62 protein-coding genes and 1 pseudogene (1 of these 63 cut by a window edge) are annotated in these 56,338 nt (G+C 46.3%); 40 read left to right on the top strand and 23 right to left on the bottom strand.

The window, feature by feature from the left end:
• The 5 genes from BLV54_RS03825 to BLV54_RS03800 form a co-directional block, all read left to right on the top strand.
• Nucleotides 1-178 carry the 3' portion of an HIT family protein gene (locus BLV54_RS03825; RefSeq protein WP_090568011.1) on the top strand. It extends 266 nt beyond the left edge of the window, so 178 of the gene's 444 nt are visible here — the last part of the coding sequence; its start codon lies beyond the left edge, outside the window; it ends in the stop codon at nt 176-178.
• Between the two features lie 9 nt (nt 179-187).
• Nucleotides 188-1,228 (top strand): fatty acid desaturase family protein, encoded by a 1,041-nt coding sequence (locus BLV54_RS03820; RefSeq protein WP_090568008.1) that lies wholly within the window; start codon nt 188-190, stop codon nt 1,226-1,228.
• A 9-nt stretch (nt 1,229-1,237) separates the two neighbouring features.
• A complete protein-coding gene (locus tag BLV54_RS03815) occupies nt 1,238-1,969 on the top strand; it encodes a 2,3-bisphosphoglycerate-dependent phosphoglycerate mutase (protein WP_090568005.1) in 732 nt (243 codons plus the stop codon).
• Nucleotides 1,970-2,606: 637 nt separating this feature from the next.
• Nucleotides 2,607-3,824 (top strand): beta-ketoacyl-ACP synthase II, encoded by a 1,218-nt coding sequence (gene fabF, locus BLV54_RS03805; RefSeq protein WP_090567999.1) that lies wholly within the window; start codon nt 2,607-2,609, stop codon nt 3,822-3,824.
• Nucleotides 3,825-3,845: 21 nt separating this feature from the next.
• Nucleotides 3,846-4,100 carry an acyl carrier protein gene (locus BLV54_RS03800; protein WP_090567995.1) on the top strand — a complete coding sequence of 85 codons (255 nt, stop codon included), beginning with the start codon at nt 3,846-3,848 and terminating at the stop codon, nt 4,098-4,100.
• Between the two features lie 11 nt (nt 4,101-4,111).
• Here the strand turns inward: BLV54_RS03800 and BLV54_RS03795 are convergent, their stop codons facing one another.
• Nucleotides 4,112-5,380 (bottom strand): glucose-1-phosphate adenylyltransferase, encoded by a 1,269-nt coding sequence (locus tag BLV54_RS03795; protein WP_090567992.1) that lies wholly within the window; start codon nt 5,378-5,380, stop codon nt 4,112-4,114.
• 328 nt (nt 5,381-5,708) lie between these two features.
• On the opposite strand from BLV54_RS03795, the gene BLV54_RS03790 reads away from it, so the two are divergent.
• From BLV54_RS03790 to BLV54_RS17165, 6 genes are all read left to right on the top strand, one after another.
• Nucleotides 5,709-6,392 (top strand): glycoside hydrolase family 38 N-terminal domain-containing protein, encoded by a 684-nt coding sequence (locus tag BLV54_RS03790; RefSeq protein WP_176969664.1) that lies wholly within the window; start codon nt 5,709-5,711, stop codon nt 6,390-6,392.
• A complete protein-coding gene (locus BLV54_RS03785) occupies nt 6,365-6,661 on the top strand; it encodes a hypothetical protein (RefSeq protein WP_176969663.1) in 297 nt (98 codons plus the stop codon). The genes BLV54_RS03790 and BLV54_RS03785 overlap by 28 nt, the downstream gene beginning before the upstream one ends.
• Before the next feature lie 154 nt (nt 6,662-6,815).
• The gene (locus BLV54_RS03780; protein ID WP_090567983.1) at nt 6,816-8,147 is read left to right on the top strand and encodes a UDP-glucose dehydrogenase family protein; all 1,332 of its coding nucleotides are present in this window, start codon (nt 6,816-6,818) and stop codon (nt 8,145-8,147) included.
• Between the two features lie 10 nt (nt 8,148-8,157).
• Nucleotides 8,158-9,147 carry an NAD-dependent epimerase/dehydratase family protein gene (locus tag BLV54_RS03775; protein ID WP_090567980.1) on the top strand — a complete coding sequence of 330 codons (990 nt, stop codon included), beginning with the start codon at nt 8,158-8,160 and terminating at the stop codon, nt 9,145-9,147.
• An 81-nt stretch (nt 9,148-9,228) separates the two neighbouring features.
• Nucleotides 9,229-10,401 (top strand): glycosyltransferase, encoded by a 1,173-nt coding sequence (locus BLV54_RS03770; protein ID WP_090567978.1) that lies wholly within the window; start codon nt 9,229-9,231, stop codon nt 10,399-10,401.
• A 1-nt stretch (nt 10,402) separates the two neighbouring features.
• Nucleotides 10,403-11,581 carry a glycosyltransferase gene (locus tag BLV54_RS17165; protein WP_090567975.1) on the top strand — a complete coding sequence of 393 codons (1,179 nt, stop codon included), beginning with the start codon at nt 10,403-10,405 and terminating at the stop codon, nt 11,579-11,581.
• Here the strand turns inward: BLV54_RS17165 and BLV54_RS03760 are convergent.
• Nucleotides 11,548-13,263, bottom strand: a complete 1,716-nt coding sequence (locus BLV54_RS03760) for an ABC transporter ATP-binding protein (RefSeq protein ID WP_090567973.1) — start codon at nt 13,261-13,263, stop codon at nt 11,548-11,550. The genes BLV54_RS17165 and BLV54_RS03760 overlap by 34 nt on opposite strands.
• A 382-nt stretch (nt 13,264-13,645) precedes the next feature.
• On the opposite strand from BLV54_RS03760, the gene BLV54_RS03755 reads away from it, so the two are divergent.
• Nucleotides 13,646-14,440, top strand: a complete 795-nt coding sequence (locus BLV54_RS03755; RefSeq protein ID WP_090567970.1) for a nucleotidyltransferase family protein — start codon at nt 13,646-13,648, stop codon at nt 14,438-14,440.
• Nucleotides 14,441-14,701: 261 nt separating this feature from the next.
• Here the strand turns inward: BLV54_RS03755 and BLV54_RS03750 are convergent, their stop codons facing one another.
• Together BLV54_RS03750 and BLV54_RS03745 are read right to left on the bottom strand one after the other, a co-directional pair.
• Nucleotides 14,702-15,319: a response regulator gene (locus BLV54_RS03750; RefSeq protein ID WP_090567967.1), complete on the bottom strand. Its 618-nt coding sequence runs from the start codon at nt 15,317-15,319 to the stop codon at nt 14,702-14,704.
• A gap of 14 nt (nt 15,320-15,333) precedes the next feature.
• On the bottom strand, nt 15,334-16,701 hold the full coding sequence (locus BLV54_RS03745) for a cache domain-containing protein (protein WP_090567964.1): 1,368 nt from the start codon (nt 16,699-16,701) through the stop codon (nt 15,334-15,336).
• 198 nt (nt 16,702-16,899) lie between these two features.
• Here BLV54_RS03745 and BLV54_RS03740 point away from each other — a divergent pair, with 198 nt between their 5' ends.
• From BLV54_RS03740 to BLV54_RS03710, 6 genes are all read left to right on the top strand, one after another.
• Nucleotides 16,900-18,972, top strand: a complete 2,073-nt coding sequence (locus tag BLV54_RS03740) for a carbon starvation CstA family protein (RefSeq protein ID WP_090567961.1) — start codon at nt 16,900-16,902, stop codon at nt 18,970-18,972.
• A 39-nt stretch (nt 18,973-19,011) separates the two neighbouring features.
• Nucleotides 19,012-19,191 carry a YbdD/YjiX family protein gene (locus BLV54_RS03735; protein WP_371113270.1) on the top strand — a complete coding sequence of 60 codons (180 nt, stop codon included), beginning with the start codon at nt 19,012-19,014 and terminating at the stop codon, nt 19,189-19,191.
• A 52-nt stretch (nt 19,192-19,243) separates the two neighbouring features.
• Nucleotides 19,244-19,939, top strand: a complete 696-nt coding sequence (locus tag BLV54_RS03730; protein ID WP_090567956.1) for a hypothetical protein — start codon at nt 19,244-19,246, stop codon at nt 19,937-19,939.
• A 450-nt stretch (nt 19,940-20,389) separates the two neighbouring features.
• Nucleotides 20,390-22,321, top strand: a complete 1,932-nt coding sequence (locus tag BLV54_RS03720; protein ID WP_090567950.1) for a S9 family peptidase — start codon at nt 20,390-20,392, stop codon at nt 22,319-22,321.
• A 410-nt stretch (nt 22,322-22,731) separates the two neighbouring features.
• Nucleotides 22,732-23,322 carry a hypothetical protein gene (locus BLV54_RS03715; protein ID WP_143032408.1) on the top strand — a complete coding sequence of 197 codons (591 nt, stop codon included), beginning with the start codon at nt 22,732-22,734 and terminating at the stop codon, nt 23,320-23,322.
• A gap of 161 nt (nt 23,323-23,483) precedes the next feature.
• On the top strand, nt 23,484-24,281 hold the full coding sequence (locus tag BLV54_RS03710) for a hypothetical protein (RefSeq protein ID WP_090567945.1): 798 nt from the start codon (nt 23,484-23,486) through the stop codon (nt 24,279-24,281).
• Between the two features lie 155 nt (nt 24,282-24,436).
• On the opposite strand, the gene BLV54_RS15420 is transcribed toward BLV54_RS03710, so the two are convergent.
• Together BLV54_RS15420 and BLV54_RS03705 are read right to left on the bottom strand one after the other, a co-directional pair.
• Nucleotides 24,437-24,622: a hypothetical protein gene (locus BLV54_RS15420; RefSeq protein ID WP_143032407.1), complete on the bottom strand. Its 186-nt coding sequence runs from the start codon at nt 24,620-24,622 to the stop codon at nt 24,437-24,439.
• Nucleotides 24,623-24,967: 345 nt separating this feature from the next.
• Nucleotides 24,968-25,534, bottom strand: a complete 567-nt coding sequence (locus tag BLV54_RS03705) for a hypothetical protein (protein WP_143032406.1) — start codon at nt 25,532-25,534, stop codon at nt 24,968-24,970.
• A gap of 316 nt (nt 25,535-25,850) precedes the next feature.
• On the opposite strand from BLV54_RS03705, the gene BLV54_RS03700 reads away from it, so the two are divergent.
• The 4 genes from BLV54_RS03700 (at nt 25,851) to BLV54_RS15940 (ending at nt 27,447) form a co-directional block, all read left to right on the top strand.
• Nucleotides 25,851-26,057 carry an SRPBCC domain-containing protein gene (locus BLV54_RS03700; protein WP_090567942.1) on the top strand — a complete coding sequence of 69 codons (207 nt, stop codon included), beginning with the start codon at nt 25,851-25,853 and terminating at the stop codon, nt 26,055-26,057.
• Nucleotides 26,058-26,158: 101 nt separating this feature from the next.
• Nucleotides 26,159-26,371 (top strand): hypothetical protein, encoded by a 213-nt coding sequence (locus BLV54_RS03695; protein WP_143032405.1) that lies wholly within the window; start codon nt 26,159-26,161, stop codon nt 26,369-26,371.
• Between the two features lie 184 nt (nt 26,372-26,555).
• On the top strand, nt 26,556-27,089 hold the full coding sequence (locus tag BLV54_RS03690) for a DUF1264 domain-containing protein (protein ID WP_090567938.1): 534 nt from the start codon (nt 26,556-26,558) through the stop codon (nt 27,087-27,089).
• 184 nt (nt 27,090-27,273) lie between these two features.
• Nucleotides 27,274-27,447, top strand: a complete 174-nt coding sequence (locus BLV54_RS15940) for a hypothetical protein (protein ID WP_176969662.1) — start codon at nt 27,274-27,276, stop codon at nt 27,445-27,447.
• 161 nt (nt 27,448-27,608) lie between these two features.
• Here the strand turns inward: BLV54_RS15940 and BLV54_RS03685 are convergent, their stop codons facing one another.
• The gene (locus BLV54_RS03685; protein WP_256329095.1) at nt 27,609-27,899 is read right to left on the bottom strand and encodes an IS630 transposase-related protein; all 291 of its coding nucleotides are present in this window, start codon (nt 27,897-27,899) and stop codon (nt 27,609-27,611) included.
• 86 nt (nt 27,900-27,985) lie between these two features.
• Between BLV54_RS03685 and BLV54_RS16665 the strand changes: the two are divergent.
• Nucleotides 27,986-28,153 (top strand): annotated as a pseudogene (locus BLV54_RS16665) (IS481 family transposase); the annotation flags it as partial.
• An 81-nt stretch (nt 28,154-28,234) separates the two neighbouring features.
• Here the strand turns inward: BLV54_RS16665 and BLV54_RS03675 are convergent.
• The 6 genes from BLV54_RS03675 to BLV54_RS03650 form a co-directional block, all read right to left on the bottom strand.
• Nucleotides 28,235-28,846, bottom strand: coding sequence for a PqiC family protein (locus BLV54_RS03675; RefSeq protein WP_090567931.1), 612 nt, complete (start codon nt 28,844-28,846; stop codon nt 28,235-28,237).
• Complete coding sequence (locus tag BLV54_RS03670) at nt 28,846-30,474, bottom strand: PqiB family protein (protein ID WP_090567927.1); 1,629 nt, start codon at nt 30,472-30,474, stop codon at nt 28,846-28,848. The genes BLV54_RS03675 and BLV54_RS03670 overlap by 1 nt, the downstream gene beginning before the upstream one ends.
• Nucleotides 30,467-31,078 (bottom strand): paraquat-inducible protein A, encoded by a 612-nt coding sequence (locus tag BLV54_RS03665; protein WP_090568054.1) that lies wholly within the window; start codon nt 31,076-31,078, stop codon nt 30,467-30,469. Before BLV54_RS03665 ends, BLV54_RS03670 begins: the two co-directional genes overlap by 8 nt.
• A 20-nt stretch (nt 31,079-31,098) precedes the next feature.
• Nucleotides 31,099-31,710 (bottom strand): paraquat-inducible protein A, encoded by a 612-nt coding sequence (locus BLV54_RS03660; RefSeq protein WP_090567925.1) that lies wholly within the window; start codon nt 31,708-31,710, stop codon nt 31,099-31,101.
• Between the two features lie 267 nt (nt 31,711-31,977).
• Complete coding sequence (locus BLV54_RS03655; RefSeq protein WP_090568051.1) at nt 31,978-32,940, bottom strand: IS481 family transposase; 963 nt, start codon at nt 32,938-32,940, stop codon at nt 31,978-31,980.
• A gap of 727 nt (nt 32,941-33,667) precedes the next feature.
• Entirely contained in the window at nt 33,668-34,090 is a 423-nt protein-coding gene (locus BLV54_RS03650) for a MarR family transcriptional regulator (RefSeq protein ID WP_256329086.1), read from the bottom strand.
• 129 nt (nt 34,091-34,219) lie between these two features.
• Here BLV54_RS03650 and BLV54_RS03645 point away from each other — a divergent pair, with 129 nt between their 5' ends.
• A complete protein-coding gene (locus BLV54_RS03645) occupies nt 34,220-35,248 on the top strand; it encodes a fatty acid desaturase family protein (protein WP_090567922.1) in 1,029 nt (342 codons plus the stop codon).
• An 88-nt stretch (nt 35,249-35,336) separates the two neighbouring features.
• Entirely contained in the window at nt 35,337-35,555 is a 219-nt protein-coding gene (locus BLV54_RS15415; RefSeq protein WP_143032404.1) for a hypothetical protein, read from the top strand.
• 193 nt (nt 35,556-35,748) lie between these two features.
• On the opposite strand, the gene BLV54_RS03640 is transcribed toward BLV54_RS15415, so the two are convergent.
• From BLV54_RS03640 to BLV54_RS03630, 3 genes are all read right to left on the bottom strand, one after another.
• Nucleotides 35,749-36,459: a hypothetical protein gene (locus BLV54_RS03640; protein WP_090567920.1), complete on the bottom strand. Its 711-nt coding sequence runs from the start codon at nt 36,457-36,459 to the stop codon at nt 35,749-35,751.
• 372 nt (nt 36,460-36,831) lie between these two features.
• Nucleotides 36,832-37,155 carry a DUF4156 domain-containing protein gene (locus BLV54_RS03635; protein WP_090567918.1) on the bottom strand — a complete coding sequence of 108 codons (324 nt, stop codon included), beginning with the start codon at nt 37,153-37,155 and terminating at the stop codon, nt 36,832-36,834.
• Nucleotides 37,156-37,233: 78 nt separating this feature from the next.
• Nucleotides 37,234-38,871: an FAD-binding oxidoreductase gene (locus BLV54_RS03630; protein ID WP_090567916.1), complete on the bottom strand. Its 1,638-nt coding sequence runs from the start codon at nt 38,869-38,871 to the stop codon at nt 37,234-37,236.
• Between the two features lie 1,133 nt (nt 38,872-40,004).
• Between BLV54_RS03630 and BLV54_RS03620 the strand changes: the two genes are divergently transcribed.
• Nucleotides 40,005-40,343, top strand: coding sequence for a Rieske (2Fe-2S) protein (locus tag BLV54_RS03620; RefSeq protein WP_176969661.1), 339 nt, complete (start codon nt 40,005-40,007; stop codon nt 40,341-40,343).
• A gap of 119 nt (nt 40,344-40,462) precedes the next feature.
• Complete coding sequence (locus tag BLV54_RS15410) at nt 40,463-40,654, top strand: hypothetical protein (protein WP_143032403.1); 192 nt, start codon at nt 40,463-40,465, stop codon at nt 40,652-40,654.
• Nucleotides 40,655-40,730: 76 nt separating this feature from the next.
• Here BLV54_RS15410 and lolD read toward each other — a convergent pair whose 3' ends face one another.
• Nucleotides 40,731-41,405 (bottom strand): lipoprotein-releasing ABC transporter ATP-binding protein LolD, encoded by a 675-nt coding sequence (gene lolD / locus BLV54_RS03615; protein WP_090567908.1) that lies wholly within the window; start codon nt 41,403-41,405, stop codon nt 40,731-40,733.
• Complete coding sequence (locus BLV54_RS03610; RefSeq protein WP_090567906.1) at nt 41,398-42,645, bottom strand: lipoprotein-releasing ABC transporter permease subunit; 1,248 nt, start codon at nt 42,643-42,645, stop codon at nt 41,398-41,400. The genes lolD and BLV54_RS03610 overlap by 8 nt, the downstream gene beginning before the upstream one ends.
• Before the next feature lie 176 nt (nt 42,646-42,821).
• Here BLV54_RS03610 and rsmD point away from each other — a divergent pair, with 176 nt between their 5' ends.
• The 3 genes from rsmD to BLV54_RS03595 are packed head-to-tail and all read left to right on the top strand — an operon-like array spanning nt 42,822 to nt 44,133.
• Complete coding sequence (gene rsmD, locus BLV54_RS03605) at nt 42,822-43,373, top strand: 16S rRNA (guanine(966)-N(2))-methyltransferase RsmD (RefSeq protein ID WP_090567903.1); 552 nt, start codon at nt 42,822-42,824, stop codon at nt 43,371-43,373.
• Nucleotides 43,366-43,845: a pantetheine-phosphate adenylyltransferase gene (gene coaD / locus BLV54_RS03600; protein WP_090567900.1), complete on the top strand. Its 480-nt coding sequence runs from the start codon at nt 43,366-43,368 to the stop codon at nt 43,843-43,845. The genes rsmD and coaD overlap by 8 nt, the downstream gene beginning before the upstream one ends.
• An 18-nt stretch (nt 43,846-43,863) precedes the next feature.
• A complete protein-coding gene (locus BLV54_RS03595) occupies nt 43,864-44,133 on the top strand; it encodes a YfhL family 4Fe-4S dicluster ferredoxin (protein ID WP_090567898.1) in 270 nt (89 codons plus the stop codon).
• On the opposite strand, the gene BLV54_RS03590 is transcribed toward BLV54_RS03595, so the two are convergent.
• Nucleotides 44,102-44,818, bottom strand: a complete 717-nt coding sequence (locus BLV54_RS03590) for a YggS family pyridoxal phosphate-dependent enzyme (protein WP_090567895.1) — start codon at nt 44,816-44,818, stop codon at nt 44,102-44,104. The two genes, BLV54_RS03595 and BLV54_RS03590, sit on opposite strands and share 32 nt — an antisense overlap.
• A 215-nt stretch (nt 44,819-45,033) precedes the next feature.
• Between BLV54_RS03590 and BLV54_RS03585 the strand changes: the two genes are divergently transcribed.
• Nucleotides 45,034-46,077 carry a type IV pilus twitching motility protein PilT gene (locus tag BLV54_RS03585; protein WP_090567893.1) on the top strand — a complete coding sequence of 348 codons (1,044 nt, stop codon included), beginning with the start codon at nt 45,034-45,036 and terminating at the stop codon, nt 46,075-46,077.
• A gap of 33 nt (nt 46,078-46,110) precedes the next feature.
• Nucleotides 46,111-47,247 carry a PilT/PilU family type 4a pilus ATPase gene (locus BLV54_RS03580; protein WP_090567890.1) on the top strand — a complete coding sequence of 379 codons (1,137 nt, stop codon included), beginning with the start codon at nt 46,111-46,113 and terminating at the stop codon, nt 47,245-47,247.
• 140 nt (nt 47,248-47,387) lie between these two features.
• On the opposite strand, the gene BLV54_RS03575 is transcribed toward BLV54_RS03580, so the two are convergent.
• Entirely contained in the window at nt 47,388-48,179 is a 792-nt protein-coding gene (locus BLV54_RS03575) for a carbonic anhydrase family protein (protein ID WP_090567889.1), read from the bottom strand.
• 82 nt (nt 48,180-48,261) lie between these two features.
• On the opposite strand from BLV54_RS03575, the gene BLV54_RS03570 reads away from it, so the two are divergent.
• The gene (locus tag BLV54_RS03570) at nt 48,262-48,555 is read left to right on the top strand and encodes a hypothetical protein (protein WP_090567886.1); all 294 of its coding nucleotides are present in this window, start codon (nt 48,262-48,264) and stop codon (nt 48,553-48,555) included.
• Nucleotides 48,556-48,859: 304 nt separating this feature from the next.
• Here the strand turns inward: BLV54_RS03570 and BLV54_RS03565 are convergent, their stop codons facing one another.
• Nucleotides 48,860-49,354 carry a hypothetical protein gene (locus tag BLV54_RS03565; RefSeq protein ID WP_090567884.1) on the bottom strand — a complete coding sequence of 165 codons (495 nt, stop codon included), beginning with the start codon at nt 49,352-49,354 and terminating at the stop codon, nt 48,860-48,862.
• Nucleotides 49,355-50,040: 686 nt separating this feature from the next.
• On the opposite strand from BLV54_RS03565, the gene cutA reads away from it, so the two are divergent.
• From cutA to BLV54_RS03540, 4 genes are read left to right on the top strand one after another with little or no spacing between them, the layout of a single operon-like run.
• Nucleotides 50,041-50,364: a divalent-cation tolerance protein CutA gene (cutA, locus tag BLV54_RS03555; RefSeq protein WP_090567881.1), complete on the top strand. Its 324-nt coding sequence runs from the start codon at nt 50,041-50,043 to the stop codon at nt 50,362-50,364.
• 34 nt (nt 50,365-50,398) lie between these two features.
• The gene (gene dsbD / locus BLV54_RS03550) at nt 50,399-52,333 is read left to right on the top strand and encodes a protein-disulfide reductase DsbD (protein WP_090567878.1); all 1,935 of its coding nucleotides are present in this window, start codon (nt 50,399-50,401) and stop codon (nt 52,331-52,333) included.
• Between the two features lie 43 nt (nt 52,334-52,376).
• Complete coding sequence (locus tag BLV54_RS03545) at nt 52,377-52,916, top strand: TlpA family protein disulfide reductase (RefSeq protein ID WP_090567875.1); 540 nt, start codon at nt 52,377-52,379, stop codon at nt 52,914-52,916.
• Between the two features lie 13 nt (nt 52,917-52,929).
• Nucleotides 52,930-53,316: a DUF2784 domain-containing protein gene (locus BLV54_RS03540; protein ID WP_176969660.1), complete on the top strand. Its 387-nt coding sequence runs from the start codon at nt 52,930-52,932 to the stop codon at nt 53,314-53,316.
• Nucleotides 53,317-53,336: 20 nt separating this feature from the next.
• Here the strand turns inward: BLV54_RS03540 and ttcA are convergent, their stop codons facing one another.
• A complete protein-coding gene (ttcA, locus tag BLV54_RS03535) occupies nt 53,337-54,245 on the bottom strand; it encodes a tRNA 2-thiocytidine(32) synthetase TtcA (RefSeq protein WP_090567872.1) in 909 nt (302 codons plus the stop codon).
• A 171-nt stretch (nt 54,246-54,416) separates the two neighbouring features.
• On the opposite strand from ttcA, the gene BLV54_RS03530 reads away from it, so the two are divergent.
• From BLV54_RS03530 to BLV54_RS03520, 3 genes are all read left to right on the top strand, one after another.
• Nucleotides 54,417-54,884, top strand: coding sequence for a cupredoxin domain-containing protein (locus BLV54_RS03530; protein ID WP_176969659.1), 468 nt, complete (start codon nt 54,417-54,419; stop codon nt 54,882-54,884).
• Complete coding sequence (locus BLV54_RS03525; RefSeq protein WP_090567867.1) at nt 54,881-55,348, top strand: DUF411 domain-containing protein; 468 nt, start codon at nt 54,881-54,883, stop codon at nt 55,346-55,348. Before BLV54_RS03530 ends, BLV54_RS03525 begins: the two co-directional genes overlap by 4 nt.
• Before the next feature lie 129 nt (nt 55,349-55,477).
• Entirely contained in the window at nt 55,478-55,906 is a 429-nt protein-coding gene (locus BLV54_RS03520; RefSeq protein ID WP_090568036.1) for a c-type cytochrome, read from the top strand.
• Nucleotides 55,907-56,060: 154 nt separating this feature from the next.
• Here BLV54_RS03520 and BLV54_RS03515 read toward each other — a convergent pair.
• Nucleotides 56,061-56,338: transposase (locus tag BLV54_RS03515; protein ID WP_176969658.1), on the bottom strand; the 278-nt coding region annotated here is incomplete at its 5' end.

Raw genomic sequence — 56,338 nt, 5'->3', positions numbered from 1 at the left:
GGTTGATCCCGATGTTCATTTCCACGTAATCCCGCGTTATGCCCATTCACAGCAATTTACCGGACAAGAATTTATAGATGCCGGCTGGCCAGGTGTCCCTAATTTCAGTCAAATCAATCGCACCGATAGCGTAACCAACCAACTCATCATGGAACACATTACTGCTTGCTGGGAATAAAAAGATAACATGTCTGACAGAAATACAGCCCCTGTTTTTCCATTGCATGAAGCGCATGCACTCGTGCGCGATCTGATGACGCCTAATCCCTGGATTTACTGGCTGGATTTTCTGTTTCACATCACGCTCGGCTGGGCAGCATTTACAATGGCGCTGTATAGCTCATTTTTGTCAATTTGGCAGATTTTAGCTTGTGGTGTGACGGTATTGGCCTTTTATCGATCGGCCATCTTTATCCATGAACTCGCTCATCTTAAGAAAGGAACATTCAAAGTATTTCGCTTAGTGTGGAACCTGATTTGCGGCATTCCAATGATGATTCCATCGTTTACTTATGATGGTGTGCATAACGATCATCATAAACGGGATGTATACGGTACCAGCATGGATGGGGAATATCTGCCCTTCGCAACTCAACGACCCAGCGAAATGGTGCGTTATGTGCTGCTGTCATTCATTCTGCCGCTGCTGCTGGTGGCACGCTTCCTACTGCTGACACCGCTATCCTATTTGATACCGCCGTTGCGTAGGCTTGTATGGGAAAGAGCTTCTTCTCTGACGATTAATCCAAATTACAAACGTGCAGCCAATGCCGTGCGTAATGATCATCACTGGCGACTGCAGGAATTTGCCACCTTTGTGTTTGCATTGACGATTGTTACCGCTGTTGTCCTCAATATGCTGCCTTACCAGGTACTGGTGCTGTGGTATATCATTGCCGTATTGGTTTTTGTCCTCAATTCATTGCGCACATTGGCTGCGCATGCTTATCGTAACCCAAGCAATCATACTCTGGGATTGGCTGAGCAGTATCTCGATTCAATCAATATTCCAGGGAATTTCCTTACAGGCCTGTGGGCGCCGGTAGGATTGCGTTATCACGCGACCCATCATCTCTTCATGAGCCTGCCTTATCATAATCTCGGCAAGGCGCAGGATCGTCTTGTCCATGGATTGGGCGACAATACCCTTTACCTGCAGACTATGCGCAAAGGGTTGTGGGATGCATTGACACGCATCTGGAAAGAAGCTGCCGCATCATCTCGTTAAAAAAATATCATGAAACACCCCTTGAGTGAAAAACAGGAAATAACAAAGCTCGTCCTGCTGCGACATGGCAAAAGTATCTGGAATCATGACAGGCATTTTACCGGCTGGAGTGACGTGACGCTGAGTCCAGCTGGAGAAGAGGAAGCCAGGCAAGCAGGTCATTTGCTTAAGGAAGTCGGTTATACTTTTGATATCTGCTTTACATCAGAGCTGAAGCGGGCAACCGATACACTCAAGATCGTGTTGTCGACCATGGGTTTGGAAGAAACACCTATTCGACGAGACTGGCGATTGAACGAGCGCCATTACGGTGCATTGGAAGGATTGCGACCCTGGGAAGCGATCAGGCAATTTGGTATCTGGTCGATATTAAGTACTCAGATTTGCTTTGCAGCCACGCCGCCTTCTCTCGATCTGAAAGATGCACGTTTTCCAGGCAATCAAGTCAGCTATGCAGGCATTGATAAATCGCTCTTGCCTTTGGCAGAAAGTTTGAAGCAGACAGTGGAGCGAGCACAGCCTTTCTGGCAACAAACGATTTTGCCAGAGATTCAGCAAGGAAAACGTGTACTGATCGTCTCACACAAGAATCTACTACGTGGCTTGATTATGCAACTCGCCAACCTGTCGCAAAAGCAAGTGATGAAACTACCCATCGCAACCGCCCAGCCGCTGTGTTTTGAACTTGACAGTAAGCAGAATCTAGTCAGGTACTATTATGTGCATCGAGAGAAGGGTTGAACTCGACCTTATTTATTAGGATAACAGCCAAATCGAGTCAATTTCATAAAAAATATAGGGGTATCTAACCTTTAGTGCAATAGAGCTCATTTTTGACGTTATATTGCATCATTTTGGAGATTCAATTCTAGTTAGGCTCTAGTTAGGCATTTGGAGGTGTTTTGTGAGTACCGAAAATCAGGAAGAGGAAAGTCAGCCAGCCAATCCGGCTACAGCTCCGCAAAGACGTATGATCTTTCAAAGGGGTCTGATTTGATTTCTCTAATCAGAGATGAATCAGATGATTCCGAAATTAAGAAGCAGATAGCTGCTCACATTGAAGGCGTATTCGACAAGTACAAACTGGCTGGGTATCGCTTAGTAATTCTGTACGACGAAAACGGGACACTAAATCAGTTTCACTTAAACCGCCTATTAGAATATTCACCACTTTGATTTTTTGATTTCTGCACCAAAATCCAAAGAAAAGCGCACCATCTTGAAAGTTAGTACGTATCATAAATTAGTCAAAGGTTGGCAATCGAGGTTAGCTCGGGATAGAATCATAACCGTTAAAGCTGGCAATTCAGTGATTTTTGTGCCACGACTTATTGGTTTTTCTTATTTTTATCTTTTTTAGAACTAAATCTGATCTTGTATGCGTATCGTTGTGACAGGAATGGGAGTTGTTTCGCCGATCGGAATTGGCGTTGATCAGTTCTGGGATGCGGCCGTTAAGGGTGTGAGTGGAATTCGCCGCATTCAAAGCTTTGATGCATCCAGACAACGTTCCCAGATTGCCGGCGAGGTAATCGGATTTGATCCAACCTCTTTTTTGTCCGCCAAGCAGGTGGAACAGACTGACAGATTTACCCAGCTCGCATTACTTGCTGCTAGTCTGGCGCTGGAAGATGCCGGTAGCCTTGAAAGTTATGCGCCGCAACGCATGGCTGTGAGCCTGGGGTCAGGAATGGGTGGCTTTGCCACATTTGAGTCCTCTGCTGCACGCAAGCTGCAGAATAAATCCATGCCCCCTTTTACTGTGCCCCGTATCATGGCAAATTCTGCAGCTGCCTGGATAGCAACCAAATACGGACTGAAAGGCGTTAATCTGACCTCTAGTACGGCCTGCTCTTCGGGAGGAAATGCAATCGGCATGGGGCTTGATCTTTTGCGCACAGGAAAGGCAGATGCTGTCATTGCAGGGGGGGCAGAGGCCTGTGTCTTGCCGCTGACCATGTCGGGTTTTGAAGCCTTGTTTGCTTTATCTACTCACTTTAATAATGATCCAGAACATGCCTCCAGACCTTTCGCCAAAGACCGCGATGGATTTGTTATTGGAGAAGGGGCAGGGATACTCATTTTGGAGAAAGAAGAAGAAGCCATGAGGCGTGGAGCTAAAATATATGCTTACCTGGCAGGTTATGGTTGCGCCTGCGACGCAACGCATATCGTCGCACCAGAAGTGGAAGGACAGGTATCAGCCATGAAAGCTGCCATTCAAGATGCCGGCATGCAACCAGAAAAGGTAGACTACATTAACGCCCATGCGACTTCTACTCCACTGGGTGACATTGTTGAAACTAAAGCCATCAAAGAACTTTTTGGAGAACATGCGCAAGAGATTGCAATTAGTGCTACCAAATCACTGATTGGTCATACTATCGGTGCATCGGCCGCGATTGGCAGCATTGCCACCGTTATGACACTGCATAGTGGTACGATTCATCCAACGATTAATTTTGCTGAGGCTGATCCCGAGTGTGATCTCAGTTATACGCCTAATCAGGCAATCCAGAAGAAAGTCCAAACCGCTATGTGTAACGCATTCGGGTTTGGCGGTAACAATGTAAGTATTGTTTTTACAACTCTTTAAAACACAGGTGTAATTTCAGATATGGATAAAACAGATATTGAAGCGAAAGTAATACAGTTTATCGCCTCAAAGGTTGAAAATGTGGATGTTTCCAAAATAACGACTGCTTCACAATTTGGGGAGTTAGGGCTCGATTCCATGGATACTGTCCAATTGCTGTTTGATGCAGAAGAAGAATTTGGCGTTTCTTTTGATGGTGACGAAGTCAAAAATCTTCGCAGTGTTGGAGATATCATCAATTATATCAATAATCACCCTCCTTCTATGCCTGCATAAGAACTCAAATGTTATTCAGCATAACCCGGCCCATGGTCACGTGAGCCGCGCGCAAAAAAACTGATCTTGCCCATTGGCACCACCACGATTCCGCTGGGTGTGACAACGTACTTCTCGCCATCTGCTTGCCGATCGAAGCCAAGTTGGGTGTTGGCTTCGATGATGTTATGTCGGTCGACGATTGTGCGCCGTAGCCGGGCATTACGTCCTATCCGGACATAATCCATGATGATACAATCTTCCAGTTCGGCGCCTTCTTCCACCACAGTTTCGCGGCGCACGATACAATTGTGAATACGCGTGTTTTTATGGATAACGCAGGCTGCTCCAAACAAGCTATTTTCAATTTGACCGCCCAGGATCCTTGCCACCGGACCTTGATAGTTACTGGAAAAGATAGGCCATTGTGGATTAAACGCGTCGAAACGGGGATTGTCTCCCAATACGTCCTTATGCACGTCAAAATAGGCGTCGATAGTGCCGACATCGCGCCAATAGCCCACTTCCTCATAGGGCTTGATGCCGGGTATTTCATTGTTGGAAAAGTCATAGGCATATAAGCGCCTGCTGGTCATTAAACGCGGTAATACATGGCGTCCGAAATCGGTCTCGCCAAATCGGTGGGCTTCGCGTAATGCTTCTACTAATACCTCGGTATTGAATAGATAGTTTCCCATGGAAGCATAGGCTCGGCTGGGATTAGATGGCATAGATTTAGGTACCGCGGGTTTTTCTTGAAACTCGCAAATTCTTCCATCCGCTTCAGTGGCAATAATGCCGAAGCTCGATGCTCGTTCTAACGGTACCGGCAAGGCTGCGATAGTGATATCAGCCTGATGCTCTCGATGAAACCATACCATCTGGTTGATATCCATCCGGTAGATGTGATCAGCACCAAACACGGCAACAATATCGGGTTGATGTAATTCGATGAGTCTGAGGCTCTGATAAACAGCGTCTGCAGTACCTTTAAATTGCAGGGTTTCCTTGTGCATCTCTGGAGGCACTACTGTGACAAATTGGCTAGGCAGTAAGGGAGATATTACCCAAGCTTTTCGAATGTGTTCAATGAGTTCTTGTGATTTATACTGCACTAACAGGTATACAGAATTTATTCCGGAATTGATCAGGTTGCTTAAAACAAAATCGACAATTCGATATCGTGCACCAAAGGGAACAGCAGGTTTACAACGCTCCGCGGAGAGTGGATTTAAACGCTTACCCTCTCCTCCCGCCAGCACAAACGCGATGATTCTGTCCGGATGTCTTCTGTCTTTCATTTTCTGCTCTCTGTGATGATGTTTCTTTGGGCTTATTGCCATATCAAAATATTAGCCTATATGAGCACTAGAGCGCACTTTAATTTGCTAAGGATCAAGAGGGTCATGCTGGTAGATCGTTCCAGTAAAAGCTTTATCGCTCGCAGTGAGCCGCTAATACCGGACTTCGACGAGCGCATGCTGAACGGTATTTTTGAAAATATTATGTGAAAACGTTCTACTAGATGGGTTCCGCGAAGACGCTGGGATAAAGGAGCTATCTTCTAAGCAACTTATCATCTGGTTTGTGTTCAAATCGATCGTATTGAGGAGCGTTCGGTTGGTTCCGTTGAATAATCACTTGCCGATGACTGTTTCTCCCACCATCATAGGAGAAGCACGAAGTTTGACCAAAAGAAAAGAGGAGGATGTAATGAAAACAATTCATGTCATCTCTCATACCCACTGGGACCGCGAATGGTATCGTACCTTTCAGCAGTTTCGCCTGCAACTTGTTCATCTTGTGGACGGTTTGCTCGATATGCTTGCGAAGGATCCCAATTACAAATACTTCATGCTCGATGGGCAGACGATCGTGCTGGATGATTACCTGCTGATGCGATCCGAAGCAGAAGATACTCTGAAGGAGCATGTCCGCAATAGGCGCATCTTGATCGGTCCCTGTCATATCTTGCCTGATATGTTTCTTGCTAGTCCCGAAGCGCATATTCACAACCTGCTGGTAGGCGAACGAGAAGCGCGCAAGTTTGGTCAGAAAATGATGATCGGTTATATGCCTGATTCTTTCGGGCACATCGGACAGATGCCGCAGATCTTGCGCGGATTTGGAATGGAAAACGCTTGTCTCTGGCGTGGATTGGATGATCAGCCCGCCGGGTTTTGGTGGCAATTCCCGGATGGTTCGCGTGTGTTGACGATGTATCTACACGACCACCCTTTGTGGACAGCACCCGGGATCTACCGGTCTTGCGTGATGTGCGTATTGTGCGCGGTTCTGTCCGGCAAGCAATGATTGTTTCTCTCGTGTTGACTGTTCCCTCCGGTTTAAGCGCGGGTAGAAGATCGCACTCAAGCGAGATGGTGGAACTTCCCATCACGACTATCCTCATGCCATGGCGAAAATTCAAAAAAGCTGAACGAATAAATATGGCGGAGCAAACAATCAGTTCACTCAAAACTGGACGAAACGGAGAGGTAATGATCACCGTGCGGGGGCACGAAGTGGCTTCGGTTATGTTTGGGGAATTGTGGGCTTTCCTGATCATGCAACAGCATGTTTGACGACACATCTGCCTTTGCGTATATTTTTCTTATACCGAGTCGGGCGTGTTGGTTAAGGTGGCACTCATACCGATCTGCTGGCAACGTAGGGGCGCATGCTCATGTACACTCAATCCAGATTGCGCAGGAATTGAACCTTTAAAAAGGAAAACTCATGAGAGTTACTGTCGTAGGTGCGGGTTATGTTGGACTGGTCACGAGCGCTTGTTTCGCTGATGTGGGAAACGATGTATTGTGCATCGATACCGATTCCCAAAAAATCGAGCGCCTCAACCGCAGTCAAATTCCCATACGTGAACCAGGACTAGAGACCATGGTCACTCGCAATTGCGCGGCGGGGCGCTTGCGATTCTCCATGAGCTATGACGAGGCGGTGACCCATGCGTCACTCATCTTTATTGTCGTGAGCACACCCTCCAGTGAAGACGGTTCGGCCGATTTGTCGGGCGTATTATCCTGTGCTCGCGCCCTGGGCCAAAAAATTGCACGCGACACCTTGGTGGTAGTCAAATCCACCGTTCCTGTAGGCACTAATGACCGGGTGCTGGCCGCCTTGCAAAAGGAACTTCAGCAACGCAGTGCAAACATCAAGGTGAGCACTGCTTCAAACCCTGAATTTCTTAAAGAGGGTGCCGCTGTTGACGATTTCATGCGGCCAGACCGGATCATAGTGGGTGTAAACGATGCAGCTTCCGCAGAAACGCTACGTGCGCTCTATGTTCCTTTCAACCGCAACCGTGAGCGGTTGTTGGTGATGGATGTGCGCTCGGCCGAATTTACCAAATACGTCGCTAACGCCATGCTGGCTCTGCGCATCTCATTTATGAATGAGATGGCCAACATGGCCGACCGACTGGGCGTGGATATCGAAGAGGTCCGCTACGGCATAGGCGCGGACCCACGCATTGGTCCTCACTTTTTGTATGCCGGCATAGGCTTTGGTGGTTCGTGTTTCCCCAAAGATCTGCGCGCGCTGGTGCGCCTCGCTGATGATATTGCAGAACCTGCTCTTTTGCTGCGTTCCTCCCTTAAAGTCAACGAACGGCAGCGCGGTATTCTGTTTGAAAAGATCAAAACATTTTTTGGCGGCAGCATGCAAGACAAAACCATTGCGCTGTGGGGTTTGGCTTTCAAAGCCAATACCGACGACATGCGCGAGGCTCCCAGTCTTACGCTGATCCATTTGCTCACTCAATCAGGTGCGCGTGTGCGCGCCTACGATCCGGCCGCTATCGACAATGCCCGCCAGATATTCAAGACCACTCATGGCATCGAGTTCGCCGCTTCGGCGCGTGAAGCTTGCCATGGTGCTGACGTGCTTGCTGTCATCACCGAATGGCTGGAATTTCGCAGCCCCGACTTTGAATGGCTCGCCGCCACACTGAAAAACAAAGCCCTGTTCGACGGCCGCAACCTCTACGATCCCGCTTTCGTGCGCACATGCGGATTGCGGTATTTCGGTGTGGGGCGGGGGCGCAGCAGCTAGCCGCACCATTATGCACGCCCCCATCATCATCACAGGTGCAGCTGGTTTTATTGGCATGCACCTGGCTCAGGCGCTGCTAGCACGCGGTGAGCAGGTAGTGGGCTTGGATAACCTCAACGACTACTACGATCCTGCGCTTAAAGAAGCACGGCTGGCGCAGTTGCAAGCCCATCCAGCTTTTGCCTTTGAGCATGTAGACGTTACCAACCAGCAAGCGCTTACTGCGCTACTCGTACAGTTGCGCCCCAGACGCATCGTGCATCTGGCCGCGCAAGTGGGGGTACGCCATTCAATCACGCACCCGCATGCTTTCATCGATGCCAACTTGATGGGCTTTCTCAACGTGTTGGAAGTAGCACGCCATTTGCAGGGCGAAGGGGCGTTCGAACATTTGGTGTATGCGTCCAGCTCGAGCGTTTATGGTGCCAACAGTAAGATACCGTTTGCGGTTGAAGATCGAGTGGATGCACCTGTGAGTCTGTATGGGGCCTCCAAGCGCGCCAATGAATTGATGGCGCTGGTTTACGCGCGCCAATTTAGGATAGCCGCGACGGGTTTGCGTTTTTTCACGGTGTATGGCCCCTGGGGGCGACCTGACATGGCAGCCTTCAAATTCACGCGCGCGATTCTGGTGGGCGAGTCGATAGACGTATATAACCACGGCCAGTTACAGCGCGATTTCACTTATATCGATGACGTCGTAGCTGCTGTGTTAGTCGTGCTGGATCGCCCCGCACCAGCTGTGGAAGGTGTGCCCCATGCGCTCTACAACATCGGCAACCAGCAGCCTGAGCCATTGTTGCGCTTTATTGAGGTGCTGGCTCAGGGACTGGGGTGCACCCCCATGATGAACCTGCTGCCGATGCAAGCGGGTGACATGCCGACTACTTATGCCGACACCACGCCGCTACAACGCGATTTCGGCTGGCGTTCTACCACAACGATCGACCAGGGTTTACCACGATTTGTGGCCTGGTACCGTGGATACTATGCGGTTTGATTGCCAGGCATCGGCTGACTGCCACTTCTTCACCATGCACACTTGGTGTGCAAATACTGAGCGGAGGGTAAACGTACGACCATGGACAGAGGAGAACCACTGCACGTTGGGGTGTTTTTGTCCGGTCTGAGCGGCGGCGGTGCTCAACGGCGCAGTTTGCTGCTCGCACGGGGCTTCTTGGAACGCGGCTGCGCGGTCGATGTCATTGTCGTACATGGCGAAGGCCCGTTCCGCACTGCGCTCCCGTCCGGTGCGCGATTGTTCACGCTCGAGCCGCACGCGGCCCACTTGCCGCTAATCCGACGCATCAAGGGGCTGTGGGTGTTGAGTAGTCTATTTGCCTTGGCCCGCTATCTTGCAGCAGTACGTCCTGACATCCTGCTTTCCACCTCGATCCCCGCCAACCTGGCGGCAGTATGGGGACGGGCGCTATCGCGCACCCGCACGCCTATCGTGATCACCGCCAATCTCAATCTCACACAAGCGACGGCGAAGTGGGGCGCACTCGTTGCGAAGTCGCTGCGCTGGCTGATTGCGCATGCTTATAGCAGCGCACAAGCAGTCATCGCCATTTCCCGCGGAGTGGCCGAAGATCTCCTCGCGGTGACCGGCATTCCCGAGGAGCGCATATTCCAGATCTACAATCCACTTGATCTTGAGCTTGTCGCTCGCCAGTCACGTGAGACTGTCGACCATCCATGGTTGGTCGCCGGCGCGCCTCCTGTCATACTCGCAGTCGGCAAGCTCAAGCTGCAGAAGGATTACACGACGCTCGTTCGAGCCTTTGCAAGCGTACGTGCGAAGCGCGAAGCGCACCTGGTGATCTTGGGCGAAGGCGAAGAGCGCGCGCGTATCGAACGTCTCATCAGAGATCTTGGCGTCGAAGCCGATGTCTACCTGCCTGGCTTCGTCGAGAACCCCTTTGCCTGGATGGCGCATGCGCCGGTCTTCGTACTCGCATCGGCCTGGGAGGGCTTCAGCAACGTGTTGCTCGAGGCACTCGCCTGCGGTTGCACGATCGTAAGCACGGACTGCCCAAGCGGTCCACGCGAGATTCTCGCTGACGGTAAATTCGGCTATCTGGTCCCGGTTGGAAACGATGCAGCGCTAGCCGATGCAATCTTAGCGGCATTATCGACGTCCTCACAACGCGAGTATTCGGTCGCACGAGCAGCGGAATTTAGCTTTGGCGTCGCTGTAGAACGTTATCTCGCAGTTCTCCGCCGCGTCTGTGCGCTTAGAGAGGAGAACTGACATGCGGATCGCCCTATTCATCTACTCCCTGCGCGGCGGCGGTGCTACGCAGCGTACTCTCACGCTCGCCAACGGATTCGCCGAAAGAGGGTATGCTGTCGATCTCGTGGTTATCGCCGACGAGAGCGCTGGCATCGCGCTACACTCCGGTGTGAGGGTGGTTGTGCTTAAGCAAGGTTGGCACCATCTGTTCGAGAAGCTCAATCGCCGCATCAACCTACGCGGGCTGTTCACCGCCAGTGCCATACCGGCACTGATGTGCTACCTTCGAGACGAGTGCCCCGATGTGCTGCTTTCGTGTGCGAGTCACATCAATCTGGTTGCCACACTTGCGCGCCGTTTCTCCAAGACGAACATGCCCCTCGTTCTGCGTGCGAGCAATTACCCGTCGGGTAATATCCGTTGGTGGCCTCCGTTTGAGCAAGCAATCCGCAGGCTACTACGATGGACGCTGGGCGTTGTTTACCCGTGGGCTGACCATATTATCGCGGTATCCCAGGGTGTCGCGCGCGAGGTGCAGCGCCTTACCGGTCTGCCTGACGATCGCGTCACAACCATCTACAACCCCGTGGTCGGCCCCTATATTGCACGTCTTGCCGCAGAACCCGTCAATCACGCTTGGCTCGCCGATGCCCATGTGCCGCTCATCCTTGCTGTCGGGCGCTTGACCATACAGAAAGACTATCCAACGTTAATCCGGGCTTTTGCACGGGTGCGCGCAGTACGCACGGCACATCTGGTGATCCTCGGAGAAGGGCGTCAACGTCACAAGCTCGAGAAGCTCGTGCATGAGCTCCGACTCGATGACGATGTCGCGCTTCTGGGTCATATCGACAATCCGTTTGCGTGGATGTCGAAGGCAGCAGTGCTCGTTCTGTCTTCGACATGGGAGGGATTACCTGGTGTGCTGATCGAGGCACTTGCCTGTGGCTGTCCGGTGGTGTCGACCGATTGTCCGAGTGGTCCGCGTGAGATACTTGAAGAAGGAGCAATCGGTCCCTTAGTGCCGGTTCATGACGACAAGGCGCTCGCAGCAGCCATTCTCACGCTTCTCGCGGCACCCCGGGACCGTGCAAAGCTCCTTCGTCGGGCTGAAGATTTTCGTATTGATGCCGGGGTTGATGCTTACCTGCGTGTGCTCACGGCTCAGGTCGCGGCACGTGGCGCTTCACCTGGGTAAAGCAGCACAACATGACCGTACTCGAGCCGGTAGGCTTGGTCCGCCAGAGAAAGCGGAGTTTGCTGGTGTGAGACTGCGAGAATTGTCACCTGGCCGCAGAGCCCTGCTACCATCTGCCATATCGCTTCCTCGCTAGCGGTATCCAGCATCGAAGTGGGTTCGTCCAGGATGAGGAGCTGCGGACGACGCACAAGGGCGCGTGCGATCGCGATGCGCTGGCGCTCGCCTCCAGAGAGTTTGGCACCAAGCTCGCCGACACTGCTGTCAATGCCTTGTGGCAGGTGCTCGATGAATTGCCACGCACCACAGCGTCGCAGCGCATCCTCGATGTCTGCCCGACGGATTTCTGGATCACCGAGCGATACATTTAGCGCGATACTCTCATTAAACAGCACAGTCTCCTGCGGAACATAACCGATCATGCGTCGCCATGTGGTCGCATCTAGCTCGCTAAGTGGCATGTCGTCCACATAGATGTCGCCCGACTGAGGGCTCACCAGGCGGGCAAGCAAATCGATAATCGTGGTCTTGCCGGCGCCAGATGGCCCAACGAGTACAGTGAACTTGCCGGCCGGAATGTCGAAAGATACACCATCGAGGACCCTGTACGTGTCGTGAGCGAAGACCACGTCGCGTAGCACAATGTCGCGTGATAGGTGCGGTATCTTGTTGCCAGTGATCGTTTCACGCTCGGCCTCAGCTGCCTCGACGGTCGAGAGCAGTGACCAGTATGCGCTCTCTTTCTCGGCCATATCCTGGTATTGTCGCTGTGCTTTGTTGAGGCTCGTCAGCATGCGAATGAAGACAAGCGCGAGCATGAATACTAATGAAAGATCAAGGTCGAGCACTACGACGCACACATACACACTAACAGCGACGTAGGACATGAGCGCCATGTCCTGGAGCGCTGCGACAGCTTCTTTGGTGATTACCTGACGGCGTAGGGCAGTGTTAAGCTGCTTGGTCTCATTTACGAGTATCGGCGCGACAATCGGCTCACGTCCCATGACCTTGACGAGCTTGACGCCGCGAAAGACGTCGATAAGACGGGTGATGGCATCTTTTTGCAGCACCGTTTGCTGTGCACCCGCAGTCCGTGTAATACGGACGAGGCGACTGAGGATCAAGACGGTGATGATGCCGAGTGAAATCGCTACAACGGACGCAGGTAAGGAGGTCATTGCGGCAATGACTGCGTAGGCGGTTACGATAATTAGCTGCGATATTACCGTGACGCTTGCCAAATAAGCTTGTGATGCGCGCGTGGCCTCCGTTGCGAATGCGTTGGCGAGCGTTCCGACGGGCTGACTCGTGAAGTATGTCCAACGAGTGCAGAGTAAGGCGCGCAGCAAACGCAGGCGCAAATCGGTAGCGACCTGCGCTACAGTGTAGCCGACCTGGCGGTTGGCAACGAGCAGCAGCACGGATTTGATCAGCAACGCTATGAGAATCACCAATAACAGAACAGGTGTGGACGGATGGAGCCCCACGAACGACAACAAGGATTCCATTATCTGGCCGAGTGCTGAATGTTCGCTGACCGGTCGGTTGCTCGCGAGACTCAGCAACGGAAGCAGTGTGGAAAACCCGAAACCCTCCACTGCCGCAGCCAGTACCAGCGACGCGATCACCAGCGCGCTGCGCCATGGATCGCTACGGGAAAAGATGAGCAGTAGTTTCATGCTCGTAGTCTGTTATGCAGCTCTCATTAAATTTTATGGCAATCTGAGTTTCTGCACGCCGTGCCGAGGGTGTGTGCTTCAAGGTGTCGTTTCATGTATGCTCCGCTTTGTAATTGTTGATAACATTGTTTCAAGCATATACCGTAGTAGCGGGTAGCTCCTAATGGAAAAATATTCTCATGGAACAATAAAATACGTAATGAATTTAAGTGTAATTCCATTTCTGAATCGGACCTGACTTTGTCGGTTTCTCCGCCGTATTATTTATACTGTCTGCGGCTCGCCTTCTCATCATGTTTGATTTGGAAATGGAATAAGTGGCAGCAAGCAATATAAGTAATATTGGTTTTATGAAAAAACATTTTATTACAAGGGATAGAACGTGACTCAAGACACATCATATGCTGCTTTGGTGCTTGCAGCAGATCGCACCGCAAACGATGCGGTTGCCAGCAAAGCAGGCGTTGCCTGTAAAGCGTTTGCTCCTGTTGGCGGTACGCCCATGATTATCCGTGTGCTGGATGCATTGGCCGCGACTCACATGATTCAATCGACCATATTATGCGGCCCACCCAAAGCGTTATTGCCTCAATGCCCAGAACTGGTTAAGCGTATCGAAAGCGGACAAATTGCCTGGATCGCCAATGAGAATTCTCCTAGTCGCAGCGCTGAAAAAGGGCTGGCAGCAGTGAAGGGGCAAACACGTGTTTTGCTTACCACAGCCGATCATGCGCTACTTACACCAGAAATTGTGCAATATTTTTTAAATGCATCGAGCGCGACTGATTGTGATGTGACGGTGGGCATGATCGATCATGAGCTAGTTAAAGCCGCTTTCCCAGGTCGCAAGAAAACAGTCATACGTTTACGTGATGGGGATTTTTGTGGTTGTAACCTGTATACATTTAATCATCAAGGCCGTGAACTCATTTCATTTTGGCGAAGGGCTGAAGATCAACGCAAGCGACCCTGGCGGCTGATTGGACGGGTCCTTGGTTGGCGAGCCGTATTGAGTTACCTGTTTGGCTATTTAACGCTCACACAAGCGCTGAAAAGTATTTCGGCAAAAACCGGGGTAAGGATACAGGCAATTAAACTGCCATTTGCAGAAGCGGGGATTGATGTCGATAAGGCTGATGATTTGCTGCTGGTAGAGTCCCATTTAAATAAACAATGAAGCATCCTGTTCCTTGGGGATGGGCAAGCCTATATGCCTGAAGGAAATGACATGGCTATCCAATGGAAGAATGTATTGTCAGGCGCTTCTTATATTAAACAGTTTCTTTGAAAATTTTCCTAACGAAAAATCTGGGTTGAAAACTGTCTCATGCGTATTCTGGACTAGCAGAAAGCTAATTATGTTTTGTTTTTTTATTCAGGATTAAGGTAATGGTGAATTCACAAAGTGCTATTTCAGTTAAACCATACGACTCGTCATTTAATTTGGATAACACTTGATAGCATATTGATAGAGCTCAACTGCATTTTTAAGACAGCGCTTCGACATGATATTAGCACGATGTGTTCTCACAGTAGTTGATACGATATTAAGCTCTTGACTGATTTCCTCATCTTTTTTTTCTTCGGCAATGAGCTTTAATACTTCCTCTTCTTTAGAGGTTAGAGGTTCTACATATCGTTGTTGTCTTGGTAAAGAAGGGTCCAGATAAGATCCACCTGTGACGATAATTTCGATCCCTTTTTTTAAATTTTCTATCCCTGCGCCTTTTGGTACGTAGCCGCGTGCGCCAGCATTGATGGCGCGTCTCACGACTTCTTCATTATTTTCTCCGCTGTATATCAGAATAGCTAAATCAGGATATTCTTTAATAAATTCCGAGGTCAGACTGATACCGTTGAGTTTAGAATCCAAACGAATATCCATTATCACAAAATGAATTTTATTATTTTTGATAGAACTCCACGCTTCATCTGCATTCTTGGCCGTAGCCACCACATTAACCATGGGAACAGCTGTTCTTAGGATTTCACGAATGCCCGAAGCTACTATATCGTGATCTTCAACGATCATGGTATTGATGGTAGGTGTCATCATAGTAAATCCAAAGATTAGTGCAGGGGAATTGTGGCAATGACTGAAGTGCCACTTGTGGATGAAGTAAGCTGAAAAACACCATTTTCAGCTTCAATTCGCTCTTTCATGTTGCGCAAACCTAATCCCCTATGTGGATCGTCGTTGATATGGTCTAAATCAAATCCGTGACCATCATCGTGTATTGCTAGCATTACACAACGCGAATTATTCTCCAATCGTATGGACACTCGTTTGGCGGATGAGTATTTCGTGGCGTTGGCGATAGCCTCTTTTGCGACCAAAAACAGCGCTTGTTCAGCAGTTGAGGGCAACTCATTCATCTTACCAAGAGTACTCAACTTAACTTGCATTGCGTCGCTGTCAAAATGATGTACACATAAATGCAAGGCTCCTTCTAAGCCAAGGGATTCTAGATTGAAGGGGCGAAGATCATGTACCACCCGGTTGATATCTGCTAAGGTATCGTCCACTAGTGAGATGGCTTCCTTGAATGTATTCTGTGCGTCGGCTGGTTTTTGCGGATGTTCTGGCGTAAGTCTATATAATCGATAGATACCCAGTTCAATTTTCATTTTGATAGCCACCAGCATGGGCTTGATAGAATCGTGTAATGCATTGGCTATTCTTGTGCGTTCTTCCTCTTGCGTTTTTATGATGCGTTGTGTTAATGCGCTAAGCTGGGCATCCACTATACTACGTCCTCTGATGCTCCACATCAGCCCTGAAACGATTGCTATTACGCTTAGAGATGAAATCAAAGTAATCCAAAGCATTGTGTCAAAGATATTTAGAGAAGCTTGTTTGTCGAGCTTAGCTAACGCTGCATTAATATCATCTAAATAAACGCCAGTACCCAGCACCCAGCCCCAGTTCTCTAGGACAAAGACATAAGCGCGTTTGGGCACAGGAACAGCACTTTGATTGGTTGGCTTTTGCCACATATAATCCAAAAAACCTCCTCCTTCAAGTGCGCGACTGATTAACCTCTGTATCGATGGATTACCATTAATATCTCGTAGATCCCATAAATTTTGGCCTACTAGTTCAGGTTGACGGGGATGCATGAGAAAGGTACCTTGAAGGTCAAACAAGAAGAAATAACCATCCGGACCATAATTTAAGCTTCCCAAAATTGTTTTCGCTTCATCCATGGTAGCTGCGTCTGCCCGGCCTGAGTCATAAAGGTGTGCAATAGACTGTTCGGCTAATGTGCTGTAGTTCTTCAATTCGACATCTTTACTGTCTCTGTAAGCACGTTCAATAGATTGGCGTTGCTGTTGTTCCAATAAAGCAGCCCGGTGATACACAGTAAATGCAATTGAACTAAGCGCCACAATGAGTGGCGTCATAGCAAACCAGATAATTTTATTTCGTAAATTCATCTAGTCAGTCTACATCGCCAAACCGAAGTTGGCATCCACAAAATGTGTAGATGATCTCCATATTTTAGAGGATGTGCGAGATGCTTCTTTGTTCAATACTGAATTCATATCTTGCTTCAACGCGATTTTTATATTGACAGCGAGAATGCCAGGTCAATTTAGGACAAAAAAGATATCCCATCAACTCAGGAGGAAATAATGAAAAATCTAAGCACGAAACTTGGCTGGCTGATGTTTTCTCTCTCTGGCGCTTTTGCTTTTGGTGTTATTGCACTACATCAAGGTGAATCAATTGGCGCTATCTGGATCGTCATTGCAGCTATCTGTGTCTATATTATTGCTTATCGTTTTTACAGTCTGTTTATTGCGAATCGTGTATTGAAATTAGACTCGACCCGTATGACTCCGGCTTATAAGCTCAATGACGGTCTGGATCATGTTCCTACTAATAAATATGTTTTATTTGGACATCATTTCGCTGCAATTGCTGGAGCAGGTCCACTGGTTGGCCCTATCCTGGCTGCACAGATGGGCTACTTGCCTGGCATGTTATGGCTTTTAGCCGGTGTCGTATTTGCTGGCGCAGTTCAGGATTTCATTGTGTTATTTATATCTACTCGACGCGATGGCCGTTCGCTAGGAGATATGATTAAATCCGAATTAGGCCAATTACCTGGCATGATCGCGATGTTTGGTACGTTCTTTATCATGCTGATCTTGCTGGCAGTTCTCGCTTTGATTGTTGTTAAAGCACTGGCCGAATCTCCCTGGGGTACCTTTACAGTTGCCGCGACTATACCAATCGCTTTGTTCATGGGTATTTATACGCGCTATTTCCGCCCAGGATCCATTGGTGAAGTCTCATTCCTCGGCTTTATTCTATTAATGTTGTCGATAGTGAGTGGACAGTACGTCCAAGAAGTGCCTGCCTTAGCCGCTATTTTTACTCTGACGGGTGAACAATTGACCTGGTTATTAATTGCCTATGGTTTTATTGCTTCTGTGCTACCGGTCTGGCTGTTACTGGCGCCACGCGACTATTTGTCTACCTTCTTAAAGATTGGCACCATTGTGGGGCTAGCCATCGGTGTTATCTTTATTTCACCAGAACTTAAGATGCCTGCGCTCACACAGTTTGTGGATGGCTCCGGTCCGGTCTGGTCAGGAAGCCTATTTCCGTTTCTGTTTATTACCATCGCTTGCGGCGCGATCTCCGGATTTCATTCGCTGATCGCATCCGGTACTACACCTAAGATGATTCAGACTGAAACGGATGCCCGTTTCATTGGTTATGGCGCGATGCTCATGGAATCGTTTGTGGCCATGATGGCGCTGCTTGCCGCAGCAACACTTGAACCAGGAATCTATTTTGCCATGAACAGCCCTGCAGCAATCATCGGTACTACGGCAGAATCGGCCGCCCAGACCATCGCTCAATGGGGTTTTTATGTTACTCCTGAAATGATTAATCAAACTGCGCAGAACATAGGAGAACATAGCATCATTTCCAGAACAGGTGGCGCACCCACGCTAGCAGTCGGTATGGCGCAGATCTTGTCGGAACTGATGGGTAGCACTGCAATGATGGCTTTCTGGTATCACTTTGCCATTCTATTTGAAGCACTTTTTATTTTGACGGCAGTTGATGCCGGAACCCGTGCTGGCCGCTTTATGTTACAGGATCTATTGGGTACTTTTGTGCCAGCAATGAAGCGTACGGATTCTCAGCTTGCCAGCCTAACTGCAACTGGACTTTGTGTCGCCGGCTGGGGATATTTTCTCTATCAGGGGGTAGTTGATCCCCTGGGTGGAATCAATACATTGTGGCCATTGTTTGGCATTTCAAACCAGATGCTGGCGGTGATAGCACTGATTCTTTGCACGAGTGTGCTATTTAAGATGAAGCAGGATCGCTTTGCCTGGGTCACTATTGTTCCCGCTATTTGGGTCATGGTCTGCACGCTCACGGCTGCCTGGCAAAAGATTTTTGATGCTAATCCACGTATCGGCTTTCTGGCGCATGCTAATCAATACAGGGAGGCAATCGCGGAAGACATGGTGCTAGCTCCGGCTAAATCAATTGAGCAAATGCAGCAGATCATTTTCAATGATTACGTGAATGCATCGTTGGCAGGCATGTTCATGCTGGTTTTAATCAGCATACTTTTCTTTGGAATTAAAGCAGTATTAAAAGCACGCGTTATTCATCACTCTACTGCCAATGAGGCGCCTTTTGAGTTATTACCCGCTCATGCAATTACTGAGAAATAAACACTGGAGAAACGAGTGATGGATAACAAAATTACCCAAATGATCCACCATTTCTCTCGAAGCATGCGGTTAATGGTCGGCGTGCCTGAATACGACACTTATGTGGCACATATGAAAAATTCGCACCCGGATCAGCCCATCATGTCTTACCCGAAATTTTTCCGTGAACGCCAGGAATCGCGCTACGGTGGTAATGGAAAAATCAGCCGCTGCTGTTAGGAAAGTTGAGGAATTTTTATTAAACGATATTCATTAAAGGTAAAAGCAAGCTATGACTCAAATCAAAACTATTTTCTATATATTTATCTCTGTTGTTTTAACTGCTTGTGCCGGGCCCAAGGTAAAGCTTGATAGCAATTATTGGGGGGCAGGCGCGAAGACGATTGCAGTGATTATCGATCCTGTCCCTGCACAGGCAGCAGCATATAAAGAAGGAATGCAGGGTTTATTGGATATTGCGATTAATAATGCAATGGCATCGGGTTTGGAAGGGCATTTAAAAACGATTAATGTTCAAGAAGCGATTACGATTAAACAAACTCTCGAAGCTAAGCTTACGAAGATGGGGCATAAAACAATTCAAATAGAGCCGTCGCTAACCTATGATAAGCTGCCAGACTTTAAAACGCCCTCTTCTGAAGGGGTTTTTAGTAAGAAAGATGTCAAGTCTTTACTTAAAGATGAAAAAGCGGATGCACTTTTGTTTATTTACACACCCAAAGTGGGCACTGTGCGAAGTTATTATAGTTTTATTCCGCTAGGGGCACCGAAGGCGACTGCAACATTTGCTGCTGAAATGGTGTCTGCCAGCAATAATAGAATACTGGCAAACCTCAGCACCACATTTATCACTCCGATAGAGGGCAGTTGGGACCAATCCCCTGACTACCCGAATGTCAGCGTGGCAATTATAAAGAACCTCCAAGCAGTGCAGACTTTGTTTGCGACTGAGCTGCTTGGAAAATAAAGATTGTTTTGCTTTTGACTTGCGCCTATAAATCTTTCTAAGTCAGTAAATTAGGTAATCCATTGGCTATGCCGAGGCGTTGTTGAATAAATTAAAATTTAGCCAAAGCTTCCCTCTCTCATTTCGTTTGCCTATGATGAGCAGAACATTTACTACCGAAATCCGCTTGTGGGCTCCAGGGTGATTCCTTGGTCCGATATAGAAGAAATGGCTTACTCAAATCTCATGAAAAGTTATTATATAAAGGCGCTGCAGGTAGGCCGAGTTTGGTGTTCTAGCATGCTTGAAGGTTACCAGGAGTTGGGTGAATTTATTAAAAGAAGGTTGATGAGTTGTATAGAGAAGAACGCTAACCATCCCATCTAGCCAACGCTCCTACCCAGCGCGGTTGATGGATAACGCTGAACACCACAATAAACTCAATATTTCGCACTTAAGTAAAAGGAGATAATGATGACACCTCAGATTGCTGCATATGGTTCCTGGAAATCCCCTATTACAGCGGATGATGTTTTTGCCAAGTTTATCGGCCTTAGAGGTATCCAACTTGATGGCAACAACCTGTATTGGTGCGAACTGCGGCCAGATGGGCGCACCGTTATTGTCTGTCGCTCATCTGATCAACAGACAATTGATCTAACGCCTCCAGGCTATAATGTGCGTACTCGCGTACATGAGTACGGGGGTGGCGACTATCTCGCTGCAGGGGGGGTGGTTTATTTTTCTAATTTCACTGATCAGAAACTATATCGACAAGTGCCGGGTGAAGAGCCACAACCGGTTACTCACATAGCAGGCATGCGCTATGCGAATGCCATTCTGGATGCTATCCATGACAGAATCATCGTGGTGCGCGAAGATCATACAACCGATGCTCTCCAGCCGGTTAATACATTGGTAAGTATCGGTACAGCAGGTGACGATGATGGGCAGATTCTGGTTTCTGGCAATAATTTTTATTCCACTCCGTGTCTCAATCCGGAAGGCACCCGGCTAGCCTGGCTGACATGGAACCATCCCAACATGCCATGGGATGGCACTGAGTTGTGGGTGGCGGAATTGCTGGCAGATGGCTCTATCGGTCAGCGCACCTTGGTGGCCGGGGGCAAAGCCGAGTCAATATTCCAGCCGCAATGGTCGCCCGATGGGACGCTGTATTTCATTTCGGATCGAACAGGCTGGTGGAATCTATACCGCTGGCATGAACAGCAAGCAGAGGTAGAAGTACTCTGCCCCATGGAGGCTGAATTTGGTGAGCCGCAATGGAAATTCGGCATGTCCACCTATGGCTTTGCATCAGCCGATAAGTTAATCTGCGCTTATTCCCAGAAGGGCTATTATCACCTTGCTTCCCTCGATACGCGTACTCTGCGCTTGCATCAGTTTACTCTCCCCTACACTGTTCTCAGCAATATACGGGTCGCAGACGGTCAAGTTTTTTTCATTGCCGGTTCTGCCACTGAGCCTGTCGCTTTGGTGCAGTTCGATTTGACCACCAAAATAATCAGAGTATTGCGGCGTTCTCAGGAAATCACGCTTGACTCCACCCATTGCTCGATCGCTCAGCCAATCGAATTTCCGACAGAGCAGGGTTTTACCGCGTATGGTTTCTTCTATCCGCCCAGAAATCGCGACTTTATCGGCAGGCCCGAAGAGCGGCCGCCACTATTGGTCATGAGCCACGGTGGGCCAACGGCTGCCACTCTGCCGCTGTTTCGTTACAGCATCCAGTATTGGACCACACGCGGCTTTGCCGTGCTGGATGTGAATTACACTGGCAGTAGCGGCTATGGCCGCGCTTACCGTGAGCGGCTCAAAGGCCAATGGGGTATCGTGGATGTCGCCGATTGTGTCAATGGCGCACGCTATCTGGTGAGTCAAAGGCTGGTGGATGGTAACCGACTGGCCATTACCGGCGGCAGTGCCGGTGGTTATGCCACATTGTGTGCACTGACGTTCTATCAGCTGTTCAGCGCAGGTGCGAGTTATTATGGCGTCAGCGATCTGGAAGCGCTGGCGCGAGACACGCACAAGTTCGAGTCACGCTACCTGGACGGTCTGGTTGGTCCTTATCCAGAAAGGCGCGACCTTTACCTCGCCCGCTCGCCTATTCAGCACATCGAGCAATTAGCCTGCCCGCTGATCCTTATCCAGGGGCTCGATGATCCCATCGTGCCGCCTAACCAGTCACAGATGATGTTCGACGCCTTGCGTAACCGCGGATTGCCGGTGGCATATGTCACTTTTGCAGGAGAACAGCACGGCTTCGTCAAAGCAGAGAACAACAAGCGGGCGCTGGAGGCAGAGCTCTATTTCTACTCGCGCATCTTTAAGTTTGAACTGGCAGAAGAGATTGAGCCTGTAGAGATTGAAAACCTTTGATGATGGACGGTAGAACAAAGAAGTAGAGATAATGCCGGCGTCTGGGTTGGTTTCGTTCCTCATCCAAAAGACGTAATTTATTCATCATATTTGGGAAACAAACAAGGTTTGTTATGATACAGCTAAGCCAATGTAATTCTATAAAATATAAGGAGATAGGATGCAGTTTGCCGTGTTAGATTTCATTTTTGACGTAATATATTGTGTCATTTCAGACGTCTAATTCTGGTTAGGCGGCTAGGGCAAAGACGATGAAACGAATTGATCCTGAGATCCCGGAGGGACGCGAGTTTTTCCGACGTTTGCAAGTGCAAATCTTTGACCACTGCGTTGCTTCCACCGACCAATTTCTAGAACGCGATTCCCAAGTCGCCCTGCAGGTTGACCATCTGGGGACAGTACTCTCACTTATGGACCGACTCTCGTCTTGTTATTGGGGTTGCCACCAGGGAGACCACCTAAAGGAGTATTTGATTGGTCGTGCATGCACATCCACATCTGCCGGGTGGATCTTGGTGCAGCACGGGCACTACGACGCTTCCCTGGGGATCGCCAGAGATATAGGCGAGATCGCAAATCTACTTATGCTCTTCAGTGCAGATGTTGGAGCATTTGAGCGATGGAGAAGTAGTGATGACCGCGCTCGAATGAGAGATTTCAAGCCTTCGGAAGTCCGGCGTACCTTGGAGCAGTTGAGGGTTCCAACCCTGGTTGGCAGGGATATCTACAAAGTGTTGTCGGAGCGTGCAACTCATGTAACGCCATCAACACGACCAGAACTGCACAGCAATGTCGATCATCCTCTTGCCGGTGGTTCTTTTCAAGAAGACGGCGTGCGCATGTGTATTGCACACATTGGTTTTGCTGTTGGCATGACAGCCCTTTCCGCCACTCGCCTTCTACGACCCGCCGAATTCAGGGCGGCGGCCATAGTTGCAGCTGCGTCCGATCTGATCGATTCGGTCAGATCGGTAGATTCTAGTGGAGCCACCTACCAATGAATTGCATCGTCATAATCACGAAAACCGCCCAACCCACGCCTGCAGCCGACGCCGTGCTCGCGGCGAAGGTTGAACACCCAGGTGATTGACTCGTGGAGTGGTCTATCATCCCTGCGAGTGGTGGCGCGGCTGAGGTGAGTCGTTAGAAGAATAGAAATCGCATGGGGCGAGAACTAGAAAGACTCAAGAACCGCCGGAAGGCTTCTGATCGGCTGTCGTTGCTTCTTAAACAGCGTGAGTATGTGCTTGTAGTTCACTATTCCTGTGAAAGCTTCTATGACCGAGCAGATGGACGAACACCACGGGTAACCTCGATTGCTGTACGCAACCTCGCCTCAGGTCAAACGCAGTCATTTTCTATCCACAAGGTAGCTGAGCAACGGCACATCCTACTTGCGGATATCGCAGGCAAATACGATGACCTAGAAAAAGCGATGCTTGACGAATTCTTCGATTTCGTCAGAATACATCAGAATTTCACTTGGATGCATTGGAACATGCGAGATATCAACTATGGGTTCCAAGCAATCGAGCATAGATACACAGTCTTGGACGGAGTGCCGACAAGAGTCGAAGAAAGCAGAAAGTCTGATCTGGCACGAGAACTCATCGCGATCTACGGGGTTGGGTACATTGGACATCCAAGGCTAGAAAGTCTCGTTGAGAAGAACAAGATCACCAATCGCGACTTTCTAGTGGGCGCGCAGGAGGCTGCCGCGTTCGAGAACAAGGAGTTCGTAAAGCTTCACCAATCTACGCTTCGCAAAGTCGATATCCTCGCAAACATCGCAGAACGGGCAGCAAACGATTCCCTTAGCACCAACGCAACTTGGCGGGAGCGCTATGGCTTCCATCCATCGGTGATTGTGGAGGTGATCAAAGAACACTGGGTTTACAGTCTCCTTGGTTTGTTTGCGTTGATCTTTTCTTTGGCCCGTGGATGGACACTATTCTTCTAATTTTTCGTTCAACACGGACGCGCCGCAAGCGGCGCGCTGGTTAGCTTCACATTAGCACCAATCCTACCATTGCCGGATAAGCACATGAGGATCGAGCTGAGGGGCTTATGCAGCGCTTCGGTTCACGACACTACGTTCGATGCGCCGCTCAAATTTCAGAATAGGGACAGACCACGGTTTCGGTTATATGAGAAACAGATTGCTGGATTCTGGCGTACAATCTTGCGCAGCCGTCCAGACTGACGGGCGTTGCCCGTGTCGTCCCAAGGCCGTCGATACTTGTAGCGTGAAACGTTCATTGTCTGGATTGTGCCATTTATCGCCTGCTGGAGTTCATCCATTAGCGCTGGCTCCAATTCATAGTAGAACCAACTCGTAGCAAATCCTCTACTTACCAATGTAATCGTGGTCTGTCCCTATTATTCTTACTTTTGTACTCTGGTTACTGGGAATAGCTGCACGACAGAACAACCGGCATTTGCACTATCAGGCAAATACTGTTAAAGATCGTCATGTACTCTCGGCTATCTATCTTGATTTGAGGGTAGCCAATGATCAGCGTTTTGAGTTTCAGCTAAAAGACTTGAAAACAGCGCTAATCATCTTAAACCAGATAGTGAGTGTTCATGGCGAAGGCTGGTAATTTCGTCGGGATTCCTCAGGGTCTGTCCCCTGTTACTGTTATGTTAGCGCCATTCTGCATTCCCGCATTCGTAGTTGATTTGCCAGAACCCGTCTTTATCGATAGATGGTATAGCTCGACATTCCACTACGCTATAGGTATCTATTACGGCAGAGTGTATTTCAAACGGCCCCATATTTTCATCATAACCTACCCACGCATATAAGAGAGCAGATTGGTGCTTTAAAAGTCCCTCACGCAATCGATCTTTAGCCCAGTGAAAGGAATCTGGACGCAAGAAACCAAAACTCGCTACTAGTAAAGTAACTTCTCTGCTGTTGGTCGGATTCAGCATTTTTTCAATGGTGTGCTTGCAACGTGAATCCTTATTCTCTCTCTCCATGTATAAGTATGCTTCTTTACTGCCGAATGGCACCCAACAGAGGTCACGCGGATAATGCCAATTCATTTCTCTCCTAACTAAATAACCCAATTTCGTGCCAAGCTCCGAATAGTGCATCAATTCTGCTGCTGTAACATCAGAATAATTTGATGTCGTATGCCAGTCAAACTTCTTGAAGGAAACGACATACCCCTCAAATAGCCTTTGTAGAAATATTCGTGAATCCATCAGAAATCTATCTGTAAAAAGGTGTCAGTCATTGTATGGTGCATGAAGTGTATTTATGATACGTAGCCATAAATGAATGTGGAGAAGAATGGTTTATACCATGTTATGTCAAGGGGGAGCGGTGGAGAAGCTATTTCTGATGAAGATGAGGATAGCTTGCGTAGGGCGCAATAGGGTACTTCCGTATTGCGCCGTATGAAGACCGGTATGCTTCGGGTTTTCATCTGGCCTAACATTACGCTGCACCGGACCCCGCTACGCTCCGCCGGTGAGCCTTATCGTTAAGCATCACAACGCATCAGAAGGAAAGATGATCATGCCCACAAATACCATTCAACTTCATCGCGTACTGTGTGCGACACCTAAAAGAATCTATCGGGCGCTCCTTGATGCCGACGCAATGGCTAAATGGCTTCCGCCGAACGGCTTTACCGGCAAGGTTCACCACATAGATGTCAAAGTTGGCGGAACCTATAAGATATCGTTCACGAACTTCACTACAGGTCACAGCCACTCTATGTAAATTTTGTTAGAGCGGGTATAGGATTACCGAGTGTTTGGGATGCTCTACGTGGGCAAATCTATCTTGGTAATGATGAATTTGTCAAAAAAATGCAGCAATATGTGGCACCTGATAAAAATCTCAGTGAAGCTCCCCGTGCTCAGAGAAGAGCAAAAGCCAAGCCGCTTTCCTATTATTCAGCTTTTAGCGACAGAAATGAAGGGATTGCAGCAGCATATCAAATGGGTGATTACACAATGAAACAGATCTCGGATGAATTCGGGTTGCATTACGCCATTGTCAGCCGGGTTATTAAAAAAGCAGAAAAAAATTAGATATTATATTGCAAGATAGTATCTAACTCTTTATACACGAATACATGGATAGCCCATGGTGAAATGTCTAGCTTGTATTGTGTGTTTTTGCCTAGCCACTGCTTCAAGAGGGATGTGGCATAAAGCGCCGATCCTTCAAGCAGAATGTTAGGCCGCCGTTCAACAAAGAAGAAAGGAGGAGATCATGAAGAGAAACTTTCATCTTGTAGCAACATTTGGTGTGGCGATTTTTTTGACCAGCTGTATGACAACGCCTCTGGTAGCGCAGGAGAAGGCACGAACTCCAGCGGAGGGCTACAACATTCATGTAATTGCGCCCCATCGTCATGAAGACGGCACGGTACACGGTCCATATCACCATTATTGCAAGCCGATCAAGCCAGAGATCTTGCAGTGTATGGTCTTTCTGTCTACCGACCCGAATGCCGAACTGGTTGAGATCGAATATTTCATTGACAAGAAGCTTGCGCGCTCGAGCGTGACGCTGGAGCAATGGAATAAGCATTTCCACGACCACGCGGAAGAGATTGCAACCGGGCGTGTGCAGGTGCTTGATGTATCCCCTGAGAAAGCGAAAGAGATTGCAGAGGCCGCGTCAAAGACCGACGGTATTATTTTCCACCTGTGGCCGGTTGGTGCTAAAGTTCCGAACGGCGAGGTCACGTTCCCGCCGGCCATCAGCCACAAGCCCGTAAAGAAGCTTGAAATCCCAGAATAGGCGTTGCGTGTTATTTGCCTAATTAGCGGTTCAAACCGACCACAATGCCGTCACAACATTCTCGTTCTTTTTTCAATATCAATATCTTCAATGGATTGATGATATTTCAGGGACGACTAAATAAGTGTGCAGAGGATGACTAACTATAGAAGAGGCATAGATATTTTGTTCTGGTACCTTGTACATGTCGAAGACTGTTCTAAGAATTGAAGTGTCCGGTGGCTTGTATTCACGTGATGTCTCGAGGACATCGTCGGGGGAAGGATTTATCTGGACGATTCTGATCGCGCTTCCTGGTTGGCGTTGTTCGGTCATGTTTATAAACGATTTAATTGGATTTGTTATGCGTATTGTCTGATGGATAATTACTATCATATCGTTGTGGAAACGGTGGAGACGAATTTATCCAAGGGAATGCGACAGCTTATCAAACGGGTGACTATACAATGAAACAAATCGTGACGAATTCGGGTTGCATTACGCTACTGTCAGTCTGGTTGTTAAAAAAGCAGAAAAAAGTTAGATGTTGTATTGCAAGACAGTATCTGACCCCTTATATACGCCTAATTTCCTGAGAGCAAGAAAAATCACATTTTGCGTGACGCCCAGACGCTTTGCCCGCTCAAACGGATAAGCACCGGGGTAATCGAGAATATCCTGGCGCAGCGCCTCCAGATCAATTTTGCGTCTCCTGAACCCTTGGGGCTTGCGATGGATGTTCTTAATCCAGCGCGTCACTCTTGCCACACCAGCATCAAACCGGGCCGCCACCTCCGCTATGGTAAGTCCTTCTTTCTTTCGAACAGACAGAACTTTACGGCGAAATCCAACGAATATGCCATGCTTTCCATAATAATCATAATTATCTTGTTTAGCTATACTATGCCTCCCTCGACCAGTTGAAAGCTCACCTGCACAGATTTCTGATGGCTTGCCACTTCGCCTGCAGGTTCAAAACACTTAAGGGCCTCACTCCTTACGAATATATCTGCAAAACATGGACAAAAGAGCCAGAACGATTTAACGTCAACCCATTCCAGCACACCGTGGGACTAAATATCTAGTTTGGGGAATCAGTTTTTTACTACTTGGAAAATGTGACAGACACAAGAATTAGTTTCTACTCCATTTTCAGAGCATAGGGATTAATTACTCTGGATTTTCCAGATTACATCAGCAATTTCATGGCTTAATTTTTCTACAGCCTTACTTTTAGCCGATACCAGAGACTCATAATCGTTCGAGTCAACGGCTTCACGTATCACTGATTTTCTGATCACTGCGCGCTCTTTATTTTCTTGGGTGATAATCATCCAGTCGACATCAAGGACGATTTGCTCGCCCAGATTTCCATCGAATCGTTTAACATCGATAGCAACGCGGTAATCGATAGTAAACGGCGCATTTTGTCGTGGCAAAAAAATATGTTGAGTATTCAATAGGATTGACAGGTTTTCGCCAAGTACCCGCACAAAATCGTCTTCCAGCGATCCACCCCAGCGCCGAAATTCATGGATTACCAACGTATGCGCCGTAGGCCGAGTAACGATTTGCGGGCGATCTAAATAGGATGGAAACGAAACGAGATTTACTGAAATAGTGGCATTATTGCTGTGGTAAACAGTTGGAAGTTTTGCATCTACTGCCTGCATGGCACTTAACGTATAAAACGTATAAGTAGGCGTACTTGCACATCCAGTCACCAATAACGCCACCAAGATGACTAGACAACGGAATACAAGGGATGGAGGTATCATTAATTTTCTCGTTTGCCGTGAATGAGTGCCTCAGGATGTCGTTCCAGATAATCGGCCATGATACGGATGGATCGTAGGGCTTTTGACAATTCATCGAACACATCTTGCAGGTCACGTTGCGTGGACGAGTCGCTTTGAATTGTTTGCTCCACAGTGGAAAGCATCTTCTGGGTCTCATCTAATGTCGCAGTGATCGCCGGCGTAACAGAAGTATTCAGAGCGTGAACCAATTGCTCCGTCTTCTGCATGGTCGACGTCAATGTGATGACTGTGTCCTGAAGCTGACTTCCAATTTTCTCCAATGGAAGATTCTTCAGTTTTTTGATCAAGCTGGTAAGCGTGGTGCTGATTTCCTCAAAGGGTGTTGGCGTAGTGGGAAACACGGGAGGTGTCTTTTCCCAATTAATGCTTGCGATAGGTGCATCAGGAATAAAATCCAGATCGATAAACAACTGACCTGTCATATAATTTCCAGTTTTTAACTGGGCGCGCATTCCCCGTTTGACGAAGTCATTCATAACTGTTTTGTGATGGCTGCGGATAAACTCTATTTGGTTGGGAACGCCTTTGAATATTATGCTTTCAGGTATAAATTCTATTGTCACTGGAATCATGATCTCGTTGGATTCTGCATTGAATTCCATGTCGATATCAATCACTTCGCCGACCGGGATTCCCCTGAACTCTACCGGCGCACCCAAACTTAAGCCACGCACCGAACCGGAAAAATGCAATACATATTCAATCTTAAGTGTAGGATTTTCCAGAATAGTAGCTTCACGGTTTTTGAACAGAACAAATTCACGGTCCTTGGCAACGGGCTCTACCTGACTCAGCTTTCTTGGAGTCTCAAAAGCGATGCCGCCCATCATGACAGTGACCAATGACTCAGTGTTTATCTGTATACCATTGGCATCTAAAGATATTTCCAGGCCGCTCGCATTCCAAAAACGAGTATTGGAATTGACCTGTTTGTCATGGGGTGAATGGATGAATACATCAATCTCCACCGATTGACCATCCTCAGCGAAGCGATAGCCGATCACCTGACCCACTTTGATCATACGGTAATATACCGGCGACCCGACATCCAGAGAACCTAGATTGTCAGCACGAAGAAAAAAATGACTTCCAGGTGTGTCATCTGTCAACACTGGCGGGGTTTCCAGCCCGACGAAATGCCTCGCGCTGTCGCCTTCTTTTCCGGGATCTATGCCGATATAAGCGCCAGATAAAAGCGTACTCAGTCCGGAAACCTCACCTGCCGCAATGCGTGCGCGAACCACCCAAAAACGCGTACTTTGTGTCACATAATGCTTGGCATTCCTGACCAATTCAGCGGTGACAATAACGTGCGACAGATCATCGCTCAGTTCGATTGACCGGATCTGGCCAATCTCGACGTTTTTGTATTTGATTTTAGTTTTACCCGCTTCCAGTCCTTCTGCAGTTTTGAAGTTTATCGTGATGGTGGGGCCAGTTTCAGACCACGCTTTATAAGCCAGCCATGCACCGACAAGCAATGCCACCAGTGGAATCAGCCAGACTATGGATATTCCACTGCGGGTTTCCACTCGCGCTACCGGCAGGTCGCTGGTTTGTTTTTCATTTAAGCTTTGCTCATTCATTATTTTTCTCTGCGTTATCCCAGATCAGCCTGGGATCGAATGACATGGCCGCCAGCATCGTCAGGACTACAACCGCCCCAAAGGCAACAGCGCCGATGTCTGCATCGATATCAGCCAATCCTTGAATTTTGACCAAAGCCACCATCAATGTCACCACATAGATATCGACCATGGACCATCGCCCCATGATTTCCGCCAGACGATAGAGTCGTGCTCGTTCCCGAGGGTGCCATGAAGAACGCACTTGAACAGAAATCGCCAGGTAACTGAGAATAATCAACTTCAGTACAGGTACAAAAATGCTGGCTATAAATATGATCAAGGCCACTAACCACGAACCTGAGACCAGAAGATAGTTAACGCCGCTTAAAATCGTATTCGACTGGACCGATCCCAGACTGGTAGTTGTCATAATTGGCAATACATTGGCTGGGATGTACAAAATATAGGCGGCAAGCAAATAAGCCCAGGTCCGTGACAGACTATCGGGTTTGCGTAAATGCAAAGATGCACCGCAACGGTGGCAATAACCATGCACCGGGGTCGCTTTATGCAGCAGGCCGCAGCTGTGGCAATTTATCAGACCGACTGCAGCTGCAGTAATCCAAGTGTTAGTTTGATCGTTCACTGGCTAACTCCCAGCTTTTCCCATACCAGATCCGGGTTGAGGCTGGATGTGGCCGCCGCCAGCACAAAGATTAGAATACCAAAGGACCACAGGGCAATGCCAGGAACAATCGTCCCCATGGCAGCTAACTTGACCGCGGAAACCAGAATACCAAGCATGAAGACTTCCATCATGCTCCAGGACCTAAGCGCTGATGCAAAGCGAAATACCTCAACTGTATATGGCGCGATATGGTTGAACTTTAGTGGTAAAAATACATAGAGCAAAGTGGCAAGCTGGGTGAAAGGTGCAAGGATGGTGGTAACAAATACGAGACCTGCAAGCAAGTACATGTCCTGATCGAGCAGCTCCCAGACTCCTGAAAGCAAGTTAGTTTCTGTGCTCTGCCTTTCAAATTGGAAGTCAATAATCGGAAAGGCATTGGAGATCACAAATAAAATCAAACCGGTAATCGTATATGCCAGGGTTAAATCTAGGCTGTGCCGCTTATGTTTAAGCAGAACAGCAGCGCAGCGAGGACATTTCACTACTCCCTCTGCGAACGAATGATCCACGCGCAACAGTAAATCGCATTCATGACAGGCCATTAACGAAATGGAACCGGCCATCCATATTTCCTCCTAAATTTACTGACTTAGTACGTAAAACAAGTACGCATCTGTAGCCTGTATTATTGAATAATAAACAAAGGCTTATCCCTGTATTCTCTTGAATTCACCGGGAAGAGATGGCATTCCCTACAATCCGGAAATAGCCACAAAATTAAGTAATGACGCCATCGTTACTTGTTTGACGATTTCTCAGTTTACAGGTTTTATTGGGAAAAGAAACCCCACGCAGGGTATGGAGGAATGTTATTTAGTTTGCCAGCTGACCTAGGTGTTTAACCCCACGGTGTGCTGGAATGGGTTGACGTTAAATCGTTCCGACTCTTTTGTCCATAGCTTGCAGATATATTTGTAAGGGATGATGCCTTTGAGTGTTTTGAGCCTGCGGGTGAAGTGGCAAGCCATCAGAAATCTGTGCAGGTGAGCCTTCAACTGGTCATGGGAGGCATAGTAATAGCGCTTGACCGTGGCTTCCTTGATGGTTCTGTTCATGTGCTCCATCTGTCCGTTGGTCCAGGGATGTTTGGGTTTGGTAAGCCTGTGCTCGATACCGTGGCCGTTGCAGCACAGATCGAACATATGCGTAATCCATTTTGCTGTTGGGCCGTTCCTGTAACGCGGCGGGTGACAGAACTGGCTGCCGTTGTCTGTCAGGACTGTATGGATTTTGTAGGGAACGGCTTTTACCAGATTATTCAGGAATGTCGTTGATATTTTCCTGTCGGATTGTTTGTGCAGCTCTGCATAAGCAAATTTACTGGTGCGGTCGATAGCAACGAACAGATACAGCTTTCCTTCCTCGGTGCGTACTTCGGCCAAGTCGATGTGGAAGTAGCCGATCGGATACTTCTTGAACTTTTTCTTCGCCGGCTTATCGCCGTCCACGTCCGGTAACCGGCTGATGCCGTTGCGCTGATAGCAACGATGCAATGCCGAACGCGACAGGCGCGGAATGGTCGGCTGAAGCGCATACAGGCAATCATCCAGAGGCAACAGCGTGTGCTGGCGAAAAGCCACGCACATGGCTTCTTCTTTCGTCAGAACCGTCGAGGCCGGCTCCTTCGGTCCCATCGGCACATCGTGGACGAAAGACCGCTTTTTCCATTTTCCCACAGTCTTGGGATTGATCCCGTGCCGTTTGGCCAGAACACTCAGGCTCTCTTGACTATGTTGTATCGCTCGACGCACCGCCTCCATCGTGCGGGCGCTTCCGTGCAGTATCTGTCCCATAAATCCTCCGTCAATAGCTGGCTGTATATTACTCCAGCACACCGTGGGACTAAACATCTCTAATAACGTCCAAACTTCATCTGAAATGTCATGTCTGCGATACGCTGCACTCGTTGAAATCATGGCAAATCTTCTCGTTAGAAATTGGTAATTTGCCAATTATGCTATTTTTTATATCTTGTGACGACACTATCTAACACCGCTACCAATTCGAACAATAAAAAGCGGCGTGATAAATTAATAGAGCAGCAGAATATGGGACAGCCCACGGTTTACGACTATGTGAGAAATAAATTGCTGGATTTTGGTTCTACCACCTTGCGCGGTTGTCCAGATTTGCCGGGCACTGCCCGTTAGTTCAGGGTCGCCGATATCGGTAGCGCGAAGCGTTCATAACCCAATATGTTGTGCTATTTGGTTGTGCTATTTGCTACCCGCCGGATCTCATCTAGCAGCCTAGACTCTAATTCATAACGGAACAGCTCGCGGTAGGTCTGCTGCCTACAAGTAAAACCGCGGTCTGTCCCTATTATTTCCATCCAAAATGCTCGACGAATTTCGCGCATAACCCTCTCATAACTAGGATCATAGGTTACCAGTTCCACGCTCATTTCAATTATGTTTTGGCAAAACAACGTCATCCGCGCTGGCCAGAGGTACGACGCTGAAGTTCGATAACCCCGGCTGGCAGCCTACCGGGGTTGGCGAGACACCGCTTGTTTTGTTGTTATGAATCGGGCGGCTGAGAATCCGGCGGCGGAAATGTTTCGAACACTGAAATGGCATAATCCAGGAAAAGCTCAATTTTCCGCTTGAGATCGGCAGACATCGTAATCCGCTTCGAACGCAGATCTTGTGGGTCTGTATGCTCAATGAGAAAACCGTGATCGATAGCGATCTGAACATATTTGACAGCGGTTCGCTGACTAATATTTGGCATGAGCCGATGCAGTTCGGACTTGTAAAAAGTATCGTTGTGCCTCAGCCACATTTGCGTGAAGAGGTCATAGTAGTTCAGATCATGGAAGAGTTTGTTTCCCAGAATTTCCATCCAATACTGATCCGTACAGTTAATGAGCTGAATGAACTGGCGGCGCCTAGGGTTGGGTTGTTTCTTGGGTTTAGTCGGGTCTTTGATTTTTACTTGCATTTTTGGAATCCAATTCTGTCGATTCGGAATGATGTTATCGCTTTATTACATGTAAATTTGCATGTATAATTGTTTTTACAGAGGCATTTCTGTGAGTTTAAGGATCCACCAAAAAGGAGGCTGCTGGATATGATTCATAAAATAGAGAAAATCTGGTTTCGTTACAAGGGCAGTTTGCGCCCAACTATTTCAGCGCTGCTTTATTGCCAATTAGCTTATTTTGGCGGAGCGATGCTTATTTTATCCTTGAATTCGGCCTTTATGATTATTGGCACGCTCGCGATGGCTCACGGTATGGTCATTGCCGCTTATATGATCCATGATTGCGGGCACAATACCCTGTTCAAATCGCCACATCACAATGCTATGCTGGGAAAGGCGTTAAACTGGCTTACTGGCGGCTGTTATGGAACTTACGAGGATTTGCGCGCCAATCACATGCAGCACCACGTGAATAACGCGGACATCACAACGTTCGATTACAGAGGCTATCTCGCGCGCCATCCGGTTCAATGCAAGATGGTGCAGGCGTTGGAGTGGCTGTATGTGCCCGCCGTAGAATTCCTCATGCATGGCGCACTCATGCTTGCGCCCTTCCTGTTTAAGGACAAAAAGGACCAGCGGCTGCGGGTTACCATGATCATTGTGGTCAGGTTCAGCCTGCTGCTGGTGGTGTTCTTCTATTCACCAGCGGCATACCTGTGCTACCTTTTTGCCTATACGATCTTCTTGACGGTTTTACGCTTCATGGATGCGCTTCAGCATAACTATGGCCTGATGCTGGCAGCCGATCATCACGCTGACTTGATGAAGCGCAGGGGCGATCGGGACTATGAGGAATCTCATACCTTCAGCAATCTGATTTCAGTCAACTACCTGTGGCTAAATCTTCTTACGCTCAACTTCGGCTATCACAACGCTCATCACACCAAGCCTACAGTTCCCTGGTACGACTTGCCAAAGCTGCATCAAGCGCGGTATGGTGACCAGGCAGGTTGCGTTATTCCGTTTGGCAAGCAGTTGTCGAGCTTCCACAAAGGAAGGGTGGCGCGCGTCTTCGGCGACGAGAGCGAGACGGAAGGGAGTCGGTTTGCACAACGTCTCCAGAACGGCTCCGCGGTAGGTGCTAACGGCGTATCTTTCTTAACACCGCTGTAAACGAAAAGGGAGACAGACCTGAAAAGACAATGGAGTCAGGTACTGTCTTGTATTGCAAGTGCTGAATGATTGAACCTAAATTCCTCAGTTGGAATTTAGGTTCAATAGTAATGGCAAACCGGACATCGCGCTGCAAGTCGTCGGAGCAAGTCCCGCTTTAGATATCTTGATAAATTCGACGGGTACTACGCCTACGGATACGGTCGCTATCCAGCGCGCCGATCGGGACGCTGACGAACATCGGCGGTGGCAAGCACAGCGGTCAATTTTCGTGGCCGACGAATCCGCAAAGCATTACCGTTCGTAAGCAGCTTTGGGGGACAGGCAACGCGCACTGTAACTCTGAAATAATCGGCTGCGCCGAAATGACAAACGGTGCGAGAAGATCAAATCCAACAGATTAAGGATAAGTAATCTTCTCGCACCCCAGACGGACTTTATTATCCGTATAGCAATACTGTAGCAATAATGGGGGCAGATACTGTCTTGAATTGTAAGTGTTAGCTCAATCCATCTGGCAATCCAATGGATCGCAACAATAGTCTGCCCAAACTGGTCAGACTATGACCCTTAACCTCCAATTGACCTTGATTGTCAATCTTGGGCTGCTTTGTCTGTGTGTCGACGGCGTATTTTTCCTGCAGAAGGCCAAGACGGACGAGATGGTTCTTGTAACTCTTTTTTAGCGAGTTTTTATCGTGCACCGATTGAGGAGAATTCATATGAGCTGGTTCGACGTCAAGAATAGCTGCGTGGCTTTCTCTGAACTCCTCATCGCCTCTGATTGTTTCGTCTGCGTAGAATCGAAGCCAAACAACTTCGACATCGCTCAATTCGCCTAGCAACTTAAGCAGATGTTTCGATTCGTGATGCTGTATCTCGTCGCTTGAAATACCGTTGGCGATTAGATTTGCGATATACTGTCGTCGTTCGTCGGAAAGCGACGAGGCTGCTTGCCGCATTCCTTCTTCTAGCAAGTCACCGCAATCCGGATTGTTAACTTGATCACGCAACTTGTCCTTTTCCAAATCTGAGAGCCGTTGTTCTAAGACCAGTGCAAATTTCGTTATGCGGTCTATTCGCTGATTGGGTATCACCGATCCGGCGAGTTCTGCGAGAAGCGAACCTACAAACGGAACAACACCAAGTGAGACCTTCGCCGCCATTGCGATGTAGTCTGCAAATTGATTAGTTAACTCATCTTTAGACATTTAACCTCCACAGCTAGCTAAAATTAGACTTCCACATCAGAATAAGGGATGACCACGGTTTGGGTTATGTGAGAAACAGATTGCTGAATTCTGCTTCTACTACTTTGCGCGGTTGTCTAGATTTGTCGGGTATTGCCCGTCAGCTCAGGGTTGCCCCCCTACCTATGCTGCGAAGCGTTCATTGTCCAGCGCGTTATGCTATTCGTTGCCCGCTGGATCTTTTTCACCAGTTCTGACTCCCATTCATAACGGAACAGCTCGCGGTAAACCCTCTACCTGCCAGTAAAACCGTGATCTGTTCTCTATTACCCTTTCTGAGGAAAGTGGATTTTTTATTACCGCCGCACATTATCGATATGAATGTGTCAATCATTACATTCTAGTTGGAAAACATTGGTAGACATCGAAGCTGCGTCTTCCCTCATTGATTTCCGAAACAGGAATAATCGTATCACCGTTAATCAAAGCCGCCTCATTACGCGCAAGATCCGCAAGTTCACCTGCAACTTTTTCTTGATCACGGTTAAACACTATTTTACTGACTACTTTAGTTTCAACTTTCCCTAGTTTTTTGCATGGCTGAACAACTCTGGCTGATTGCACCAAGCGCACGCCTTCGCCTTTGGAAGTAACCTTAACCCATGTACAGGAAGAGAGTATTAAACAACTACAAACAGCAATAAGGATTTTTTTCATTACATAATCTCAGTTATTAGCAAAAAATTTTATTTAATGTTTATTCGTAGAATAGGGGACAGGCTCGGTTTTCGGTTGTCAGATAATCGTTTTTCGCGAACGGAAGTGATTATAGGGATCTTTTACGTAGGTGCGCTTTATTTCTACCAGCTGGTTGTAGCTTTTATCGAAGTAAGTTTTGGTGGGCACAGAACTGTCTTTGAAGCTGATGAAGGCGCCTGAAGTATTGGGAATATCATAATCGCGGCAAACCTCCATCCAGTCGAGCGCCTGGTTTACGCGAGTGTACACATGGTTATTTTCACCTTCTTCCTTTTCTTTATTAGTTTCATTCCACCAGGTTTGGTATTGTATGGTGAAGAGCTTGTCTTTGTAAGGAAAGGCACTTCTGTCTTTCTGTTCTTTGGTAATCACATGCTGGTAATAGTTACCGGTAATGGCGCCTAAGGTAATGTAAGTAAATAGTCCTAGGTCTTTGTTGCCGGGTAATACAAGCGGAGAAGTGAGGCTCTCCAGTAATTTGTAATGCCCATCTTTGCCAAGACCCTCTGCATTTACTAAGCGTGAGGTGATTTTATGGGGTGCCGGCTTGTCCAAATCGGGTGGAAATGGCGTTCCCTCCAGTCCTTGCTTCAGCAAATTCATATTGTGAAACGAATAACGATCCCAATCATTCATCAAGTGGTCACCATAGGGTAAGTCTTTGTATTTGCGTCCAGCTTTTTCAATACTGGGTCCGGTATATGTACCAGTGTGTCTAAAGTGTATATCTATAAACTTCTGCAGACTGTTTTCATCTCCCTCCCAGTAGCCATACATTACGCAGTTGTGGCTTACAGTATGGGGATTAAAGTGCTCGCCTTCACCAGCATGTTTGGCAGCGATTTTCAGATTAGTACCGACTAACCGGTTGGCGTCTGGCTTGGTGGAAGCAATGACTTTTTCCCATGCTTGCAGCACGTTCAGGGTCGGTGTGGCGTCGCGCAGGGCAAACAGTTTGTTTTCGGGTACATAGTGGTATTTATTCCACTCAATCTGAAATTTGATCATTTCATCCGGTAAGTCAAAAGTTTCAATCACAAACTCGGTAACTATACCGTAGCTGAAACCGCCTCCACCTTTTATGGCCCACAGTAGTTCTCTGTCGCCAGCATCTTCACTGTTCATACTCAGCTCGCGTATGCTGCCATCACCCAGCACCAGGGTGGCGCCAATTACACTTTCGCAGCACATGCCATGCTTGCGGGTCCAGGGCCCCCAGCCTCCGCCCATGGTGTAGCCTGCTATGCACACTGTGGCGCAAGTGCCATGCGGAATCATTACATCACATTTAGCCAGTTCCGTAGTTAGGCTTTGAAAGCGTATGCCGGGCTGTATGCGGGCAATCTTGCGCTCACGGTCAATTTCCACCTTACTCATTTTCGAGAGATCAAGCAGGATGGTATCGGTGCCGGAGCATTCTCCTTCATGATCGTGTCCACCCGAGCGTACGCGTAAAGGCAAGGCATATTTACTGGTAAATTTAACCACCACACTTACCTGCTGAGTAGTCTCACACAGCACAATAGCAATGGGCATGAACTGGAATAGGCGGTTAAAAATCTGGCGATGCTGATCGTATTTTTCGTGGTTTTCCGAACAGTTAGAAAGAATTTCGGGGACTTCTACTCCTTCTGAGCAGTAGGCTTCTCTGAGTTTTTCAATGGTGGCATTCATATGTTTTTTTATTATGGATTAAAGATTTCTTGATAAATGAGATAACGGGTATTTCTGACTAACTAAACAAGTATCAGACTTGGAGAGAAAAGGTGAAAATTAGTCGCCTGTGTGATGAGAGATAATGTAAAAGAATAAAAACTTGTGTGTTCTTCAAATCCGTTTCAGCACAATTCTTACAAGAGCGAATTAAGTATCCCTGCCGAGCACATCGTGACCGATGATTTTCGCAGTTTAACTTGGCGATATTGCATGTCAGCCAAGTTGGGGCAGTGAAGTCATGTTGAAGTTGAGCTTCTAGTGTTTAATTGCATTAATTCAATCATAACTTTCTAGCATTTAATTACTTATTAAACAATTAGTTACTCTTAAAAATAATTAATCCTATTTATGCAATTTAACACTAGTATCCAACTTTAGCGCTAGTTCAAAAAATTGTTTTCCGCAATGTATTTAATATTGATTGGGAAAAAGGAGCATTACCTTCTCTTGAGATTAGCATATTATTAATGTATGCCAAGAGCAAGTTGGAATAGCGCCGATATTTTGGCTACTGCTCTATGCCAAGCTACCTCCGCTTTGTTGTCATCTCTGAAACGACAGCATGATTGCAAAAAATTTTAACATGGCTCATGCGTTATGCATAAAAGATAAAAACAGGATCAAACTTGATCGACATTATTTTTTCACTTTTTTGAATTCTTATCGTTTCTACGTAACTTGCTTCTAACTTGGTTTGAATAACCAGTCTGAATCTTTTGATGCAATTTTTCCGTGATCGGATCAATAACGCGGCAGCCAAATCACAAGGAAGGCTGTTCTTTTCGATGTTTATGGTAATGGGATATAGATTGTATGCGTATGCATTATTGCCTAGTAATGAGTAATTCCCTAGCATCATCATGTAATTCCATTTCTAAATCAAACCTGACTTTGTCGGCTTCTCCTTGCCGTATTATTTATACTGTCTGCGGCTCGCCTTCGCGTCATTTTTGATTTGGAAATGGAATAATAAAGCTGGATTGGTTTTGAAAATTGAGAGCAGAGCAAAGATGAATATTAAGTTACTCTGGCCTCATGTTCCTATACCCATCAAAAACAAGACAATCTTTTGCGAAAGATCGGAGGTAGTAATGCCAAAGACGACATTGAAAATATCAGAATTTCGCGAAGGCCAACTCAAGCGAGTGGAGCTAGAAGGAAAAGGCGTCCTGGTCGCCAAGGTGGGCGGAAATTTCTATGCGATTGGAGATAAGTGCACCCACAGAGGATGCTCTCTTAGCAATGGCACGTTAGAGGGCACGATAGTGACCTGCGCTTGTCACGGTTCAAAGTTTGATATCACAAACGGCAAAGTGGTGGTCTGGGTAGGTGGGCGTCCACTTCTAGGCACGATTACCTCTTTCATGAAAAAAGATGAACCTGTATATCAGGTCACGGTAAAAGGGAATGAAATAACGATCAGCGATTGAATTCCTCGTCTATATCGAATGGATTGAGCAAAGAAAAGTAGCAATACTTTTTTTATTGATTTCAATACAGAATTAAACCTAGAAACCGTAGTTGACCACTTGATTGGAAAGCTAACCCCATGACATATAGAGGCATTTTCGAAATTTTCTCATTCACCAGAATGGTAATGCCGCTACGGGGTGTATCATATGTCGCTCCAGGCGCGAATGCGGCGTTGCTCTTCGTTGCAGGGGACGGCCCTGCGGCCTCATCGCGCCTTGCCTCGCACCTGGATCACCATTGCTCCATCCCGTCCAACTACGGTTTTTAGGTTAAAAATTCAATACGAAATCAGATACTGCCTTTTACCAAATCGATGGCACTTTTGTACTAAAAAGGCTAGTGGTTTACACCAGCACCCCATCAATCAGTTGTAAAACCCGTTCTGCTTGATTGGCAAGATGGGTGTCATGCGTGACAATGATGAGGCTGGCATTGACCTTGCGATTGAGTTCCAGCATTAAATTAAACACCCCCTCGGCGGTGTGGCGATCAAGGTTGCCAGTAGGCTCATCAGCCAGCACGCAGGCAGGTTGGGTCACCAGTGCTCGCGCTACGGCCGCTCGCTGACGCTCTCCCCCAGAAAGCTCACCAGGCGTATGAGTAAGGCGATGACCCAGGCCGACGTGCTGCAGCATTTCTGCTGCGCGCTCCATCGCTTCTCGTTTATTCAAGCGCCGTATCAGCAGCGGCATGGCAACGTTTTCCTGGGCGCTGAACTCTGGCAACAAATGGTGGAACTGATAAATAAAACCCAGTGAATGATTGCGTAATTGACATCTATTTTCTTCGTTGATGTTGGTAAGATCTTGTCCCAACAGCAGTATCTCCCCCTTGCTCGGAGAGTCCAGCCCACCTAGCAGATGCAGTAGCGTGCTTTTGCCCGAGCCGGAGGCACCGACCACCGAAACCATTTCCCCCTTGTTCAGCGTCAGATTGACTCCTTGCAATACGGGTACTTCGAGCTTGCCCTGAAAGTAGCTTTTATAGAGATTCTTGCATGAAATGACTGTGTTATTCATAGCGCAGCGCCTCCGCCGGATTAACTTTTGATGCGCGGTAGCTTGGGTAAAGCGTTGCAAGGAGGGTAAGCGTGAAGGAGACCGCTGCTACCGTTACGATGTCATCAAACTGGGGATCAGAAGGTATTTCACTGATGTAATAAACTTCCTGGGAGAGAAACTGAATGCTAAATAGCCGCTCAATGAACGCGACTACTTCTCCCACATTATAAGCTAGCAGTATTCCGCTAATGAGACCCAGCACCGTACCAAGGACGCCGATTAACGTCCCCTGGACAATGAATATTTTCATAATACTGCCAGGACTTGCACCCAAGGTGCGCAGGATGGCGATATCCGATTGCTTGTCAGTCACGGCCATCACTAACGTGGAGACGATGTTGAACGCTGCGACTGCGATGATTAATGCCAGAATCAGTGACAGCATGCGCTTCTCGATCTGAATAGCTCTGAAGTAAGTTGCGTGCTGCTGCGTCCAGTCACTGAAGTAATTGTTGGCAGGGATCACTAACGAGAGGTCGCCGACAACTTGGGGTGCCTGAAACATATCTTGCAGCTTCAGTCGCACGCCAGATACCTGGTTGGGCTCCATGCGATAAAGTTTCTGCGCATCCGCCATGTGGATTAATGCTAAGCCAGAATCGTATTCATTATGGCCGGCTTCAAACACACCGGTTACAGTGAATTGTTTTAGACGAGGTAATATCCCTGCGGGTGTTACTTGACCTTGTGGAGAGATCAGGACAATCTTATCGCCTGGGAATGCACCCAGACTGCGCGCCAGTTCGACTCCAATGACGATACCGAATTCACCTGCTTTCAACTGATTAAGTTCGCCTATCACCATCATTTGTGCGAAATCAGCTACGCGATTTTCGTAGTCTGGTAAAATCCCGCGCACCATGACTCCCCGTACGACCTGATTATGCGAGAGCATGCCTTGTGCACTGACATAAGGGGCTGTAGCGATTACTTGCGGATTCTTGCTCGCTGTGTCAGCAATTTGTTGCCAGTTAGTTAAAGTCCCGCTGATGCCGCTGATTTGAACATGCGAGGCAACACCGAGTATGCGTGAGCGGACTTCCTTATGAAAGCCATTCATCACTGACATGACCGTGATGAGTGCTGTCATGCCCAGCGTGATACCCAGTAAGGAAATCAGGGAAATAAAAGAAATAAAGTGATTACGCCGTTTTGCGCGTGTGTAGCGTAAGCCGATTAACAGTTCATAGAGGAACACGAATATTTTTCCTGGAAAAAAATGAGATCTTGTGTGTTATATATTCTAAATGAAGCTGAGTGAGTAAATGCCAGGAAATTTCCAGAGGAAGTCTGAATTTCTACCAAATTCCAGAAAGTACCTCTAGTCTTCAGTATAATTAATCAAGAGAAAACAGGATTTGATGTAATTGGATTATGTTGCGTGAGGGAAAGGTTCGGATTATTGGCGGCAAATGGCGCAGTCGAGTGATTACTTTTCCTGATGAGAAGTATTTACGGCCAACACCTGATCGAATACGAGAAACGGTATTTAATTGGTTGGGACAGGATTTAGCCGGTAAGCATTGTTTGGATTTATTCGCAGGGAGTGGGGCGATGGGTTTTGAGGCCGCGTCACGGGGGGCAGAGCGCGTCGTGATGGTTGAACTGAATAGGAGCATAATGCATCAATTACATGCTACCCGGGAGAAACTGGATGCAACTCAAGTGGAATTAGTGAAGATGAATGCGCTAGCGTTTATTGCTTCTGATGTGAGGCAATATGATGTCATTTTTTTAGATCCCCCTTTCCAGTTTGATCTGCTGCCTGAATTTATCACGCGGCTTCCTTCACATATGACAGAAGGCGGTTTGGTTTATATTGAAAGTGATCATATAGTCGATCTGGATGAACAATGGCTCGTATGGCGCAGTGGACGGGCAGGCAAGGTTTGTTATCACTTATTGAAATTGAAAAAAAATGGATAAGGCTGTTTATCCTGGAACTTTCGACCCATTGACTCGTGGTCATGAAGATCTAGTACGTCGTGCGGCAAAATTGTTTGATCAGGTTATCGTAGCAGTCGCTGCAGATAGTGGTAAAGCGCCCTTTTTTTCATTGGATGATCGCATCCAAATGGCACAAGAAGTGCTAAAGGATTATCCAAATATTAAGGTGGTGGGGTTTGCTGGTTTGTTGACTGTATTTTTGCAACAACAAAATGCCCGCATTATTCTGCGGGGCTTACGTGCTGTGTCTGACTTTGAATATGAGTTTCAACTGGCAGGAATGAATCGTTGTCTTTATCCAGATGTTGAAACTGTTTTTTTAACCCCATCTGAGCAATATTTGTTTATTTCTGCAACGATTGTACGAGAAATTGCCAGGTTGGGAGGAAATGCAGACAAATTCGTGCACCCCATTGTTGCGGAGCAGTTACGCAAGAAAATGAAAAACTGATTTTTTGAGGTTATTGAGATGGCGTTATTAATTACCGATGAGTGTATCAATTGTGATGTTTGCGAACCGGAATGTCCAAATGAAGCAATTTCGCAAGGTGAAGAAATTTATGAAATTAATCCCAATTTATGCACAGAGTGTGTGGGGCATTATGATACGCCTCAATGTGTTGAGGTTTGCCCCGTCAATTGTATTGTCACCAATCCAGGAGTGATTGAGAGTCGTGAGCAATTATTAGCTAAATATCATGCACTGGTTACTGACGCGGAGCGAGCTCCTCAGGAATAGCATAACGCCTTGGTCCAAAAATGGCAGTGCCTATCCGTACTATCGTTGCACCCTCTGCAATCGCAATATCCATATCTTCAGACATGCCCATTGATAGTGTGTCGATATCGAATCCATCCTTTTTGAGCTGCTCAAAGATCTTCCGCATTATTTCAAATTGCTCGCGTTGCAGTGCAGTCGCAGAAGTAAGCTCGGGTACTGCCATTAATCCTCGTAATTTTAGGCGGGGGAGTTGACTGACAAAAGCAGCTAGCTCTGCAGCCTGCTCGGGCGCAACACCACTTTTGGTAACTTCGCCACTGACATTGACTTGTACACAGACTTGTAGCGGCGGGAGTGATTCAGGTCTCGCGTTAGATAAGCGAACAGCAATTTTTTCTCGATCCACACTATGTACCCACAAAAAGTTTTCTGCAATGGGCGTTGTTTTGTTGCTTTGGATCGGGCCAATAAAATGCCACTCTATGGGTAAATCAGCAAGCGCGCGAATTTTTATTAACCCTTCCTGCAAATAGTTTTCTCCAAATACAGTTTGTCCTGCTTCCCAGGCTTCTCTTACCTTCTCAGGAGGATTAGTTTTGCTGGCAGCTAATAACAGAATGTCCTCTGGTTGTCGTCCTGCATTCCTGGCAGCTTCTGCAATACGGGATTTAATTGCTTGCAGACGTGTGGCAATTGTCGTCATGATTTATTAATGGCAATGAAAAAACAATGAAATAGTGCGAGTTGGGAAAAGTAACGCTGGACAAGGTTAACTATCAGTTACCTAATATCTTCTCAATTTTTATTTATCCTTACCGTTATGAACAAACAGGCTTTTACTTTCAGCTGGAAAACCAGAGAAAAGCTTGTGTAGACCAGTATTACCTATTCATAGTACATAGTATCTAGGGAACATAAATGAACATAGTAGAACTACTTGCCTTTGTGGTCAAGAATAATGCATCTGATTTGCATTTGTCTGCCGGTATGCCGCCAATGATTCGCGTGCATGGGGATGTCAGGCGCATCAATTTGCCAGCAATGGAGCATAAAGACGTCCATGATATGATTTATGACATCATGAACGATAGTCAGCGCAAATTCTATGAAGAGCATCTGGAATGCGATTTTTCTTTTGCTGTACCTAATCTTGCGCGTTTTCGGGTAAATGCATTCAATACCCATCGTGGTGCAGCCTCAGTAATGCGGACGATTCCATCAAATGTGTTAACACTGGAACAGATTAAAGCACCCAAAATTTTTGCAGAAATTGCACAGCAACCTCGTGGTGTAGTGCTGGTGACAGGTCCAACCGGTTCTGGTAAGTCAACCACATTGGCTGCGATGATCAATGATATTAATGAGAATCAGTATGGTCATATTTTAACACTCGAGGATCCGATCGAGTTCGTTCATGAAAGTAAAAAATGCTTGATCAATCAACGCGAAGTCGGGAGAGATACGCATAGTTTCGCTAATGCATTGCGCGCTGCTTTGCGGGAAGATCCGGACATTATTTTAGTGGGTGAGATGCGTGATTTAGAGACGATTCCCCTGGCGATGACTGCGGCAGAAACAGGTCATTTGGTGTTTGGCACTCTGCATACCAGTTCTGCGGCCAAAACCATCGATCGTGTTATCGATGTTTTCCCGGCTGAAGAAAAGGAAATGGTACGAGCCATGCTATCTGAATCACTACGGGCAGTGATTTCTCAGACATTGTTGAAAACTAAAGATGGAACTGGCAGGGTCGCAGCGCATGAAATCATGATTGGCACCCCTGCCATCCGTAATCTGATTCGGGAAGGAAAAGTGGCGCAAATGTATTCAACTATTCAGACCAGTCAGGGTGTTGGAATGCAGACACTCGATCAAAACTTGGCTGATCTGGTGAAGCGCAATGTCGTTTCCATTGCGGAGGCAAGAGCCAAAGCAATGAACAAGGACAATTTTCGAGGTTGATGTGCCTAATAGGAAAGGGTTTAAGAATCTATCATGGAACAAGAGCAGGCAATAAAATTTATGCATGATTTGCTGCGTTTAATGCTCGGCAAAAAGGCTTCCGATTTGTTTATCACAGCTGGCTACCCGCCTGCGTTTAAAATTGACGGGAAAATGACGCCCGTATCCCAGCAGCAGCTCTCCCCGCAGCACACTGCGCAACTTACGCGTGCCATCATGAATGACAAGCAGGCAGCAGAGTTTGCAGCGACCAAGGAGTGCAACTTTGCCATTCATCCAGCAGGAATCGGACGATTTCGTGTGAATGCTTTTATCCAACAACAGCGAGTTGGTCTCGTGATCCGCACGATTACCACACAAATTCCAAAATTCGATGATTTGGGTCTGCCACCTGTGCTAAAAGATGTGGTGATGAGCAAGCGTGGCCTGGTTATTTTTGTAGGAGGTACCGGCTCAGGCAAATCGACATCGCTTGCTGCCCTGATCGGTCACCGGAATCAGAATAGCTATGGCCATATCATCACCATTGAAGACCCGGTTGAATATGTGCATGAGCATATCAACTGCGTCATCACGCAACGGGAAGTTGGCGTGGATACTAATTCTTGGGAAGCAGCACTAAAGAATACATTGCGCCAGGCACCCGATCTCATTTTGATTGGTGAGATTCGTGATCGTGAGACGATGGAACATGCAATTGCTTTTGCTGAGACAGGCCATTTATGCATGGGAACACTGCATGCCAATAGTGCCAATCAGGCGCTTGACCGCATTATTAATTTCTTCCCGGAAGAACGACGAGCGCAGCTGCTGATGGATTTATCATTAAATTTGAGAGCATTGATCGCGCAACGGTTGATTCCCAAGAAAGAAGGAAAAGGGCGAGTGGCAGCTATTGAGGTGATGCTGAATTCCCCATTGATTTCAGATCTGATTTTTAAAGGTGAGGTACATGAAATCAAAGAGATCATGAAGAAATCGCGAGAGCTCGGCATGCAAACTTTTGATATGGCGTTATTTGAGCTTTACGAGGCTGGCCTGATCAGTTATGAGGATGCGCTGAGAAATGCAGATTCCATGAATGAATTGCGCTTGCAAATCAAACTGCACGGTTCAGAAGCGCAACACAAAAACATCAATGAAGGTATTGAGCATTTGACGATTACCTGATTTATGACAGTGAAGTCGTCATTGTGATTTAAAAAATTTCCGGCAGTTTGGCTTTCACCAAACTGCCGTTTAGAATTACAGCTTCTCAACGATAACCCGATTATTCAGTTTTGAGATATCTGCAAAACTAGTGGTAAGGATTATTCTTTTGACAATAAAGATCGTCCATTTAAATTCTGAGGTAAGCGATTATTATCAGTGTAGAAGGTTTTTAGTTGATTAAGTTGGGCTTCTGAAATAGTGATCATTTTTGGTAGAATGTACCATTGAACACCTTCACTACAGGGCGGCGTTGTTAGAGATCCGGCCAGGGTGAAGTATTTGATTGGTTGATCAAGTGTTGGTAGTAATGCTGCAGGGTTGATTTGCAAGCCGGAATTTGGGTTTTTTCCGGCAGCATGAGGTGTGTTATCTAGAATTGTTTGGAATGTTGGGTTTTCTTCTCCTAGGTTGACCGCAACTGCCAAAACAACAAGTCTGCCATCATTTTTGACATGAACATAGTGCAATTCAGCTGGAAATTTTGTATTACCCACGACATGTTCGCTAGGCGCATGAAAATGCAATTGGATTAACGGGAAAGATTCCTCTCCAACCTTAAGTGCCCCAGGGTAATTAGTCGATGTATTGACTTGTACTGCATGACCGGTGTTGTTGAAAACCGGATTGTTATCAACAGGGTACGAAATTTCTAGCGAATTAAGCTCGGTCTCATCAATTGTTGCAGAGGCCAAATCGACTGGAGATTGATGCTGTCCTACGCCGCATTCTGCAAAGGGAAAACTTAGCGGTGGCACTTGAGTGGTATCTTGAATGGCCCACCATGTTGCTTGCTCTCCATGATCCCAATGAGGTGGTGACTGTGAAAAAGCACTTGTTGCGCAGCATGCAATAACAGCAGATAGTAAGTTATTTAATAATTTCCTTTTCATTGATCCCTCCGGCTATAACTAATTATTAGATTAACAAGTATGTGTTCTGCAGTAATCAACCATTGGCGATTGCTCTTTTGGATTGGCTGATCCTTGTCCTGATCCTGAATCGGTTTCTTTTGACAATTCTGAGGTTTCTTTTTTAGTTGATGAATCAGATTGCTGTGTTGGCAGTATCAGATTATTTGAGTCTGTTGATGAATTGGATGAATTGGATGAATTGGATATATTTTCTGTCGTGTCTGCTGCGAAACAGGAAATACTGAAACTTAGTGCGACAATTAATAAAACTTTAGTAAACATCATAAGGCCCTCTGTATCAAAAGAATTTATAAAAATAAAGACTCATTTAAATATTAAATTTATTTTCATATAAAATCAATGTCTTGCATCGTAAATGGCTTTAATTGAGCCGATATAATATAAATATAAAAGTAAAAGCTATTTGGTTAAAGTTTAGTGAGCTAAGCCTCTCACTTATCTTTTTCTTAATCTGCGTAAATTATTCTCCGTTCAAGTAACATGATATAAGCGGCTACAAATACATAATCTTTAGTCCTAGCAGATCAGCAATGCTTTTGCTACTTGAATAACTTTTTAATAAACATAGAACTTCCCTCCGTTGTAAAGAAATAAAATGAAAATGGTGAATTAAAAATGAGGAAGCAGAAAAAATGTCGTCAATTTGTATTTATCTTTCGTCCAAGAATACTGACTAAGCGCCATTCGAATTCTTGTGCACCATCCGAATCTAAAAACATTGAAAGTGCGCCTTTGGATAAGGGCAGTACTGTCAAATCGATAGTGTATTCCTTCGTTTCAAGCGGTATTTCAGAAGATGTACCTACTATCTGCGAGGGGATCAGCTTGATAATGACTTGTTCGATAGCGTAATCTTTATTACCGTTGTAAATGCTGCCATTAAAGATTCTCCAACCGAAACCAGCATTAATCTTGAGTTTATTCATTGCGTCAGAGGGAAGTGTTATCACATTTGAATTGTCATCAGGAGAGGCATCATTGCACTGCTTTCTCAATTCATGTTTTTGATTGCTATTTTGTACAGAAATTTTTAAGCAATGATCATCATCAGCTAAAGCTGGATTAGCGGCAGTCATATGAGGCCAGAGAGTAATAAATATCAGCATAAACCTGGCCAGTAAAAATTGTTGCATTAATAAATTCCTTCTCTGTTTTTGCTTATTTAGATCTTAGCCTTTATATAAAGTACATTACTTAAGCTAAATAAAATGTGAAGATGAGCTAGTTTTGAACAAATTAAATGAAATTTTGGATTATCACTTATGATAACAATGCGATATGCCAAACTTATTGATATAAATTAATTCATTAAACTAAACTTGATTTTGTTAAATCAATAAATATCAATTTGAGTTCAGATAGTAAGATGTAGTATTTGCGAAAATTTATAATTATCTATCTTTTAATAACGCATTGATAAGTTATTAAAAGATCATTTCTACTTGTTGTTTCTTTAAGCTCCTTCAAACATTGGATTTATTAATTTTCTGTTTTGTCAGAATGTTATTATTTATTAGTACCTAGAAATATACTCTTTAATAACAGCGTAAATAAAAAAGGAATAAAACTCATCCCTGTCACCCAGTAATGCTCATAAGTGAATTGATCGCCTTCATCCATTATGATATACGTGAAGAAAATACCAACAGGTGCAATCAAGGAAAGGAATTGAATTAATAAAAATAATCTTTTAATCATATGGGGTTATCTCATATATTAATTTCTATCAATTATTTAAAATCTGATAGGTTTCTGTTTAGTCAAAGTAATTTGAGTTTAGTATAAAAGATTTTTGAGCTTACTGTGTGTAAGAAGATAAATGGAAGTTATACTTGTTATTACCAATTTTCCTGACAAAGCAAGCGCGTTAACGCTTGCTCAAAAACTCGTTGAAAGTAGGGCTGCAGCGTGCATTAATATTTTGGCTGAATCCACTTCAGTATACCGGTGGCAGGGAGAGACTGAAATAAGCAATGAAGTACCTGTCTTAATCAAAACACTGGCGGAACATTATGCCATGGTGGAAAAAATCATCAAAACTATGCACCCTTATGAACTCCCTGAGATTATTGCAGTCCCTGTAAAGATAGGATTGCCGGCATACATGCAGTGGGTTGCTGATGAGGTAACCGATCATTTTTGAATTAACAATATTAAAAAACAAATTTGAGCCAGCTATGCGTTTAATTCAATTTTTTCTGATTTTATTTTGTCTTATTAGCACAAATGTGGTCGCCGAAGAAGAAAAGCGCTCCAGTGTGTTATCGATCTTGCAGAAATTAGGTGCTAGTTTTGGGCAAGCAGAACAGGAGTTGCTACCCCCCGATGAGGCATTTAAGTTTTCAATCGAGGTGCGTGATGAACACACGCTCATTGCCAATCTTATTCCTGCAAAAGATTACTATCTTTATCGTGACAAAATTGCCTTTGAGCCGAAAAGTGATGGCATCTACATAGAAAAAATTACATTACCACCCGGCAAGATGAAGGAGGATCTGACCTTTGGTAAAACGGAAGTTTACTATCAACCTGTCCAGGCAATTATTTCCTTAAAGCGAGAACCATCTTCAGAAAACCAGCTTTCTTTTGCCGCAACTTATCAGGGTTGTAATGAGCCGGTAGGCGTATGCTATGCGCCGATCAAAAAAGAAAGGGATATCACCCTGCCGGCAATCAAAGCAGCTTTGAATACGGTTGCTGAAACGATTAGTGGTAGCGCAACAGCTGCGAATGTGGATGCAGCTGCTGAATTGTTTCAAACCCCTGCCGGATTGCCTGCAATTGAGACTGAGTCTTACAAAATCGAGCAAATGTTTGCGAGTGGTAATTTCTGGTTGATATTGACTGGTTTTTTTGGCATAGGCTTGCTGCTTGCTTTTACGCCATGCGTTTTTCCTATGTTTCCGATTTTATCGGGCATCATTGCTAATAGAAGTCAGCATCTTACTAAACGGCGCGGCTTTGTTCTTGCGTTGGCTTATGTTCTGGGAATGGCGATAGCTTATGCCATTGCAGGTATTGCCGCTGGGCTGTCAGGTGCTATGCTGTCTGCTGCCTTACAAAATGCCTGGGTATTAGGTACTTTTGCGCTGATCTTTGTCATGCTGGCTTTTTCGATGTTTGGTTTTTATGAATTGCAATTGCCCAGTTTTCTCCAGAGCAAGCTTTCAGAGGAAGCAGGTCACTTGAGAGGTGGGCATTTATCTGGGGTATTTGGCATGGGGGCATTGTCTGCCTTGATCGTGAGTCCTTGTGTAGCTGCTCCCCTTGCAGGTGCACTGCTCTATATCAGCCAAACCCGCGACGTCGTACTGGGTGGGTCGGCATTATTTATGATGGCATTAGGTATGGGTGTACCGCTGTTATTATTAGGTCTTTCTGCGGGTGCGCTGTTACCCAAATCAGGTTCATGGATGGAATCAATCAAGCAGGTTTTTGGTGTGCTGTTACTGGCGGTCGCTATCTGGTTGATATCACCAGTGGTTTCTGAGATCGTTCATATGTTGTTGTGGTCAGCACTACTTATCATTTCAGCAATTTATCTGCATGCGATCGATCCGTTACCTGAAAGAGCATCTGGTTCCAGAAAATTTCTTAAAGGCATAGGAGTCATTGCGTTACTGACTGGGGTTGCCCTTTTGATCGGTGTATTGTCTGGCAGCCGGGATATTCTGCAGCCGCTCTCAAAATTGAGTATCGCCAGTGTCGGGAATAATGAAGTGGCGCAGTCAGTTGGATTTGATCAAGCTGACCATCTGCCATTTCAGCGGATAAAAACGATTGCTGAGCTTGAAGAGGTTATCCAGCAGTCGAGAAACAAATACATCATGGTGGATTTTTATGCCGACTGGTGTATTTCCTGCAAGGAAATGGAGCGCTTCACATTTACTGATACGAAAGTGCAGGCGCGGTTGAGAGATGTGGTTTTATTGCAAGTAGATGTGACTGCTGGAACGACGGATGATGCAGCGCTACTGAAACGTTTCAAACTGTTTGGTCCACCGGGAATTCTATTTCTTGACCGTCAAGGGGACGAGGTGCCGAACATCAAAATTATTGGCTATCTCAATAAGGAAGATTTCCTTACTGTATTGGATGCGATATTGATTTAGTTCAACTGTCTTATCGTTTATTTTATCAACAAGGGAAGATTGCATGTCAAAGTTAGGCAAGCTGATGCTTTATGTTGCTATCGCTTTCGGGGCGATAACTGCAGGATTTATATTCAAGGCCCACCAGATGACTTCACAGTTGAGCAGCACTGAAAAGCAAGCGGGTGCGGAATCGTTCTTTGCTGCTAGTCTGCCGGATATCGAAGGCAATACGCAGTCTTTCTCTCAATGGCGCGGAAATGTGCTGCTCGTAAATTTCTGGGCTACCTGGTGTGCACCCTGTCGTGAAGAAATACCAGATTTTATTGAAACACAAGATAAATTTCGTGAACAGGGATTGATCCTGGTAGGCGTTGCTATCGATCAAAAAGAAAAGGTAGAAGCGTTTAGTAAAGAGTTTGCTATTAATTATCCTGTCGTAGTGGGAGATCTTGATGCTTTTTCACTAGCAGAGGCAATGGGCAATCCGCAAGGTGCGTTACCTTATACAGTAATGATCAATCGTTCTGGAGAAATTGTTGATACCCATTTAGGTCGCATTCACATGGATAAAGTCGAAAAAATACTGAAATCCTTGCTATAAATTTTTGTAAAGAATGCAGTTGGCCGACATCATATTGGCTATTCATTTTTTGTTCGTGCTATTTGTTGTTGGCAGTCTTCCTCTTATTTGGATTGGCGCCTGGCTGCACTTGAAATTTGTCCGTAGTCTTGTATTCCGACTCACCCATCTGGCAGCCATATTGTTTGTTGTGGGTGAGTCGCTGATAGGTATTATTTGCCCACTGACGAGGTGGGAGTATGAGCTGCGTGGAATCGAAGCAGAACGAAGCTTTATACAGTACTGGTTACATCGAATGTTATATTATGATTTTCCTGAAGGCGTGCTCACAGCAAGTTATGTGGTATTTGCGCTTTTAGTAGTTATAACTTTTAAGTTTGTTCCACCAGTCATTCCCAGAAAATTCAAGTTTAAGCGTTAGTAATGTTAGTGATGAGTAGTTTAATCACTTTCTGTTTCGTTTAAACTATTTTTGGTAAAGGGGATGAGTTCTGCAATGGGTGGTTCAAATATTTCCTCATCAAAAGCTTTGTCCCCATCAGCAACGGGGCTACCATCTGGTTTGAGTCCTTGGAAATCGTAGCGCGCGCTGTCTACTAAATGAGATAATTGCACATTCTGCAGTGCCGTAAACATTGTCTCAAGTCTTCCTGGGAATTTTTTATCCCATTGTTGCATCATTTCTTTGATCACCTGGCGCTGCATATTTGGCTGGGAGCCACACAAGTTACAGGGAATAATTGGAAAATTCTCAATTTCAGCGTAAGCAGCCAGATCTTTTTCTTTGCAATAGGCCAGTGGACGAATTACGATATGATGGCCGTCATCACTAATTAGCTTAGGTGGCATTGCTTTGAGCTTGCCACCATAAAACATGTTGAGGAAAAAAGTTTCGAGTATGTCATCTCTATGATGACCCAAAGCTATTTTAGTGGCACCTAATTCAGTTGCTACACGATAGAGTACTCCACGGCGCAAACGGGAACATAAACTACATGTTGTTTTTCCCTCAGCAATAACCCGCTTGACTACACTATAGGTATCCTGCTCAACAATGCGAAATGGCATGCCAATTTGAGTGAGATATTCAGGTAAAACATGCTCAGGGAAACCAGGTTGCTTCTGGTCCAGGTTGACGGCAATCAGTTCAAAATCCAAGGGAGCATGGGCCTGGAGATTGCGCAAAATATCGAGCAGAGCATAGCTGTCTTTTCCACCCGATAAACACACCATTACTCGGTCGCCAGGTTCGATCATATTAAAATCAGCGATTGCCGTCCCTACCAGGCGGCGTAATCGTTTACGAAGCTTGTTGGTGTTATATTGCACTTTTTTGGATAAGGGTTCCATCATGAGAAATGTCGTAGGTGTGAAAGTTCTAAAATACCTTATTGGTTATATTGCCATTGTCGCAACAGACTAAATAGTTTAACAGCCGGAACAATAAAACAGTAACGCATTCTAACAATTGGATTTAAAATGATTGTTTTGTATCATAGGAGGCACAAAGGGCAGAATTATATGAAGAAGCTCGTAGCGGTATGCTTCTCGATTTTGATGTTCTGGGTGGTGAGTGTATCTGCTGATTTGAATCACAATCACCATAGTACAAATCCTACAGTCATTGGTAAGCCAGGTGATCCTGCCAATGTGACACGCATGATAGAAATAAAGACAATGGATAATCGTTTTTTACCTTCCAAGATTAATGTGAAGCAAGGTGAGACTATCAGATTTCTTGTTAAGAATGAAGGTATGAGACGACATGAAATGGTCATTGATACAATGGAAAATTTAAAAAAACATGCCAAAATGATGCGTTCAAACCCTGGCTTCATCAGTGATGATCCTAATTACGTTGATATGCTGCCAGGCGAGCAAAAAGAGCTCGTATGGCACTTTACAGAAAGTGGTATAGTTAACTTTGCTTGTGGTTATCCTGGACATTTCAAACAGATGCGCGGCAAGATATATGTGGAGATGAAATGAGAATAGAAATTAACAGATTTTTGTTGAAATCAATGGTGGCTGGTGCATTAGCATTGACAGCATTTTCGACTTTTGCTGCTGAAACAGTTGAAGTTTATAAAAGTCCGACATGTGGTTGTTGCTCAAAATGGATTGATCATCTGAGAGATAATGGGTTTATTGTCAATTCACATGATGTTGGTAATAAAGAGGCAAGAGCGCGCGCAGGCATCTCTCCTTCTTTAGGCTCTTGCCATACCGCCTTGGTCAACGGCTATGCCATTGAAGGTCATGTTCCTGCGCGGGATATCAAACGGCTTCTTCGAGAACGCCCTGAAGCAGTTGGTCTGGCAGTTCCTGATATGCCCCATGGTTCTCCAGGTATGGAAGGTACGCGTAGTGACCCTTACGATGTACTTTTGGTCAAGCAAAAAGGCGATCAACGACGTGATGCCACTGTTTACAGCAGTTATCCCGCTAAATAAAAAAGCTATAAGTAAAATCAGATAATTTGCCATTAAAAATCTAAAAGATTTTTGCTTTTTTATATTCTTATGCGGCCTGGAAAGAAAAAGTATTTGCTGCTGACATTAGCGATAAGTGGATTTATTTTAATGTCAGGCTGTACAGATTCTATTTCTATTGCCAATAAGCTTCTGCAGCAGATCCAGCAAGGCCAGACTGAAATAGTTGAGCGAAATTTTGATACCGCCCAGATTGCTCGTGGGCGGGCAATTTTCCAGGAGAATTGTGCTGTTTGCCATGGACCAAATGCTGAAGCAACACCCAATTGGCGGAAACCACTGGAAAACGGGCGGTACCCACCGCCTCCTTTGGATGGCACGGCGCATGCCTGGCATCATTCGACTGAGGAATTAAAACGTTTTATTTTAAAGGGCGGACCTCCCGGAGAAGGGCGTATGCCTGGCTGGGAAGGTAAACTCACAGAACAGGAAATTGATGATATTCTCGTCTGGATTAAGTCTTTATGGCCTGATGAAGTATATGATACTTGGTACAAACGAATTGAGAACCGGCAATAGTCCGTTTTATCAAGCATAAGCAAGCTGACTTCGAATCAGAAGGCTGGTTGGCTTATGCTTTTCTTAATTATGCGTTGAATAGATAGTTATTATTCAGTATTCATTCCATTTCTAAATCAAACATGACTTTGTCGGCTCTCCTTGCCGTATTATTCTAATTCGCACTAGAAACTGCATTAATAATCCAATTCCAGCCGGTTATACTTTTGATTAAAGCTGGGGCATTTTCGAGATTACATAATGCATTAACCAAATGATTCTCGAGCGCGTCGATGCTGTCAAATGCACGATTATAAAAATATTTTTCTCGCAGTTCGTCCCAAAGGTGTTCCTGCGGATTCAATTCAGGTGAATACGGTGGCAGGAATAACAAACGGATGTTCTCAGGCAAATCGAAATCCTTACTTTTATGCCAGCCGGCACCATCAAGGA

The sequence above is a fragment of the Nitrosomonas sp. Nm33 genome (assembly GCF_900107265.1).
In the GTDB taxonomy this organism is placed as follows: domain Bacteria; phylum Pseudomonadota; class Gammaproteobacteria; order Burkholderiales; family Nitrosomonadaceae; genus Nitrosomonas.
This window is presented reverse-complemented; position numbering and strand designations above follow the sequence as displayed.

Excerpts from the sequence above, each read along its gene's own strand:
- BLV54_RS03770 (WP_090567978.1), top strand. The coding sequence starts at position 9,229 with ATGGACAGAGGAGAACCACTGCACGTTGGGGTGTTTTTGTCCGGTCTG.
- BLV54_RS03630 (WP_090567916.1), bottom strand. The coding sequence starts at position 38,871 with ATGAATGCCACCATTGAAAAACTCAGAGAAGCCTACTGCTCAGAAGGA.
- BLV54_RS15410 (WP_143032403.1), top strand. The coding sequence starts at position 40,463 with ATGACATATAGAGGCATTTTCGAAATTTTCTCATTCACCAGAATGGTA.
- BLV54_RS03540 (WP_176969660.1), top strand. The coding sequence starts at position 52,930 with ATGCAGTTGGCCGACATCATATTGGCTATTCATTTTTTGTTCGTGCTA.
- BLV54_RS03565 (WP_090567884.1), bottom strand. The coding sequence starts at position 49,354 with ATGCAACAATTTTTACTGGCCAGGTTTATGCTGATATTTATTACTCTC.
- BLV54_RS15940 (WP_176969662.1), top strand. The coding sequence starts at position 27,274 with ATGTCGAAGACTGTTCTAAGAATTGAAGTGTCCGGTGGCTTGTATTCA.
- BLV54_RS03700 (WP_090567942.1), top strand. The coding sequence starts at position 25,851 with ATGCCCACAAATACCATTCAACTTCATCGCGTACTGTGTGCGACACCT.
- BLV54_RS03575 (WP_090567889.1), bottom strand. The coding sequence starts at position 48,179 with ATGAAAAGGAAATTATTAAATAACTTACTATCTGCTGTTATTGCATGC.
- fabF (WP_090567999.1), top strand. The coding sequence starts at position 2,607 with ATGCGTATCGTTGTGACAGGAATGGGAGTTGTTTCGCCGATCGGAATT.
- ttcA (WP_090567872.1), bottom strand. The coding sequence starts at position 54,245 with ATGGAACCCTTATCCAAAAAAGTGCAATATAACACCAACAAGCTTCGT.
- BLV54_RS03775 (WP_090567980.1), top strand. The coding sequence starts at position 8,158 with ATGCACGCCCCCATCATCATCACAGGTGCAGCTGGTTTTATTGGCATG.
- BLV54_RS03525 (WP_090567867.1), top strand. The coding sequence starts at position 54,881 with ATGAGAATAGAAATTAACAGATTTTTGTTGAAATCAATGGTGGCTGGT.
- BLV54_RS03660 (WP_090567925.1), bottom strand. The coding sequence starts at position 31,710 with ATGGCCGGTTCCATTTCGTTAATGGCCTGTCATGAATGCGATTTACTG.
- BLV54_RS03720 (WP_090567950.1), top strand. The coding sequence starts at position 20,390 with ATGATGACACCTCAGATTGCTGCATATGGTTCCTGGAAATCCCCTATT.
- BLV54_RS03595 (WP_090567898.1), top strand. The coding sequence starts at position 43,864 with ATGGCGTTATTAATTACCGATGAGTGTATCAATTGTGATGTTTGCGAA.
- BLV54_RS03690 (WP_090567938.1), top strand. The coding sequence starts at position 26,556 with ATGAAGAGAAACTTTCATCTTGTAGCAACATTTGGTGTGGCGATTTTT.
- BLV54_RS03750 (WP_090567967.1), bottom strand. The coding sequence starts at position 15,319 with ATGATGACACCTACCATCAATACCATGATCGTTGAAGATCACGATATA.
- BLV54_RS03815 (WP_090568005.1), top strand. The coding sequence starts at position 1,238 with ATGAAACACCCCTTGAGTGAAAAACAGGAAATAACAAAGCTCGTCCTG.
- coaD (WP_090567900.1), top strand. The coding sequence starts at position 43,366 with ATGGATAAGGCTGTTTATCCTGGAACTTTCGACCCATTGACTCGTGGT.
- lolD (WP_090567908.1), bottom strand. The coding sequence starts at position 41,405 with ATGAATAACACAGTCATTTCATGCAAGAATCTCTATAAAAGCTACTTT.
- cutA (WP_090567881.1), top strand. The coding sequence starts at position 50,041 with ATGGAAGTTATACTTGTTATTACCAATTTTCCTGACAAAGCAAGCGCG.
- BLV54_RS03545 (WP_090567875.1), top strand. The coding sequence starts at position 52,377 with ATGTCAAAGTTAGGCAAGCTGATGCTTTATGTTGCTATCGCTTTCGGG.
- BLV54_RS03670 (WP_090567927.1), bottom strand. The coding sequence starts at position 30,474 with ATGAATGAGCAAAGCTTAAATGAAAAACAAACCAGCGACCTGCCGGTA.
- BLV54_RS03800 (WP_090567995.1), top strand. The coding sequence starts at position 3,846 with ATGGATAAAACAGATATTGAAGCGAAAGTAATACAGTTTATCGCCTCA.
- BLV54_RS03530 (WP_176969659.1), top strand. The coding sequence starts at position 54,417 with ATGAAGAAGCTCGTAGCGGTATGCTTCTCGATTTTGATGTTCTGGGTG.
- BLV54_RS03655 (WP_090568051.1), bottom strand. The coding sequence starts at position 32,940 with ATGGGACAGATACTGCACGGAAGCGCCCGCACGATGGAGGCGGTGCGT.
- BLV54_RS03715 (WP_143032408.1), top strand. The coding sequence starts at position 22,732 with ATGGACCGACTCTCGTCTTGTTATTGGGGTTGCCACCAGGGAGACCAC.
- BLV54_RS03635 (WP_090567918.1), bottom strand. The coding sequence starts at position 37,155 with ATGAAAAAAATCCTTATTGCTGTTTGTAGTTGTTTAATACTCTCTTCC.
- BLV54_RS03745 (WP_090567964.1), bottom strand. The coding sequence starts at position 16,701 with ATGAATTTACGAAATAAAATTATCTGGTTTGCTATGACGCCACTCATT.
- BLV54_RS03650 (WP_256329086.1), bottom strand. The coding sequence starts at position 34,090 with ATGCAAGTAAAAATCAAAGACCCGACTAAACCCAAGAAACAACCCAAC.
- BLV54_RS03645 (WP_090567922.1), top strand. The coding sequence starts at position 34,220 with ATGATTCATAAAATAGAGAAAATCTGGTTTCGTTACAAGGGCAGTTTG.
- BLV54_RS03705 (WP_143032406.1), bottom strand. The coding sequence starts at position 25,534 with ATGGATTCACGAATATTTCTACAAAGGCTATTTGAGGGGTATGTCGTT.
- BLV54_RS03735 (WP_371113270.1), top strand. The coding sequence starts at position 19,012 with ATGATCCACCATTTCTCTCGAAGCATGCGGTTAATGGTCGGCGTGCCT.
- BLV54_RS03590 (WP_090567895.1), bottom strand. The coding sequence starts at position 44,818 with ATGACGACAATTGCCACACGTCTGCAAGCAATTAAATCCCGTATTGCA.
- BLV54_RS03795 (WP_090567992.1), bottom strand. The coding sequence starts at position 5,380 with ATGAAAGACAGAAGACATCCGGACAGAATCATCGCGTTTGTGCTGGCG.
- BLV54_RS03620 (WP_176969661.1), top strand. The coding sequence starts at position 40,005 with ATGCCAAAGACGACATTGAAAATATCAGAATTTCGCGAAGGCCAACTC.
- BLV54_RS03580 (WP_090567890.1), top strand. The coding sequence starts at position 46,111 with ATGGAACAAGAGCAGGCAATAAAATTTATGCATGATTTGCTGCGTTTA.
- BLV54_RS03675 (WP_090567931.1), bottom strand. The coding sequence starts at position 28,846 with ATGATACCTCCATCCCTTGTATTCCGTTGTCTAGTCATCTTGGTGGCG.
- BLV54_RS03585 (WP_090567893.1), top strand. The coding sequence starts at position 45,034 with ATGAACATAGTAGAACTACTTGCCTTTGTGGTCAAGAATAATGCATCT.
- BLV54_RS03760 (WP_090567973.1), bottom strand. The coding sequence starts at position 13,263 with ATGAAACTACTGCTCATCTTTTCCCGTAGCGATCCATGGCGCAGCGCG.
- BLV54_RS03730 (WP_090567956.1), top strand. The coding sequence starts at position 19,244 with ATGACTCAAATCAAAACTATTTTCTATATATTTATCTCTGTTGTTTTA.
- BLV54_RS17165 (WP_090567975.1), top strand. The coding sequence starts at position 10,403 with ATGCGGATCGCCCTATTCATCTACTCCCTGCGCGGCGGCGGTGCTACG.
- BLV54_RS03640 (WP_090567920.1), bottom strand. The coding sequence starts at position 36,459 with ATGTCTAAAGATGAGTTAACTAATCAATTTGCAGACTACATCGCAATG.
- BLV54_RS15420 (WP_143032407.1), bottom strand. The coding sequence starts at position 24,622 with ATGGATGAACTCCAGCAGGCGATAAATGGCACAATCCAGACAATGAAC.
- rsmD (WP_090567903.1), top strand. The coding sequence starts at position 42,822 with ATGTTGCGTGAGGGAAAGGTTCGGATTATTGGCGGCAAATGGCGCAGT.
- dsbD (WP_090567878.1), top strand. The coding sequence starts at position 50,399 with ATGCGTTTAATTCAATTTTTTCTGATTTTATTTTGTCTTATTAGCACA.
- BLV54_RS03820 (WP_090568008.1), top strand. The coding sequence starts at position 188 with ATGTCTGACAGAAATACAGCCCCTGTTTTTCCATTGCATGAAGCGCAT.
- BLV54_RS03740 (WP_090567961.1), top strand. The coding sequence starts at position 16,900 with ATGAAAAATCTAAGCACGAAACTTGGCTGGCTGATGTTTTCTCTCTCT.
- BLV54_RS03780 (WP_090567983.1), top strand. The coding sequence starts at position 6,816 with ATGAGAGTTACTGTCGTAGGTGCGGGTTATGTTGGACTGGTCACGAGC.
- BLV54_RS03520 (WP_090568036.1), top strand. The coding sequence starts at position 55,478 with ATGTCAGGCTGTACAGATTCTATTTCTATTGCCAATAAGCTTCTGCAG.
- BLV54_RS03710 (WP_090567945.1), top strand. The coding sequence starts at position 23,484 with ATGGGGCGAGAACTAGAAAGACTCAAGAACCGCCGGAAGGCTTCTGAT.